The organism is Pantoea conspicua, from assembly GCF_002095315.1.
Classification (GTDB): Bacteria; Pseudomonadota; Gammaproteobacteria; order Enterobacterales; family Enterobacteriaceae; genus Pantoea; species Pantoea conspicua.
Window position 1 is genome coordinate 1 of record NZ_MLFN01000028.1, and the last position, 51,924, is coordinate 51,924.

At 51.4% G+C, this 51,924-nt stretch carries 50 protein-coding genes, 1 tRNA gene and 1 pseudogene; 14 read left to right on the plus strand and 38 right to left on the minus strand.

Going from position 1 to position 51,924, the window contains the following annotated elements; genetic code table 11:
• Positions 1-122: 122 nt before the first annotated feature.
• Positions 123-3,194: a beta-galactosidase gene (gene lacZ / locus HA41_RS11225; RefSeq protein WP_094120869.1), complete on the minus strand. Its 3,072-nt coding sequence runs from the start codon at positions 3,192-3,194 to the stop codon at positions 123-125.
• 121 nt (positions 3,195-3,315) lie between these two features.
• Positions 3,316-4,398: a DNA-binding transcriptional repressor LacI gene (gene lacI / locus HA41_RS11230; RefSeq protein WP_004152286.1), complete on the minus strand. Its 1,083-nt coding sequence runs from the start codon at positions 4,396-4,398 to the stop codon at positions 3,316-3,318.
• A 352-nt stretch (positions 4,399-4,750) separates the two neighbouring features.
• On the opposite strand from lacI, the gene HA41_RS11235 reads away from it, so the two are divergent.
• On the plus strand, positions 4,751-5,761 hold the full coding sequence (locus HA41_RS11235) for a zinc-binding alcohol dehydrogenase family protein (RefSeq protein ID WP_004152284.1): 1,011 nt from the start codon (positions 4,751-4,753) through the stop codon (positions 5,759-5,761).
• Positions 5,762-6,059: 298 nt separating this feature from the next.
• On the opposite strand, the gene HA41_RS11240 is transcribed toward HA41_RS11235, so the two are convergent.
• Entirely contained in the window at positions 6,060-6,905 is an 846-nt protein-coding gene (locus HA41_RS11240) for a lipid II-degrading bacteriocin (protein WP_094120870.1), read from the minus strand.
• A 265-nt stretch (positions 6,906-7,170) separates the two neighbouring features.
• On the opposite strand from HA41_RS11240, the gene HA41_RS11245 reads away from it, so the two are divergent.
• Both HA41_RS11245 and HA41_RS11250 read left to right on the plus strand, forming a co-directional pair.
• Positions 7,171-7,554, plus strand: a complete 384-nt coding sequence (locus HA41_RS11245) for a hypothetical protein (RefSeq protein ID WP_143807318.1) — start codon at positions 7,171-7,173, stop codon at positions 7,552-7,554.
• A gap of 65 nt (positions 7,555-7,619) precedes the next feature.
• Positions 7,620-8,036, plus strand: a complete 417-nt coding sequence (locus HA41_RS11250) for a hypothetical protein (protein ID WP_094120872.1) — start codon at positions 7,620-7,622, stop codon at positions 8,034-8,036.
• Between the two features lie 67 nt (positions 8,037-8,103).
• Here the strand turns inward: HA41_RS11250 and HA41_RS20725 are convergent, their stop codons facing one another.
• The 3 genes from HA41_RS20725 to umuC all read right to left on the minus strand — a co-directional run bounded on the left by HA41_RS20725 (position 8,104) and on the right by umuC (position 10,405).
• The gene (locus tag HA41_RS20725; RefSeq protein ID WP_143807319.1) at positions 8,104-8,373 is read right to left on the minus strand and encodes a hypothetical protein; all 270 of its coding nucleotides are present in this window, start codon (positions 8,371-8,373) and stop codon (positions 8,104-8,106) included.
• Positions 8,374-8,383: 10 nt separating this feature from the next.
• On the minus strand, positions 8,384-8,923 hold the full coding sequence (locus HA41_RS11255) for a hypothetical protein (RefSeq protein WP_094120873.1): 540 nt from the start codon (positions 8,921-8,923) through the stop codon (positions 8,384-8,386).
• A 219-nt stretch (positions 8,924-9,142) separates the two neighbouring features.
• On the minus strand, positions 9,143-10,405 hold the full coding sequence (umuC, locus tag HA41_RS11260; protein WP_094120874.1) for a translesion error-prone DNA polymerase V subunit UmuC: 1,263 nt from the start codon (positions 10,403-10,405) through the stop codon (positions 9,143-9,145).
• 225 nt (positions 10,406-10,630) lie between these two features.
• On the opposite strand from umuC, the gene HA41_RS11265 reads away from it, so the two are divergent.
• Together HA41_RS11265 and HA41_RS11270 are read left to right on the plus strand one after the other, a co-directional pair.
• Positions 10,631-10,906, plus strand: a complete 276-nt coding sequence (locus tag HA41_RS11265; protein WP_039661212.1) for a type II toxin-antitoxin system RelE family toxin — start codon at positions 10,631-10,633, stop codon at positions 10,904-10,906.
• An 87-nt stretch (positions 10,907-10,993) separates the two neighbouring features.
• On the plus strand, positions 10,994-11,362 hold the full coding sequence (locus HA41_RS11270; protein WP_094120875.1) for a helix-turn-helix domain-containing protein: 369 nt from the start codon (positions 10,994-10,996) through the stop codon (positions 11,360-11,362).
• Between the two features lie 35 nt (positions 11,363-11,397).
• On the opposite strand, the gene HA41_RS11275 is transcribed toward HA41_RS11270, so the two are convergent.
• Complete coding sequence (locus HA41_RS11275) at positions 11,398-11,775, minus strand: S24 family peptidase (protein WP_094120876.1); 378 nt, start codon at positions 11,773-11,775, stop codon at positions 11,398-11,400.
• Positions 11,776-11,913: 138 nt separating this feature from the next.
• On the opposite strand from HA41_RS11275, the gene HA41_RS11280 reads away from it, so the two are divergent.
• Positions 11,914-12,594: an SOS response-associated peptidase family protein gene (locus HA41_RS11280; protein WP_094120877.1), complete on the plus strand. Its 681-nt coding sequence runs from the start codon at positions 11,914-11,916 to the stop codon at positions 12,592-12,594.
• A gap of 87 nt (positions 12,595-12,681) precedes the next feature.
• Here the strand turns inward: HA41_RS11280 and HA41_RS11285 are convergent, their stop codons facing one another.
• The 8 genes from HA41_RS11285 to HA41_RS11320 all read right to left on the minus strand — a co-directional run bounded on the left by HA41_RS11285 (position 12,682) and on the right by HA41_RS11320 (position 18,076).
• A complete protein-coding gene (locus tag HA41_RS11285; protein ID WP_094120909.1) occupies positions 12,682-13,677 on the minus strand; it encodes a hypothetical protein in 996 nt (331 codons plus the stop codon).
• A 659-nt stretch (positions 13,678-14,336) separates the two neighbouring features.
• The gene (locus tag HA41_RS11290; RefSeq protein ID WP_094120878.1) at positions 14,337-15,131 is read right to left on the minus strand and encodes a hypothetical protein; all 795 of its coding nucleotides are present in this window, start codon (positions 15,129-15,131) and stop codon (positions 14,337-14,339) included.
• 9 nt (positions 15,132-15,140) lie between these two features.
• Entirely contained in the window at positions 15,141-15,755 is a 615-nt protein-coding gene (dut, locus tag HA41_RS11295; protein ID WP_094120879.1) for a dUTP diphosphatase, read from the minus strand.
• The gene (locus HA41_RS20995) at positions 15,742-15,975 is read right to left on the minus strand and encodes a MarR family transcriptional regulator (protein WP_094120880.1); all 234 of its coding nucleotides are present in this window, start codon (positions 15,973-15,975) and stop codon (positions 15,742-15,744) included. The genes dut and HA41_RS20995 overlap by 14 nt, the downstream gene beginning before the upstream one ends.
• A 74-nt stretch (positions 15,976-16,049) precedes the next feature.
• Entirely contained in the window at positions 16,050-16,232 is a 183-nt protein-coding gene (locus tag HA41_RS11305; RefSeq protein ID WP_094120881.1) for a hypothetical protein, read from the minus strand.
• Between the two features lie 111 nt (positions 16,233-16,343).
• Complete coding sequence (locus tag HA41_RS11310; RefSeq protein WP_094120882.1) at positions 16,344-16,802, minus strand: hypothetical protein; 459 nt, start codon at positions 16,800-16,802, stop codon at positions 16,344-16,346.
• Entirely contained in the window at positions 16,802-17,134 is a 333-nt protein-coding gene (locus HA41_RS11315) for a hypothetical protein (RefSeq protein WP_094120883.1), read from the minus strand. Before HA41_RS11315 ends, HA41_RS11310 begins: the two co-directional genes overlap by 1 nt.
• A 93-nt stretch (positions 17,135-17,227) precedes the next feature.
• Positions 17,228-18,076, minus strand: coding sequence for a tyrosine-type recombinase/integrase (locus HA41_RS11320; protein WP_244175116.1), 849 nt, complete (start codon positions 18,074-18,076; stop codon positions 17,228-17,230).
• Positions 18,077-18,877: 801 nt separating this feature from the next.
• Between HA41_RS11320 and HA41_RS11325 the strand changes: the two genes are divergently transcribed.
• Positions 18,878-19,957, plus strand: coding sequence for a hypothetical protein (locus HA41_RS11325; protein WP_094120885.1), 1,080 nt, complete (start codon positions 18,878-18,880; stop codon positions 19,955-19,957).
• Positions 19,958-20,081: 124 nt separating this feature from the next.
• Here HA41_RS11325 and HA41_RS11330 read toward each other — a convergent pair whose 3' ends face one another.
• Complete coding sequence (locus HA41_RS11330) at positions 20,082-21,593, minus strand: terminase (protein ID WP_094120886.1); 1,512 nt, start codon at positions 21,591-21,593, stop codon at positions 20,082-20,084.
• Positions 21,593-22,909 (minus strand): hypothetical protein, encoded by a 1,317-nt coding sequence (locus HA41_RS11335; RefSeq protein ID WP_094120887.1) that lies wholly within the window; start codon positions 22,907-22,909, stop codon positions 21,593-21,595. Before HA41_RS11335 ends, HA41_RS11330 begins: the two co-directional genes overlap by 1 nt.
• Positions 22,910-23,095: 186 nt before the next feature.
• Here HA41_RS11335 and parM point away from each other — a divergent pair, with 186 nt between their 5' ends.
• Complete coding sequence (parM, locus tag HA41_RS11340) at positions 23,096-24,220, plus strand: ParM/StbA family protein (protein ID WP_094120888.1); 1,125 nt, start codon at positions 23,096-23,098, stop codon at positions 24,218-24,220.
• Between the two features lie 2 nt (positions 24,221-24,222).
• Positions 24,223-24,756: an SAM domain-containing protein gene (locus HA41_RS11345; RefSeq protein WP_094120889.1), complete on the plus strand. Its 534-nt coding sequence runs from the start codon at positions 24,223-24,225 to the stop codon at positions 24,754-24,756.
• Positions 24,757-24,772: 16 nt separating this feature from the next.
• On the opposite strand, the gene HA41_RS11350 is transcribed toward HA41_RS11345, so the two are convergent.
• Complete coding sequence (locus HA41_RS11350) at positions 24,773-25,180, minus strand: hypothetical protein (RefSeq protein ID WP_094120890.1); 408 nt, start codon at positions 25,178-25,180, stop codon at positions 24,773-24,775.
• Positions 25,181-25,740: 560 nt separating this feature from the next.
• On the opposite strand from HA41_RS11350, the gene HA41_RS11355 reads away from it, so the two are divergent.
• Positions 25,741-26,514 (plus strand): hypothetical protein, encoded by a 774-nt coding sequence (locus HA41_RS11355; protein ID WP_094120891.1) that lies wholly within the window; start codon positions 25,741-25,743, stop codon positions 26,512-26,514.
• A 160-nt stretch (positions 26,515-26,674) separates the two neighbouring features.
• Here HA41_RS11355 and HA41_RS11360 read toward each other — a convergent pair whose 3' ends face one another.
• The 14 genes and pseudogenes from HA41_RS11360 to HA41_RS21775 all read right to left on the minus strand — a co-directional run.
• A complete protein-coding gene (locus HA41_RS11360) occupies positions 26,675-27,256 on the minus strand; it encodes a Thoeris anti-defense Tad2 family protein (RefSeq protein WP_094120892.1) in 582 nt (193 codons plus the stop codon).
• 5 nt (positions 27,257-27,261) lie between these two features.
• On the minus strand, positions 27,262-27,510 hold the full coding sequence (locus HA41_RS11365; RefSeq protein ID WP_094120893.1) for a hypothetical protein: 249 nt from the start codon (positions 27,508-27,510) through the stop codon (positions 27,262-27,264).
• Between the two features lie 282 nt (positions 27,511-27,792).
• Positions 27,793-27,915: a hypothetical protein gene (locus HA41_RS21535; protein WP_258317811.1), complete on the minus strand. Its 123-nt coding sequence runs from the start codon at positions 27,913-27,915 to the stop codon at positions 27,793-27,795.
• Between the two features lie 283 nt (positions 27,916-28,198).
• Positions 28,199-28,327, minus strand: coding sequence for a hypothetical protein (locus HA41_RS21540; RefSeq protein WP_008927007.1), 129 nt, complete (start codon positions 28,325-28,327; stop codon positions 28,199-28,201).
• Between the two features lie 740 nt (positions 28,328-29,067).
• Positions 29,068-29,140, minus strand: a tRNA-OTHER gene (locus tag HA41_RS11370).
• Between the two features lie 437 nt (positions 29,141-29,577).
• Positions 29,578-30,867, minus strand: a complete 1,290-nt coding sequence (locus tag HA41_RS11375) for a DNA-directed RNA polymerase subunit alpha C-terminal domain-containing protein (RefSeq protein WP_094120894.1) — start codon at positions 30,865-30,867, stop codon at positions 29,578-29,580.
• 141 nt (positions 30,868-31,008) lie between these two features.
• Entirely contained in the window at positions 31,009-31,305 is a 297-nt protein-coding gene (locus HA41_RS11380) for a hypothetical protein (RefSeq protein WP_094120895.1), read from the minus strand.
• Positions 31,305-31,823 (minus strand): hypothetical protein, encoded by a 519-nt coding sequence (locus tag HA41_RS11385; protein WP_094120896.1) that lies wholly within the window; start codon positions 31,821-31,823, stop codon positions 31,305-31,307. Before HA41_RS11385 ends, HA41_RS11380 begins: the two co-directional genes overlap by 1 nt.
• Positions 31,824-32,405: a PDDEXK family nuclease gene (locus tag HA41_RS11390; RefSeq protein ID WP_208612760.1), complete on the minus strand. Its 582-nt coding sequence runs from the start codon at positions 32,403-32,405 to the stop codon at positions 31,824-31,826.
• Positions 32,406-32,551: 146 nt separating this feature from the next.
• Entirely contained in the window at positions 32,552-32,716 is a 165-nt protein-coding gene (locus tag HA41_RS21000; RefSeq protein ID WP_158086621.1) for a hypothetical protein, read from the minus strand.
• Between the two features lie 151 nt (positions 32,717-32,867).
• The gene (locus HA41_RS11395; RefSeq protein WP_094120897.1) at positions 32,868-33,152 is read right to left on the minus strand and encodes a hypothetical protein; all 285 of its coding nucleotides are present in this window, start codon (positions 33,150-33,152) and stop codon (positions 32,868-32,870) included.
• Between the two features lie 8 nt (positions 33,153-33,160).
• Positions 33,161-33,589 (minus strand): olxA, encoded by a 429-nt coding sequence (locus HA41_RS11400; RefSeq protein ID WP_094120898.1) that lies wholly within the window; start codon positions 33,587-33,589, stop codon positions 33,161-33,163.
• A 30-nt stretch (positions 33,590-33,619) separates the two neighbouring features.
• Positions 33,620-39,337, minus strand: coding sequence for an SNF2-related protein (locus HA41_RS21375; RefSeq protein ID WP_094120899.1), 5,718 nt, complete (start codon positions 39,335-39,337; stop codon positions 33,620-33,622).
• Between the two features lie 341 nt (positions 39,338-39,678).
• Positions 39,679-40,422 (minus strand): annotated as a pseudogene (locus HA41_RS21775) (class I SAM-dependent methyltransferase); the annotation flags it as partial.
• Positions 40,423-40,567: 145 nt separating this feature from the next.
• On the opposite strand from HA41_RS21775, the gene HA41_RS11415 reads away from it, so the two are divergent.
• The gene (locus tag HA41_RS11415) at positions 40,568-42,268 is read left to right on the plus strand and encodes a phage portal protein (protein WP_094120900.1); all 1,701 of its coding nucleotides are present in this window, start codon (positions 40,568-40,570) and stop codon (positions 42,266-42,268) included.
• Between the two features lie 1,000 nt (positions 42,269-43,268).
• Here the strand turns inward: HA41_RS11415 and HA41_RS11425 are convergent.
• The 3 genes from HA41_RS11425 to HA41_RS21695 all read right to left on the minus strand — a co-directional run bounded on the left by HA41_RS11425 (position 43,269) and on the right by HA41_RS21695 (position 44,334).
• Complete coding sequence (locus HA41_RS11425) at positions 43,269-43,715, minus strand: hypothetical protein (RefSeq protein WP_094120901.1); 447 nt, start codon at positions 43,713-43,715, stop codon at positions 43,269-43,271.
• A gap of 159 nt (positions 43,716-43,874) precedes the next feature.
• A complete protein-coding gene (locus HA41_RS11430) occupies positions 43,875-44,201 on the minus strand; it encodes a Thoeris anti-defense Tad2 family protein (RefSeq protein ID WP_094120902.1) in 327 nt (108 codons plus the stop codon).
• A complete protein-coding gene (locus HA41_RS21695) occupies positions 44,194-44,334 on the minus strand; it encodes an ash family protein (RefSeq protein ID WP_094120903.1) in 141 nt (46 codons plus the stop codon). The genes HA41_RS11430 and HA41_RS21695 overlap by 8 nt, the downstream gene beginning before the upstream one ends.
• 294 nt (positions 44,335-44,628) lie before the next feature.
• Here HA41_RS21695 and HA41_RS11440 point away from each other — a divergent pair, with 294 nt between their 5' ends.
• Together HA41_RS11440 and HA41_RS11445 are read left to right on the plus strand one after the other, a co-directional pair.
• Complete coding sequence (locus tag HA41_RS11440) at positions 44,629-45,630, plus strand: head processing protein (protein ID WP_094120904.1); 1,002 nt, start codon at positions 44,629-44,631, stop codon at positions 45,628-45,630.
• Between the two features lie 302 nt (positions 45,631-45,932).
• Positions 45,933-46,817 (plus strand): helix-turn-helix domain-containing protein, encoded by an 885-nt coding sequence (locus HA41_RS11445; RefSeq protein ID WP_094120905.1) that lies wholly within the window; start codon positions 45,933-45,935, stop codon positions 46,815-46,817.
• Here HA41_RS11445 and HA41_RS11450 read toward each other — a convergent pair.
• Together HA41_RS11450 and HA41_RS11455 are read right to left on the minus strand one after the other, a co-directional pair.
• Positions 46,814-47,305: a glycoside hydrolase family 24 protein gene (locus HA41_RS11450; protein WP_094120906.1), complete on the minus strand. Its 492-nt coding sequence runs from the start codon at positions 47,303-47,305 to the stop codon at positions 46,814-46,816. The genes HA41_RS11445 and HA41_RS11450 overlap by 4 nt on opposite strands.
• Before the next feature lie 735 nt (positions 47,306-48,040).
• On the minus strand, positions 48,041-49,978 hold the full coding sequence (locus HA41_RS11455; protein ID WP_069729944.1) for a methyl-accepting chemotaxis protein: 1,938 nt from the start codon (positions 49,976-49,978) through the stop codon (positions 48,041-48,043).
• Positions 49,979-50,360: 382 nt separating this feature from the next.
• Here HA41_RS11455 and HA41_RS11460 point away from each other — a divergent pair, with 382 nt between their 5' ends.
• Positions 50,361-50,798 (plus strand): GNAT family N-acetyltransferase, encoded by a 438-nt coding sequence (locus HA41_RS11460; protein ID WP_094120907.1) that lies wholly within the window; start codon positions 50,361-50,363, stop codon positions 50,796-50,798.
• A gap of 100 nt (positions 50,799-50,898) precedes the next feature.
• Here HA41_RS11460 and HA41_RS11465 read toward each other — a convergent pair whose 3' ends face one another.
• A complete protein-coding gene (locus HA41_RS11465) occupies positions 50,899-51,762 on the minus strand; it encodes an alpha/beta fold hydrolase (protein ID WP_094120908.1) in 864 nt (287 codons plus the stop codon).
• Between the last annotated feature and the right edge of the window lie 162 nt (positions 51,763-51,924).

The window sequence follows — 51,924 nt, forward strand, 5'->3', positions numbered from 1 at the left end:
GATTTATTCAACAAAGCCAAGAAAAAGAATAAACCGAACATCCAAAAGTTTGTGTTTTTTAAATAGTACATAATGGATTTCCTTACGCGAAATACGGGCAGACATGGCCTGCCCGGTTATTATTATTTTTGACACCAGAGCAACTGGTAATGGTAGCTACCGGCGCTCAGCTGGAATTCCGCCGACACTGACGGGCTCCAGGAGTCGTCGCCACCAATCCCCATATGGAAACCGTCGATATTCAGCCATGTGCCTTCTTCCGCGTGCAGCAGATGGCGATGGCTGGTTTCCATCAGTTGTTGTTGGCTGTAGCGGCTGATGTTGAACTGGAAGTCGCCGCGCCACTGGTGTGGGCCATAATTCAATTCGCGCGTCCCGCAGCGCAGACCGTTTTCGCTCGGGAAGACGTACGGGGTATACATGTCTGACAATGGCAGATCCCAGCGGTCAAAACAGGCCGCAGTAAGGCGGTCGGGATAGTTTTCTTGCGGCCCTAATCCGAGCCAGTTTACCCGCTCTGCTACCTGCGCCAGCTGGCAGGTCAGGCCAATCCGCGCCGGATGTGGCGTATTGCTCGCCACTTCAGCATCAACGGTAATCGCCATTTGACCACTTCCATCAATCCGGTAGGTTTTCCGGCTGATAAATAAGGTTTTCCCCTGATGCTGCCACGCGTGGACCGTGGTAATCAGCACCGCGTCGGCAAGCGTATCTGCCGTGCACTGCAACAACGCTGCTTCGGCCTGGTAATGGCCCGCCGCCTTCCAGCGTTCGACCCAGGCGTTAGGGTCAATGCGGGTCGCTTCACTTACGCCGTCGTTATCCAGCGGTGCGCGGGTGAACTGATCGCGCAGCGGCGTCAGCAGTTGTTTTTTATCGCCAATCCACATCTGTGAAAGAAAGCCTGACTGGCGGTTAAATTGCCAACGCTTATTATCCAGCTCGATGCAAAAATCCGTTTCGCTGGTGGTCAGTTGCGGGATGGCGTGGGGCGCGGAGGGGAGTGTCACGCTGAGGTTTTCCGCCAGACGCCACTGCTGCCAGGCGCTGATGTGTCCGGCTGCTGACCATGTGGTCGCGTTCGGTTGCACTACGTGAACCGTTAGCCAGAGTTGTCCGGCGCTCTCCGGCTGCGGTAGTCCAGGCAGTTCAATCAACTGTTTACCTTGTGGAGCGACATCCAGAGGCACTTCACCGCTTGCCAGCGGCTTGCCATCCAGCGCCACCATCCAGTGCAGGAGCTCGTTATCGCTATGACGGAACAGGTATTCGCTGGTCACTTCGATGGTTCGCCCGGATAAACTGAACTGGAAAAACTGCTGCTGGTGTTTTGCTTCCGTCAGCGCCGGATGCGGCGTGCGGTCGGCAAAGACCAGACCGTTCATGCAGAACTGGCGATCATTCGGCGTATCGCCAAAATCACCGCCGTAAGCCGACCACGGATTGCCATTTTCATCATATTTAATCAGCGACTGATCCACCCAGTCCCAGACGAAGCCGCCCTGTAAACGGGGGTACTGACGAAACGCCTGCCAGTATTTAGCGAAGCCGCCAAGACTGTTACCCATCGCGTGGGCGTATTCGCAAAGGATCAGCGGGCGCGTCTCTCCAGGCAACGAAAGCCATTTTTTGATGGACCATTTCGGCACAGCCGGGAAGGGCTGGTCTTCATCCACGCGCGCGTACATCGGGCAAATAATATCGGTTGCGAAGGTGTCGGCTCCGCCGCCTTCATACTGTACCGGGCGGGAAGGATCGACAGATTTGATCCAGCGATAGAGTGCGTCGTGATTAGCGCCGTGGCCTGATTCATTCCCCAGCGACCAGATGATCACACTCGGGTGATTACGATCGCGCTGCACCATTCGCGTTACGCGTTCGCTCATCGCGGGTAGCCAGCGCGGATCATCGGTCAGACGATTCATTGGCACCATGCCGTGGGTTTCAATGTTGGCTTCATCCACCACATACAGGCCGTAGTGGTCGCACAGCGTGTACCACAGCGGATGGTTCGGATAATGCGAACAGCGCACGGCGTTAAAGTTGTTCTGCTTCATCAGCAGGATATCCTGCACCATCGTCTGCTCATCCATGACCTGACCATGCAGAGGATGATGCTCGTGACGGTTAACGCCGCGAATCAGCAACGGCTTGCCGTTCAGCAGCAGCAGACCATTTTCAATCCGCACCTCGCGGAAACCGACATCGCAGGCTTCTGCTTCAATCAGCGTGCCGTCGGCGGTGTGCAGTTCAACCACCGCACGATAGAGATTCGGGATTTCGGCGCTCCACAGTTTCGGGTTTTCGACGTTCAGACGTAGGGTGACGTGATCGGCATAACCACCACGCTCATCGATAATTTCACCGCCGAAAGGCGCGGTGCCGCTGGCGACCTGCGTTTCACCCTGCCACAAAGAAACCGTCACCCGCAGCTCATCGCGCAGCTCGCCGTACATCTGAACGTCTGCCTCCAGTACAGCGCGGCTGAAATCATCATTAAAGTGAGTGGCTACATGGAAATCGCTGATTTGCGTGCTCGGTTTATGCAGCAACGAGACGTCACGGAAAATGCCGCTCATCCGCCACATATCCTGATCTTCCAGATAACTGCCGTCACTCCAGCGCAGCACCATCACCGCGAGGCGGTTTTCTCCGGCGCGTAAAAATGTGCTCAGGTCAAATTCAGACGGCAAACGGCTGTCCTGGCCGTAACCGACCCAGCGCCCGTTGCACCACAGATGAAACGCCGAGTTAACACCATCAAAAATAATTCGCGTCTGGCCTTCCTGTAGCCAGCTTTCATCAATATTAAATGTGAGCGAGTAACAACCCGTCGGATTCTCCGTGGGAACATACGGCGGATTGACCGCAATGGGATAGGTCACGTTGGTGTAGATAGGCGCATCGTAACCGTGCATCTGCCAGTTTGAGGGGACGATGACAGTATCGGCGTCAGGAAGATCGCGCTCCAGCCAGCTTTCTGGTACCGCTTCTGGTGCCGGAAACCAGGCAAAGCGCCATTCACCATTCAGGCTGCGCGACTCTTGGGAAGGGCGATCGGTGCGAGCCTCTTCGCTATTACGCCAGCTGGCGAAAGGGGGATGTGCCGCAAGGCGATTAAGTTGGGTAACGCCAGGGTTTTCCCAGTCACGACGTTGTAATACGACGGCCAGTGAATCCGTAATCATTGTCATAGTTGTATCCTGTGTGAATTGTTATCCGCTCATATTTTCGCGTAACATACGAGCCGGACACATAGAGTGTAAAGCCTGGGGTGCCTAATGATTGAGCTGACTCACATTAATTGCGTTGCGCTCACTGCCCGCTTTCAAGTCGGGAAACTTGTCGTGCCAGCTGCATTAAGGAATCTGCCAACGTGCGGGGAGAGGTGGTTTGCGTATTGGGCGGTAGGGTGGTTTTTCTTTTCACCAGTGAGACGGGCAACAGCTGATTGCTCTTCACCGCCTGGCCCTGAGAGAGTTTCAGCAAGCGGTCCACGCTAGTTTTCCCCAGCAGGCGAAAATCCTGTTTGATGGTGGTTAACGGCGGGATATAACACGAGCTGTCTTCGGTATCGTCGTATCCCACTACCGAGATATCCGCACCAACGCGCAGCCCGGACTCGGTAATAGCGCGCATTGCGCCCAGCGCCATCTGATCGTTGGCAACCAGCATCGCAGTGGGAACGATGCCCTCATTCAGCATTTGCATAGTTTGTTGAAAACCGGACATGGCACTCCAGTCGCCTTCCCGTTCCGCTATCGGATGAATTTGATTGCGTGTGAGATATTTATGCCAGTCCGCCAGACGCAGACGCGCCGAGACAGAACTTAATGGACCGGCTAACAACGCGATTTGCTGGTGACCCAATGCGATCAGATGCTCCACGCCCAGTCGCGTACCGTCTTCATGGGAAAAAATAATACTGTTGATGGGAGTCTGGTCAGAGACATCAAGAAATAGGGCCGGAACATTAGCGCAGGCAGCTTCCACAGCAATGGCATCCTCGTCATCCAGCGGATAGTTAATGATCAGACCACTGACGCGTTGCGCGAGAAGGTTATGTACCGCCGCTTTACAGGCTTCGACGCTGCTTCGTTCTACCATCGACACCACCACGCTGGCACCCAGTTGATCGGCGCGAGATTTAATCGCCGCGACAATTTGCGACGGCGCGTGCAGGGCCAGACTGGAGGTAGCAACGCCAATCAGCAACGACTGTTTGCCCGCCAGTTGTTGTGCCACGCGGTTGGGAATGTAGTTCAGCTGCGCCATCGCCGCTTCCACCTTTTCCCGCGTTTTCGCAGAGACGTGGCTGGCCTGGTTCACCACGCGGGAAACGGTCTGATAAGAGACACCGGCATACTCTGCGACATCGTATAGCGTTACTGGTTTCACATTTACCACCCTGAATTGACTCTCTTCGGGTGCTATCATGCCATACCACGAAATGTTTTGCGCCATTCGGAGGGGGCACGCCGAAGTGAGATTCAAAATGCCGACGTCAGTTCACAGGTGGGTAATGATACCAACGTGTTGATTTCGTATTTTCACTGACACCAGGATCATCCTGATGTTACAAGGATTGAATGACTACAGATTAAAATAGTCATCAACAGGTTGACAGCATTACCCAGCGCCCGCTTTCCGCGTATTTTTCGATTTGCACTGCCGGGGGCACTGGCGGGTATCGCGTTCCGCACACTTTTACATTTATTTATCTGGTGACTGACCTTTTTAAGGAGACAGAATGAAAGCCGTTGGTTTCTGGCAACCCGGGGAAAGTACATCCGTTATTGAAGATTTGTCGCTTCCCCACCCATCCATGCCCAAGGGGCGTGATCTTTTGATCAGAGTCAGGGCGGTCGCGGTTAACCCACGGGACCTGAAAAGCCGGCGAAACATCAGTCCCTCTGCAGGCAATCCGGTAGTTATGGGATACGACGCTTCCGGTGTTGTTGAAGCAACCGGACCAGATGTGACGCTGTTCAGGCCAGGTGACCACGTTTTCTATGCCGGTGTGCTCGATCGCCAGGGAGCCAACGCAGAGTTTCAGCTGGTTGACGAACGCATTACGGGGATAAAGCCGGCAGCACTAAGTTTTGAAGCTGCAGCGTCGGTTCCTCTGACCGGTCTGACAGCCTGGGAAATGTTATTTGATCGTCTGCAGTTGTCAGTGAACGGAGATGCTGATCAGACCCTGTTGATGCTTGGCGGTGCGGGCGGAGTCCCTTGTATGGCTATACAGCTTGCCCGCACTCTGAGTCGGGTGAACATCATCGGGACTGCCTCCCGGCAGGAGAGTGTCAGAGCGGTTCGCGGGTTTGGTGCGCATTATGTCCTGGATCATTCATGTGCGCTTGCGCCACAGGTTGCCAGCCTTGCTGGACTCCCTCCCATTACCCGGATTTTCTCAACGTACACCACGCCATCTGCCTGGGAAAATATGGCCGAAATTATTGCCCCACAAGGCCGTATCGGACTCATCGACGACCCTGAACCACTGGATCTGCGTTTGATCAAATTTAAGAGCGTTTCTGTTCACTGGGAGGCAATGTTTACCCGCCCCATGCATGCTACTGCGGACATGTCTAAACAGCATGATATTCTTAACAAACTCTCATGCATGCTGGATTCCGGTAAGCTCAAACCTCCGTTGCTGGCAGAGTATGGCAGGCTGAATGCTAAAGCACTTCGCCGGGCTCATGAGGACATGGAAAATAAAAATGTGAACGGGAAAATTGTTTTTTCAGGGTTCTGATGAACAGGCCTGTCAGAGTAAAAAAAGATTCGGGTTCAGCACAATGCTGAATTCTGTCTGGCTATAGAGTAAGAATCGTACCGGAATTGAGCATTTACCCTCAGTACCTGCGGATGAAAAAGCAGTCTGCCCTGACATACTGAACAATCCCTTCTCATAAGATGCCTCTCTTTTGCTGTTTAAAGAGCTGAGCAGTCCGGGCGGAGACTGACCTCGTTCCGCTTTCCAAGCGACCCCCTTGTTGAAAGTGCGACAAAAGAGATAGGGCGAATGACTATACTTCGCTCATAGCTGCCCGTCATGCCAGCTCAAAAAACAGGCTTAACGTAGGATATTTTCCGTTTTCCAAGCGGCCCCCATTTAAGTCGCCATTGATATTGATTGGGTAATTAACACCCTGGAAGTGTTGACCAAGGAAGTTACCGATCGTCGTCATGTCTTCATTAGTCTTAGTGCGGTGAGTAGATGCATTGAAGTCATAGTTATCCTGGTAACCACGAACAACACCGTTGAATGTCCACTGACCAGACGCATCACGATTTAGAGTACCTTCCATCTGAAGCGTGATATTGCCGAGGTAGTAGTTAGAAACTAGGCTGTCGATACCTGTGTCATAAGCGAACTTAAGACTGAAGTTGTAGCTGCCTGGTGCGCTCATAGCCATTAACTGATCATTAAAGCCAGCAATCTTTTGCGGTGCGAGCTGTAAGCCAATATTGTTGATATCAACATTCATCGGTCGGCCATTACCCCAAAAGAAATTAGCCAATGCTGAAACCACGCTATAAGGACCACCACTTAACTGGTCGCTCATATTGCCTAATTGCCAGTCACGCCACTGAGTACCATTACCTGCCATTGCAGAAATGCCAGTAGTACCCATTGCCGGTCCAACAATGCAATCATTCAGATAACAATTATTTTTAACCCACTGCAGCAGGGACGTAAGATCATTCTTATTAACCTGATCTATGCCGGTCTGGCTGTTGAAGTAGCTGCCATTAAGAACCTGTTGATACATTATCGCTTGTGCCTGACCTGGCGGAACAGAGGTAGCGCCGCCTGGGTTATAGCTACCAAATCCGGCAGGCGGACCACCAGCACTTACTGCCGGTGCAGTTACAACCATAGAACCTTCGCTCATATGTATCTCCTTATATTTAACATTATGTTAACGCGATAAAGAGGATAACAATTACTACTCAGCACCAGCCAGAAACATGTGGGTATTTATACAGTATAATTTAGTATATCTAACTGCTTTGAAAACGAAGCGGTAGGGTTTGAATAATCTAAAAATTAAATATTGAATAAATACATGTAGTTATACTAGTGTTATTGACTGCAATTGATAATGATTGCTATTTGTATATAATGTAGGCTAATGAATATCTGTAAGCGGGGGCGTTATGGCAGGAAGGGTAGTTAAAGGAATCGCTTTGGTATTAGCCGGTGGCGTTTTATTAGCGCTTGGTGGCGTTGGGACGCTGATTTACCTCAAAACTGGCGATCAGTACTACAGCGTTTCCAATCTGGAAGAATGTAAAAACTACACTAATGACCAGGCAAAGGAAGCAGTACTAAGCGCACGTCTCAAACAGCCTAATGGCTGGAAAAGCTGGGGGGATGCTTCTAAGGTCGCCAATCAAAATGGCATAAGGTTCATTGATAACGAAATCAAAGGCCCGGACAAAATCTGGCTGATCCCGTTTTATGACGAAAAATTCCCTGATAAGAAGCAGTTTGGCATGCTGGATTGTGGAACATTAACGGTCGAGTTTACGTCTGAGTAATGCGCTCTCGTTCTAAATCACAAACCGCTTATCCTGGCCCTCACACTGACTCCGAGGCCACCAGCATGACCATTCCAACCGACTTAAAACCCCTTGCCGCAAAGGCGGCCGCATCGTCAAAAACAGCAATCGCCGGCGAATTAACCCTGAACGCCGGCGCAGTATTTTCTCTGCCGATTATCCCGTCGCCGCTGGTGGTGTCGTTTTGCGGCGCAGACGGCACGCGGGCGCAGCTTACAGTGAATAAGGGCAGGGTGACGTTTGAGGGCGATCCCGACGCTGCAGCAGAAATGTTTATCGAGGCGGTAACACGATGCCACGCAGAGCAGTGGGGGGCGCAGCAGGAGCGGCTGGAGTTAGCAGAAGCACAGCTGGCGGCATACTCACACCATAATGGCCTGATGAAGCTCTCACAGCGGCTGGTGGACGCAGAGAAGGAACTCGACGTGCTCCGTAAGGAAATTAACCAGCGCCGGACATAAGTTAACCGACGTGTGGACGCGGCTGAACGTTCACTATAGTTAGCAGACTTACTCAATAATCTAATAGTTACTGATTACAAAGAATGCTACCCACTTTCTCAGAATCAACCACTTTAGCAATGGTCCATACGCCAGCGCCAACGGCGATAAGCACAGGAAACGCGACAGGTTCAACTATCACAAGAGCTATAGCTCCAAGAACGAGTGTCTTTTTAACTGCCGGACTCATCTTGTCTAAAACATCCGAAACACCGCAAGCATATGAAATCCTAGGGTAAGCGGATATAAATGCAAGAGTAAATGCTGACAGAACAAAACTTCTACGTGAGTATTCCATGATAATTACCTCACTTAAGCATTGTAACAACAGGGGTTTGTGTCACGTTATAAGTCTGTTTTAAAGCAACACTGGTCAATATTCCTGATAAGGCAGCTGTCTTTATATTGTATCCAGAGTACGCCTGGCTTAAAGGTACAGAGGAAAGATATTCGTCGATAACTTTATGAATGCTTCGCATGCTGAAACTTTCACCTCTCCTATGAGAGTCCATGAATATTTTATCGACTAGCACCATTCTGTAATAAAAGTTAAGTTTGAAAATGCGCGTCCATACGTTTAAGTCGTCATCATGCCGCAGCATATTTGCCATAAGGAATGGCTCTTTCTTTTTTAATCTAGGTAAAATATCGGTTACGTATCTATGGATAGAATCGCCACACGAAACGCTGAATATGAAAATATTATTATTATTGCCAGGGTTCCAAACGGGAAATGTACTCATAGTCTCAACTATTTGAGGAGTGATGGACTGCTTTTGAGTTTTTTCAATCGTAATATCTGCAAAGTCGGAAATCTTCAACTGTTCGGGTCTGGCTGAAAGGTCCATAAGTAGTTACTCACGGTTAGTAATGTAATTTTATGTTAGTACATATTTCGTACTGCTGACGACTATTTTCATTAAAATTAAATCATTAAAAAACATGCACTTGAAATCAATGGGGGGTTTGGCTTGTATCACAAGCGCGCGATTACAGCCTTGCTTTCGGCTGTTAAGGCTCATTGCATAGCAAATGAGTGTGCAACAGTAAGGAGTCCGGGAGGATCATTATTTTATAGTGGGGATGTCTTTTAAACGCGTGGTGTACCGCGGCGACAGCATTTCTCGCTTCATCTGCCACGCGCTGTCTTGCTCCCCCTGTCCCGCGAAGAAGACCTTCCCCCTTCCAGAGCGATTGATAGCGTCCAGCGCCGCCATTAGGGCATCTGCATTTGCACGCGGCTGCTGCTCACTAAACATGTCAAACTGCGCCACGCCAGACTGGTAAAAATCCCCCAGCATTACGCCTGCTTTGGCATACCGATAGCCGTCGCGCCAGATAGTGCTCAGCCCGCGTAGCGCAGACTCAATAATGTCCCGCGTGTCGCTGGTGGGGTAGTCGCATACGCATGAGGCGGTATTCGAATACTGAGGCTCGTTTGCGTGTCTGGCGGTAGCGATCGACACGCTGATATGTCGGCAACGCGAGTTCTGCTCTCTCAGCTTTTCTCCGGCTCGGGTGGCATAGAGTGTGACGGCCTGCTTCATGTCCTCCAGCTCCGTGATCTTCTCACCAAATGAGCGTGAGTTAAGGATGTTCTGCTTCGGCGGTGGCGCGTCTTCCAGTGCGATGCAGGACTCGCCATTGAGTTCGCGGGTGGTGCGCTCAACGATAACGTCGAAATTCTTCCTGATCATGCTGATATTACTGTCAGCCAGCTGCAGAGCCGTGGTGATCCCCAGCTGGTGCATGCGCTTGGTAATGCGCGGGCCGATACCCCAGATATCGCTAACATCGGTAAGGTGCAGTAGTTTGCGCTGGCGGGTCCGACTGGATAAGTCCACAACGCCCTTTGTCTGCGTCCACTTTTTCGCGGCATGGTTAGCCAGTTTGGCCAGCGTTTTGGATGGGCCAAACCCCACGCCGATTATCAGCCCTGTTTCCTTTCGGATACGCTCCCGCATCTGGCGTCCGAACGTCTCAAGCGGGATCACATTGTTGATGCCGGTGACGTCCAGAAAGGATTCATCAATGGAATAAACTTCCTGTCCTGCCGCCATTTCCCCTAACAGGGCCATCATGCGGGCCGACATATCGCCGTACAGCTCGTAATTAGAACTGAACACATGCACGCCGTTCTCCCTGAAAAAGCGCTCATTCAGAAACAGCGGCGCCGCCATCTTGATCCCCAGGCGCTTTGCCTCCGCCGAACGTGCGATCACACAGCCGTCATTATTCGAAACAACGACAACCGGCTTACCCCGCAGATCGGGCCTGAATATGGTTTCACAGGAGGCGTAGAAGTTGTTGGCATCAGCCAGGGCAAACATACCGGACTACCTAAGTTACTGTTTAACTATGAAGTATTGGCGAGGCCTGCAAAATTATCAACATGGTGATTTAGTTATGCTTTTATCACTGCCTGAGCTGCAATTAGTTATGCCTCCAAAACTAAATATATCACTAAATAACTAAATAGCTTTACATGCCACACGCATTTAGTTATATTCATCTCATCCCAACGGGATATGTTCTTTAACAACATGGAGAGGCAAATGCCGGAGCTTGAGTGGAAACGAAAAGCCGATAAGCAGCTGAGCCAGATACCTGAACCGTATCGCAGCATGATACGCGACAGAATCCGGGAACTGCGTAACTGGCCCGACGTTGAGCACCTGGTTATTGAAAAGCTGACGGACGACAAAGAGCAAAGACGAAAGCTGGTGGTAGGTAACTACCGCGTACTTTGGAAAATTGTGAAAGGTCAGCCGGTAGTCATCGAGATACTGGAAGTGTTGAGACGGACAAGTAAGACATACAGCAAACGGTAAAAGGACGGCGGGGAAACCCGCCTGACTGCCTCTCCATCTATGCCCGAACACTGAAACTCAAATGAAAGAGAGAGAGAGTGTCATAGCATGAGTGCAATACAATTTATGACGGATGCCGAAGGCAACCGCATCAGCGCCGTAATACCGATTGAGTTATTCAATAAACTGGCGGCAGAAAGCGAACTGGCTGAGTTTTTCGAGCCTGTTCCCTATGAAGCTGATGATAATGACGACGAAACAATCCCCGGTGCGGTGGTTGATATTCGTCACGAAAACAACGTGCCTCTGCACGCTGCATGGCGCTTATATCGCGGCTACTCGCAAGAGTATGTCGCTGAAGCGCTGTGTATTACCCAGGCTGGCGTTTCAAATATGGAGAAAAGGGCGAAGCCTCAAAAGGCAACGCTTGAAAAGCTGGCCCGCATCTACGACTGCCGTATAACACAGCTGTATTAACCACCAGCCAATAAGCCCGCCGCGTGCGGGCTTTTTTAATCCTGCGGCATAGCGTTAAAACCCATTCCGGCCACGTCCGTCAGGGCATAGGCCACCACACCCCATACAGGAAGCTCCTGGCTCACATCGAGCAGCGTTACTGTCTCGTCCGCGTCCAGCGCCTGCAATGCCGGTACCGGATTAAGCAGCAATCGCCTCAGCGTCAGCTCGCCGTCGAGCTCTGCAACGATAAGCTGGCCATGTGCCGGTGTAAGCGCACGGTCGATGGCCAGCACGGAGCCTTTAACAATTCCCGCGTCGGGGCAGTCGCTTTCACTGCGCATAAGGTAGGTTGAGTACGGGGAGAGGTGCACCAGATCGCCCAAGTTCAGGCGCGTTTCAGTGTAGTTCTGGGCCGGACTCTGAAAGGCCATGCAAACGCTCCATTCTTTACAGCTTTTCAGCCTTGTAAGGTGAACCTGATAACGACCAGGTGTCCGTCACACAGGCGCATTTAATACTCCTGATATCAGTATACGTCGCTATCCTTACATCAACAGCAGGAGGTAACTATGTGTGGAAGATTTGCGCAGTACAGCAGCCGCGATGATTATTTTGATGCACTCGGCCTGACCCCGGACGAAATCACATTCGATCCGGAACCTCTTGGGCGCTTTAACGTAGCACCAGGCACTAAAGTACTACTGCTAAACGAACAGGAAGATTCGCTGCGCCTCGATCCGGTTTACTGGGGCTACGGACCGGAATGGTGGGATAAGCAGCCACTTATCAACGCGCGCGGTGAGACGGCAGCGAGTGGCCGCATGTTTAAGCCTCTCTGGAATCATGGCCGCGCTATCGTGCCTGCTGACGGCTGGTTCGAATGGCAGAAAGAAGGTGGTGAGAAGCAGCCATTCTTCATCTTTCACAAAAAAAAGGAGCCGCTTTTCTTTGCCGCCATCGGCAGGCAGCCGTACGGTCAGGATCACGGCAAAGAGGGGTTCGTGATTGTCACATCAGCCAGCAATCAGGGCATGGTTGATATACATGACAGGCGACCGCTGGTAATTACGCCTGATGCCGTTCGTGAGTGGCTCAGCAATGAAACGTCCCCAGCGCGTGCGGAAGAAATTGCCCATGATGCTGCCGTTCCGGAAAAAGCATTTACCTGGCATCCTGTCAGTAAAAAAGTAGGCAATATTCATCACCAGGGAAGTGAGCTTATCGGGGCTTTACCCGCAGATAATGAATAACGCCCTTACTTTTCACAAAAACTATAAGACGCAGCAGGCGTAATGCCTGCATCAGACATAAAGCTATGTTAAGCCTGGCGATGACAGTTAATCGTCACGGCGATTACGTTCAAACCCACGACGTCCCCTGGCCGCGTGTTCGTAGTTAAGCTCTATGTATCGCTTAAATTTTTCACGAAGCTGTGCAAGTTTAATCGGCAACTCTTTTTCAACAAATGCTGGTGGTATATCAAAGTCTTCGAGATGTTCAGATAAATACTTATGCACCTTTTCCAGCACGTCCAGTAGAGAAATGTTGTTACTTTGCTGGTCCTCCAGTAACGGTCCATGCCAGCATTCCCAGAATGCCTGGTGACGGAGAGAGTTTTCCTCACACGCCAACTGCCAGAGCTCTAAGTAAATTTCACGAGCAATATCATAAGGCTGCTTGTCAAAGACTTCTAAGAGGAAGTAAAAGCAGGGAATTTTAAGCGCATTGATTCGGGAATTTTCGACTTCAGGATCACGACGCAAATCTATAAGGTTACTAAAACGTGAGCGTACACACGCTATAGGATTTAGCACCCTGACCTTTTCGTGCATCTCCGGAACATTTGGGCCAGTGGATTCTATAAGGAATGGAGTGGTGAAGATGTGAAGTTTAGTCCCTAGAAAATCTACTCGTTCGAAGCCTCCCGGTTTATCAATAATATCTACCGTATTGGCAACTTCAGGATCATCCGGCACAGCAAACAAGCCATCATCAATCTGCTTGATATCATCCGTATCCCGATCGATAAGCATGAACTGAGCAAGGGACGGAGGGTTGCCGCCTTTGTTCGACCAGAACTTTACATTAAGTGTCTCGGCTATTGCTGCTATGTCGTCTTTTCGGGCGCTGTAATCGCAGTCGATAGAAGTAGTAAGACGATCGTCGGGCAATCTGCTGCTGTTATACAAGTCGTAATACGCTGAAATCCAGTATTGTACGGCTTGTCCACCTACAGTAACCACCGCGTATTGTAGCCGGTCTGCGTTAAGGATGAGCTGCTGATTTAGCCGATACATTTGCTCATAAGGTGGGATAACATTTTGATTAGGCATAAAAAAAACCATCAATGAATGATGGTTTATTTTGCCTTAAAGATAGGGCTCAGGCAAAGGAGATATCTTGAGCAAACTTTTTGCTCGCGGGCTTGCTAAAACGGCTTCTCACAGCAGGCTTATATCCAGCGCGACCGAGTGCAACTTGCACTGCCTGGGCATTGTAGCGTTTATGCTGTTCTCGTTTAGCTTCTGCAGGAGACATGACTCGTTTGGCTTTTGCAAGAGACATGATAAGTATCCGATAAAAGTAATGTAGTAGGAATGTACTAATTACTATACGACACGAATCTACGTCAGACAATAGGATACTATTAATACAATAAGAGAGTACTTCTTAAGTACTAAGTAACTTGTTAATTCTTCTATCAAAGTACCTATACCATCATCAGCAAGATACTAACAATTCGATCAATACTCTAAGACCTTCCATCTTCTTTCAGGTACTGAAAAATTCATACATGTTTAAAGACCTTCCATTTACTTCTGATTGGGCGGCATAAAAAAAGCCCCTGTTAGGGGGCTTTGGAGCAAAGGCTAATGGCTACACAGGTTAAGAAATGCATCAAAAAATTAGCAAATCCTTAGAATATATTAAGCTGTTTAGCCACCAGCCTGATACACCTGCGCGCGGTAATTCCGGCAGGTCTTAACGCCTTTTACTCCGCTTTCTGCGGTTCTGCCGCTGGCGCTGCGGCCACCAGCTCCGGCTCAGGCTGTGGGGCGTCGGTTTTCGCCTTTGCCAGCAGGATAGTGCGCTGTAGCTGTGCCTTTTCACAGGCATCCTGCACCATATCTTGATCCAGACCGATCACCGCATACTTATCCAGATTCTCCATGCGGTAAAGACAGATTTCAGGCACTAAATCTTTCAGGCCTTTTTCATTTTGTGCAGTCACATAGAGCAGCTGCGGCTGACTATCCGCTCTATCCGGGATGTAAACATAAGCACGCTGGCCAACCCCTAATGCCTGAAGAAATAGAATGGCTACGGCTACGGACAAAGAAGGGTGCGCAAAGCTCATTGGTTGCATCTTACCTGCAAGAATGCCATGTGCTTTTACATCATACGGATTGTGCAAAGTAATGGTTTCTGCACGCCACTGTCCGGTCAGTGAACCAGAAACAAATGCCTCGCCAGTAACGTTCATGGGTATCTGACGCATCAGTACCTGGGAGAAGCTAAGATCCAGTGCCGGTGACAGAGGCTGTGCGTTGGCCATCTGATTAATCGCAGCAATGGCTTTTTCGCGCTCTGCGTCGTCGTTCGGTAAGTTTTGCTCATTGAGTAGCCAGTAACGATCATTTTTGTTAACCCATACCGTTACACCTTCGACATTCTCAGGCTCAAAGCCCAGCGACGCCAGAAGCGCGATATCAATATCTTCCGAACGAATTTCGTTCTTTTCGTTCAGCTCAATGGTCGTGCTTTTGCTGATAATGTACTTGGTCATGATCGGGCCTTATTTTCTAGTGGTCTTTTTGGTGACGGTCGCGGTGCTGGTGGTCTTGGACGCTGCTGGCTCTTCAGCCGGTGCAGCGTCGTCTACCGGCGCGGGCTCCTGCGAATCTGCCGGGGTGGTCACAGTTGAGTCTTCAGTAGGGGCCGGATCGGTCTGTACCGGCGTGGTAGAGCCAAAGCCGCCATCGCCGCGATTGGTCTCGGACAGGGTATCGACTTCTATCCAGGTGACAGCCTCCAATTTCTCAATCATCGCCTGCGCAATGACCATACCTGCTTTCGGCTCAATGAACTGGCCACCTTCATCAGCAATCATGCGCAGTCTGATCTCGCCACGGTAATCACTGTCGATAATGGCCACATTGTTAGCCAGGCGCAGGAAGTTATCCGTCGCCAGCCCGGAACGGGGATAAATCTTCATGCAGTAGCCTGGCGGGATCTCCACGGCTAGTCCGGTTGTGATCCACCATGCACGCGGCTGGCGAGCCGCGCCTGGCGTCTGTACAACATTGAGTTTCACGTCCAGCGCGGTGATATCCCACGCTGCAGCGCCGTCCGAACCACGGAACGGCAATTCGGCGTCTGGTGTGAGGCGTTTGATATTAACTTGTGGCATGACTTAACTCCGGTGATTTAAAGGTGTAGTGGCGGCGTTTACGAACAGAGTCCTCATACATTGGGACGTCTGTGTACTCCACCAGCCCGCGTGCAATGAGTTTCTTAACGGACTGCAGGAAAAGGGAATGGCTAACGTCAAACTCCTGACGCACGTTTCTGGCGGTGATGAACCGGCGCTTATCGAGCAGCATCAGAATGTATTCTTCAATCTTCCCCATCTTCAGGGGAGTCAGGCTGGTGGCATACGCGGCAGATACCGCCAGGGTGTATTCGTTATCGATGGATCGCGTAATCAGCCCGTTTTTTGCAGGTCCAGCAGCGTTCCCCGGATAACGTGCGTTGACGTGTCGGGTAGGGCGCGGGTAAAGCGGCGGCGCGTGGCGATACGCTCATCCTTCAACAGCATCAGCACGGCTGAGGCCGTTTCCGGATAGCGTGCGCGGAAAATTTTAAGTTTTGGTAAAAGGCGCTTCAAAGTTCTGTTATCCTTGCCAGTGGTTTATTTCGGATACCTACATCCAGTGGTTAACGTTTGAACCTGATTGATTGAACGGAATAAGGGAGCCAGCGATGGTTCCCTTTTTCTTTAGTCCTGCGTCCACTTCTGGCCCGTATCCACGCACACCACGCCGTGACACACGCGCCCCTGATCCAGCCTGAAGGCCATGCCCCCCAGCTTGCTGCGCCTGCGGCAGAATTGCGCGCCAGACAGATAGGCGTGCGGCACGCCGGAATCAATCGCGCCTTCCTCCGTACACTGGCCGTCTTCTGCGTCTGCATAGCCACGCGCAAACTCGCTCAGCACTTCGCGCCGGTCTTCAAAGCGGATGATCTCGCCGTGGTCCAGGTCGCGTGCGTACTCGATCGCGCCGTTCTTAACGAGTGATGCAATGGTTTTGGGGTGCCTGAATATTTCCTCGCCCCAGTACTGGCCGGTGCAGGAATCAACGTAAGAGCCGCTGGAATAGGTGCCGATAGGGTTAGAGACGTCGTGTGCCATAGCCACTGCCACGAAGAAGTTAACGACGTTGCCGGTAACTGACATTATTTCCCCGCAAAGAGCCGTTCCCGGCTGCTGAAGGTGTTTGTTTCCTGCCGGGTGAATACGTTGTCCACCAGCCCGACAAATGCGGCAAATTCACTTCTGTAATACTCCAGTAGCTTATTTGCGGCGCGTTCGGTGAGGTATTCCACGTAGTACCAGGCACTGTATTGGTCGATCCTGGGTTTTTCGAGGGTCAGTAATGGGACGGATTCTGACAGCGTAGAAACGCCATACTCCACCAGCGCCACGCCGTCGCGCTCGATGGCGGTAAAGGTCAGCTGGTGGCCGTCAATGATGAATGTGCGTGTCAGTAAGATTTGTTGTCTGGCCATCGGTATTCGCAGGATGCGGGATGGCCTGAATTGTGGGGGATAATAGCTACCGTTACAATTATTATTTCTTTAGATTTCGATAAACTTAATTCTCTATTCTCCGTCCAGTATTCCCGACATTTTGCCTTTCTGGCTTTCAGAGCGGCGCAGGTAGCGCATAACGGTTTTTGGGTCCTGCCAGGTACCTTCCTGCATGATCTGCGTAATTGTGGCGTCGCGTTCGGCCATATCCATCGCCGCACCCACACGGGCGCTGTGACCGGACCATTTTGCATAGCGGCCTTTGTTGTCCTGTACCGGCTCTTTACCCAGCAGATCCCAGGCGTCTTTGAATATCTTCTCTGTTGCCGGTGCTGACATAGGCTTTTCAGACACGCCAGCCGTGTTGTTGTGGCGGACCGGCCCGAAAACCATCGCGTCAGGATGATGAATCAGCCCTGACAGCTCCAGCCAGTGCACCAGATGACCGGCAGCGGCGCGGCTGAGGTGCTTAATCACGCCAGCCGCCGTGACCATTGTCTTTGTGTGAGACAGGTTAATGATCACATGGCCACTGTCGCTGATATCCAGATCGCGTACCCGGATACGACTGAGTTCGGACATACGGCAAAGGGTGTTGTAGGCCACAAACAGGAATGCCAGGTTGCGCTGATCGGTCAGCCGTTCGGAGCGCCCCATAAGGTGCGACAGTAGTTGCAGGTCCGGGAGGCGGAACGGCACAGCTTGGCCGGTGCGCTCCCCCTGCAGCACGGCTTCACGCCGGATGCGTTTCAGGGAGCGTTTCAGGTCCACGCTTCTCCTGAGTTCAGGCAGGCCGCTTTCCCGACATAGCATGTTCATCATGGCGTAATGCTTGTCGATGGTGCTCGATGCGAGGCCACTTTCTGCCATGTTAAGGAAGTATTCCCGCGCCAGATCTGGGTCGATCGGCAGATAGCCCACGTCACGCTCATTACACCAGAAAGCCCAGCGCCGGATAACGGATAACAGGTCGCGGAAAGTATTCTCGGAATAAGCGGCCTTATCTGCGATGAATCTCCGCAGGTTATTAGCAATATCTTCCGGCGTTAATTGCGTTAATTGCGTTAATTCAGCCGGGAGTGCGCCGGTCTTTATTTGAGCCAGATGTTTCATTTATATATTTCATCCCAAATCAGAGAGACAACGCTACGCGAAATCTACGAAAACAGCAGGGGTGTGATACGCCAGATTTCACGTAGCGACGCCTGATGCAAAACCGTACAGAAAGCACGCCTTTTGCCAGCGGCTTCGCTTACCTGATCATTTGATCATCAACCACTGATCAAGCATACATGAAACATTGGTAACTTTATATAAGGCTTATTATTTAAAGTTTCATTTTTCGTCACATTTTGCCCGATGCCTGCCTTAGAGAGTAGCTAAATCGAAAAATTTGCAAATTCGTTACGTTATTGTTCGTGATCGGCAGGATACCTTCATATATGATCATTTGGCATTCATTTGATTGCTTTCCGCAACTGTTATCACTGGAAACCTTCGGGTGGCGCGCACAGCGCCGGGTAACAGACACACACTTTTTGCACACAGTTTCATTAATGAGCCTGTACAGCAGAAATATCTGACAGATGCCAAATGCAGACTATTCTTATTATTGCAATTCTAAGGAGAGTTAATTTTACATGGCTACTGTTTCTGTCTATATTCGCCTGCATTAAGTCCAGAGAGACTTGTACCGCTCATTAATATTTTTGGAATACAATTATGCCTAACTTCAGCGATGTAGAATTTGAGAAGCGTTATAAACATTTTCTACAGGTACAAAAAGAGTGGCTGACTCTCATCACGGACAACCAGATTTTTAGCGATAGAAACTCCCTGGGTGAAGAATGCCGCCCGATTGGCTTTATCACTGACAAGAAAGACTTTAAGCGTGCTGAGCACCTACTGGCTGACTGGCAGAGCTTTGCTGACCTGGCAGAAGAAAAGCGCAAAGAGCGCTCTATCGCGATCACTACGAACCTCTATCTGCCGGTTCCCGTACTGATCATTAATCCAAAGCACGTCACTATTAACCGCTTCCGCGCAACGGCCACCTCGAACCACACCCGCGAAGATATCCTTAAGCGTTATGAGAAGCAGATAAACAAGCTGCGTAAGGTTCCTTTTGCTGCCGGTGCAATCATGTCGCTGGAAGATGAAATGAAAGGGATTGAAGCTGCAGCACCAGGCGCCATGTACCGCGCACGCACCAGCAACTACTCTGATATCCAGGTAACAGCGCGCTATACCGATGATAAGAAAGATGAAGGTGAATCTTTCCGCTATGGCGCACATGGCATGCTGATTTACGGCGACAAGCTGGATAAAGAGCGTGATATCAAGCTGAACGTTACGAGTAACGGTAATTACACGTCGCCATACGATGCTATCTCACCCGTACCATGTTCAATCCTGCCTAACGCCAAGCTGTACACCATGGAAGACGTGGAATACAGCAAGGTGCTGGCCGCGCAGCGTTCCTCAGTGGCGTACACCGTAAACACACGCCGCGCTCAGTTTGAGAACAGGGCAAAGGCTAAGATTGCGAAGGCAAAAGACGCAGCAGAAGCGCGTCTGTTTAAAGCTGAAATCGAAGAAAACCGCGATCTGCTGGAGAAGCTGGAAGCCTACGACTGGGCGCTCCTGGATAAGAAGGTAGCCGCTGGCGATACAGAACAGCTTACGATGCCTGAAATCCGTAAGCGTTACGGCGGAGAAGAGCCTCGCGCTGGAAAGAATATGCGTAACATGTACAGCCTGCTGCGTGAACTGGAAAGTAACCTGAAAAAGCAGGACAAATAATAATCAGTATTCTGCCACCAGCAGGAAAACAGAAGGGCGCATAAGCGCCCTTTTTGTGGGTGTTAATCAGGCAGTTAGCCCGATTTTCACCCAGTTACTGACTACAGTGGTTATCTGCTGGTGGTCACTGCAGCAGTGCATCCAGCTCCGATAACTCATCCAGCTTGCTCTGTGTAAAGTCAGCCATATCCTCGCTAAGTTCAGCCTCAGCCGGACGGTAGCCAATCAGGAAAATGAAGCAGTAAGTGTCCCAGCGGTCAGGCGACTTGATGTTAAGTTTCTGGCGCATCTGCGGCTTCGGCACCATCATGATCCGCCCCATTTCATCCATAAAGTACGGAATCTTTGAGGCCTGCTCTGCCGTGTGCTGTGAGATATCTATGCGCATCCTGCCCGACCGGATCGCATCAGCGGCCATGATGTTCGACCAGGCGCGCTGGTTCTTGAATCGCTCCCTCACCTTCTTACTGAATGGCGGCTGGCCCCAGCGGATGCTGATAGCGTTAACGCCACGGCGCTCAAGCTGCTTAAGCGTACCCGAACCCACGCCGTCGCCATCGACCGCAATGGTAATGCCCGGATAGCGCTCCTGCGTGCATTCGTTGGCGATGTAGTCACCGAAGGTAATCGGGTCCATCGTGCCTGGCATTTCCACCAGCTTAAACGACACGACACGGCGCGCATCACCGTACCCGGATACCTTACAGATGTTGAGTATCGACTTATCACGCCCGTTACCGACGTCAGCGGTGGCCACCCAGCCCCAGCCCTTCTCCAGAAACACTTTGCGGCGTGCTGCACGATCGCACTCATCACGCCCCAGCAGATAGCCGCTGACGTTGCGCGGGAAGCGGCCCAGCACCTTCACCATGTATTCCAGTGAGTCGCGGCCACCGTACTCCACCAGCTTCTCCCGGATGAATTTCAGGGTAACGTGTGGCGCTTCCTCGGAGTTAAGGACTATGGCATTCCAGAAGCCGTTAGGGTTATCCGGATTTTTGGCTAACGAATGGTGCGAGTCATAGAAGTAACCACTGGGGCGAGTAGGCTGCGACATCATCAGCATGCGGTTATCGTCTTCTGTCAGCGCACCACGCATGATTGCGATCGCTTTGTCAGAGATACCCGACGCCTCATCAAGGATCAGCAGGATGTGTGCGGCGTGCTCACCCGCCAGCGCTTCCTCGTTACCCAGGCGATAGCCCTTACACAGCACCTCCCATATACCCTTACGCGACTTCTCATAAAACATGGTGTCAGTCAGGGTGAAGTAGTTTTGTAGCCACGGGTGACGTCTGGCGGCGTTCGCCCAGTAGGTTTTGACGTACTTGAATACGCCGGTCTTAACCTGCCCGATTTTGTTGGCCACGATGATTACGCGGGCATCCGGATACATGATCATGTAGATAAGCAGCATCATGGCCGTAAGGGATGATTTACCGGTACCGTGTCCGGACGTAACGGTAGTCTGGCTCCCCGTCTCCTGTACGGAGTTCATGATCTCTTCCTGCTGCCAGGTGGGAATCATGCCAAACAGCTCAACGACGGCCAGCGCCCAGTTGTAGCGGTAGCGGATAACCATATCCCGCCAGCGCGGGTCCGTAGTGACGCTCTTTACGCGCTTCTTACCGCTCATCAGGCGTCATCCTCGCCCGTCATAACGGATTGCGTATCGGTCATAACGGATTCATCGTCGGTCATAACGGATATCTCAGGCGGGATATAATCGTCGTCTCCGTACAGTTCCGCCGTGGCCATGTAGTCAAAGTTGCCGTTGAGATTACCCTCGCCCGCTGTTTCGCCGGCGCGGTTCTCTCCGTCTGCCTGGACGTCACCGAATCCCCCGCCATCCACAAGTGCTGCCACTTCCGCACGGCGCGACTCAACAAACGCAGCGCTGGTGGCCTGCTGCTCCCGGAACTTACGCGCATCCCGGTCCAGTTCATCCTCAGTGACCGCGCCGCGCTCATCTACTGGCGGTTCGGCGTTCTTGAGCTCGTTCTCAAGGCGTCTGGATAGTGACTCTGGCAGTTTGATACCGTGCCGCTCGATGTACTCCGCCGTCTCCAGTAAATCCCAGTCCTTTTCTTCGCGCAGCTGGTAGGCACGGCTGATCACCTCACCGGCGTTATGCGTCAGCGCATGCTTCTCATTGTCTCGCCGGTTCTTGTCGGTGCCGCTGGCGATCGCCGCTACCCGTGTGGCGTGGTCATTGACGAGATAGCCGACTTCAATCATCAGCTTTGTCATTTTCAGGATGGGATGTGGTCCGCCGCCGCCTTCGTCATCATCCTTTTTGCCACCGTTCTTCAGGTTGTCGGCTTCCAACTCAAACAGATCTATTGCCCGCGCCGTGGTGCGCTTCAGGAGGTCCATGTGGGCCAGCGAGTCAAACAGCACCGTCATGGCGCTGGCTTCAACACCTTCACTCAGTACCTCTAATGCCGCTTCATAATCCTCCGGCCGCGGGAAGCCGCGCCGGTTGGCCACCAGCTTAGTTTCATGTCCTTCCTCAAACGGTTTTCCCTCCCCGCGGGGCTTCGGGGTGTGCTTCGGGCGCCCGGAATCCTGATCACCGGCATTTATGATCTTTTTGGCATGTGAAGCATTGGGCTTTTTCTTCGCGCCAGGCTGCGCTGCTGTCTCATCGCGTGGTTCGAGCACCCCCTCTAAAGCCGCGCTGTGCCTGATTTTGCGCCCGTTTCGACGGATGATCAGGTCTTCTTTTCTGGTTTGATCATTTTGATGATCAGAAGCGTGATCACTCAAATGATCATGATTGTGATCACCAGCCTGATCACGCATTGCGGCCAGCGCTTTACCGTTCAGCTCCCGGCGTGCGGTGTTAAACGGCAGACCGTAGTGCTCACAGTATTCTTTGACGGTTATCCCGCTCTGCGCCTTCTGCTCGATGAAGGCTTTTCTGTGGTCATCCCAGTTAACTTTGGACATGGTTTATCGTTCAAAAAGAGGCCAATAAACCGGGATGGTATGGAGTCTGTAATTTGTAGTGATCACAATAATGATCAGGTACTACACAAACGCGCTGAAAAGTTACCGTTTAAGTGTCATTTTTTTTAAATTAGTGATACTTTTAAACCTCAATCAAAGTACGAAATAAACCACTGGATAATTTAAATGACTAATAAAAAAGCTGTTTTAGTAGCTGTAGATGCGGGTTCAGGTAACGTTACGATTGCCTATGAGGAAGACGGCCAATGGCTTTCCCTTATCACCCCTTCACTGGTCCATGAGGGCCACCAGCAGTCCTACTCAAACCATGCGTCAGCTACTTGGTTTACCGAAAATGATAACGGGAACGAAGCAGCCTATACCGTCGTTAAAAAGGGTTTTACTGACCTGTACGACACCTGCGACCCGGACTACCAGATTTCCGCCCCACACCGTGTGCTGGTTCATGAATGCCTGAAACGTGCTGGCATCGTGGATTGCGACGTCATCCTGGGTGAAACCCTGCCAATCGGGCAGTTCTACAGCGGCACCGGCGTTATCAATCAGGACCGTATCAACCGCAAAGTTGAAAGCCTGAAAAAGCCTGTGCGCAACTATAGCGGCGACGTCGCGCCAGCGCGTATCAGACATGTTGAAGTCTTCCCGGAAGCCGTACCGGCGATTCTGGCCGCACAGACAGAGTTTCCTGATCTGGAGCAGGCACAGACCATTCTCGTGATTGATATCGGCAGATTCACCTGTGATATCGCTATCGTGGATGAAGAGCTGGTGCCAATTAAAAAGGCCAGCTTTGAGCACGGCATTCAGAAGATGATCAATCGCGTTCTGGTGCTGCTGCAGGAGTTTGAAAAGACTTCCGGACGCTCATTCAACGCTGAAGAAATCCCGGTTGGCATCGTTGACGACATTATCCGTCAGGGCTATATCGGTTCACGTATGGAAGCCGCTAAAGACAAGCGTATCGACGTAACCAGCGTTATCGATCAGGCAGCGGGTGAACTGGCGTCAGAAATCTGGCGTGACGTGCGTTCTTTACTGCGCAACGTAATTGCCCTTGATGCTGTTCTGGTTGTTGGTGGCGGTGCTAACTATCTGGCTGGCCGTCAGGCAGGCCTGAGCGACCATACAGCTGACTGGCACGATATGGTCATCATCCCGGCACAGCCAGAGCTTTCCATTGCGCGTGGCGTATTCATGGCGCTTATGTCGTCAGAGGATGAGCTGCGCGAAACGATCAAAGAGACGGCAAAAGTAAGCGACATTAAAAGCCGCGCCAGCGATAAAGGTTAACTATGAGTCAGGTATTAAGATTAAGTGGGCTGGAGGACGACGGGTTACTCACCGGCGCTGCTCTGGCTGAATATAACCGGTTGCAGACCAACGCGGCCAAGCGTAGCTATCTGGTGCGTCTGGTGCGCAGTGGCTACGCGCTGGATGAAATGGGCCTGAGTCCCGTCATCGAGCTGTTGCAGACAACTGACGGAAAAAAGTTCCTGAAAATGTCTGAGCGTGAGCGCCTGCAGCGTCTGCTTACCATGATTAGCGCCCTGCTGGGTGAAAGCGCTGGCGTGCCGGTTGCTGCTGCGCCACCAGCGACAGAAAAGGCCATGCCGGAGTCAGTCGAGCCACCAGCAGCCGAATCTGCGCCAGTGGAACCCGTCGCTACAGCTGAGCCTGCACAGCCAGTCGCTCCGCCTGCCCGGAGTTCAACTGAGTCTCTGGACGATGATGATAGGCCACAGGCATGGGGCGGACCGTCTATGGCTAAAGCAGGTAAGGCACGCAGCCTGCTTAACGCTAGCAAAAAGAACGTCGGACAGTCCTGATTACCCTCAGCCCCGTTCACATGAGCGGGGCATTTTCGATTCTTCCCCTTCTGCACATATCCATCAGTTCCCTTGCCAGCGCGCATACTGACAGCTGTTCCAGTTCCTTTTTCTGGAGAACCATCTTCGTGGCGCTTTCCACACACAGGGAATCGTAATTTAGATCCTTTCTTCCGCGCACTTTGAAGATATAGCCGTTCATGGCCTCCAGGCGATACTGCCGGGGATAGGCGTCAGGATGTACCCGGCATTGTGCGAACGGCGAACGAACAAAGGAGCGCAGGATATTGGAGATGATGCCGGTATTCACCACTAAGTGCGGGTATTCCGTTTCCACCAGCCTGGTGACTTCGGCCACTGTCATGTAGTCCCGTCTGCGTATTAACAGATCGGCTACCTCTATACTGCTCACCTTTTGTTCCATGTACTGCTCCGCTTGAATTGAATGCAAGCAATTCTAAGGATTGTGTAATCCGAGCAAGTGATAACGATGTAAATATCGCCATTTTTAGCAGGTATGAATGTGTTTTCAGGATGATTTTGGCTAAGACAGGCGTATGGCTAAACTGGATGGTGGGCTTTATCAGGACGTGACGATCGCAGTACTGGTGGTATCTACTGACACTCTCAGAGCTAATTAACAGTACCGATTATAGATATAGCATCTAACGGTAATATCACGGTGAATCCAGATTTCACACTTAGATTTTCAACCATAATCGGCATCTATTGTGCTGGATTAGTATGTTCTCCCGGCTGTGGGGCATCAGGAGGTTTGCGAAGGTTTTTTGAAGTTTATAGCCATAAGTTACTATGTCACGTCTCAGCAACTGAGACTTCACCTAACTTGACCGTTGCTCTAAAGTGTTCAGGTGGCCAGATTCAATCTGCCGTTACATTTGAAAATAATGGCACTTTGGCTGCATCTAAACAGGTCAGTATTTTCTTAAGATTCTTCATTCGGCCATTCTAGTAGGGAGAAGTATGTCGTCAGAAAATTTTGTTACCTTCTGGCTTGCCAGAGCCGATCTTCCATATTTTATTGAACCGCATGAATTTTATGTTTCAGAAGCTAAAAGTAGACTTCTATCGCAGTTTGGCGATTTAGGAGAAGAAGCAGAAAAGAGAGAACTACAGTATTTGGAGACTGCCGCGCAATATTTCGACCCTGAGTACGATGATCCGATGAGTGCCTATGAGCAAGCTTACAGCGCGGGGACCGATTATGCGTGGTCGCTTCTGGAGATGCAAAATACCGTGGTATTGGCATTAACAGCAGGAATGTATCACCAGTTTGATAAAAAACTAAGAGAACACACCATAAAAGAGCTAAGTAATTGGTGTAAAAGAGAATTAATTACCACTATGATCTGGAAGTTAACTTTCCATCAGCTTATAGATTTACTCGAATGGATTGGTCTCAAGATTAATGGAACCGGATATGGGGAAAAGATAAAAGCCTGTAATTTAGTAGTAAACGTATACAAGCATGGGGACGGCGATGCTCATCAAAAACTATCATTAGATTACCCTGAATACTATCCATATCCTACAGGTGTTCATCGTAACCAGAGCGCACCTAACCATGATGATTTGCATGTCTCTGAAGAACAATTTGTAGAATTTGCTGATGCAATAACGGCATTCTGGAACGCGGTTCCTGAAAATTGTTATTACTCAGGTCTAAAAGAAGAACCAAAATGGTTAGATCATTTAGTGAAAAAAATAGAAAAAAAACAGAAGGGGAATAGGAGTTAATTACTGCATCAGGACATATCGCAAATTCAGTGGCCAGCTTCATCTAAGTGTACCTGTTGAGACTGATGATGTCCGCTTCTAACACTTAGCGGACATAGAATAAACTCAAACATAGGTTAAAGTACTCAGCACAATTTAATGAGTATGTGTCTTTTGACTTCTAAACGAGCCGCCAATCTGTTGCCAGCAAATCTTCAGAAACAGGCGACCAGTTAGAGACAGTCAGCTGTTCTGCGTCAACGAGCAGAAGCTGAGGCATCTGCGTGACAGTAGCCTTCGGATTGCAGTCAAAGTAACGTGCCGGTACGCCGTACATGTCTGTTCCCATTAGCGCGGCGCGCATCATGCCTCTGTTGAGTCGGAGATATACTCCCTTCCCCCATGTTTCCCGTGCCACCTTACAGCCTTCAGATAGCCATAGTTGTGCCACGGCCAGCGGTGCATTCTCCTGCCTGAAATTCAGTTCGCCCTTCTCAATCATCGCTTCATTTTGCAGGATCAGACCGTTCAACTTAATTAGCGCGACACAGGCGGCGTGGTTCAGGGTTTCGCCATAACCGGTCATTGTCAGGCCGTTTTTACTGATAACGGCGGCATATCCGGTGTTTTTGGTCTCGGACGTCTCTGTAATGGTGTATCCAAGACGAGCAATGACCGCCAGAAGTGCCATATAGTCGCCTGCGTAGTCAGCTTCGGCATCTGCGAACATAGCGATCGTGGCATTTAATTGTTGAGCGGTCATCACTATCAGTAGCCTCGTTTCTGTTTGCGCTTCTGCGCTGCTTGTCTGCGTTTCTTTTCAGCGGAGCGGTGCTGCTGTGCTTCAGCAATGCTTGTGGCCAAGCGACGTATTCCCTGTTTGATCTCTTCCTGTGCTGGTGGCCGGGTATCGCCCACCAGCAATGTTCTTACCTGCGGCACGGGAACAGTTGGCGGACGGCGGGCTACCCAGCTGAGGCTTCCCACAATTGCGCCCATCAGTGCGATCTTCTTCATGTGTTTTCTCTTCCTGCAGGCGTGCAGAATCCCCGGCAGGTGCCGGTGATTAAATCTCACCTGGTTTAATCCGGCGTGTGATACGCACGGCGATAATTTAAAGCCTGCGCCGGCGCGTGGCCGGGTAGCTGTAATGGCATTGTGCTGTCCGGATTCGAACCGGCTACCGTCCGTCTGTCCCCATCAGGCCTTACAGCTATTCAATGGAACGGCGGTTGCTTCCGTTAAGCGACAACACAACGGTAAAAGCGCATTGCAGGCGCGCTTACCTGTTGTTCTGTCTCAGCCTGCCACCAGCTGCGCGATAAGCCATTTATGACCGGCAAACAGTCCGGCATTAAGCAGGCAGTGAAACATGGCAAACTGCATGGCTCTGATGGTCTTTGTGTAGGTGCTGTCACTCATGCGCATTGCGTCCGGATTAACTTAATGTCTTACCCTGATGATGCCTGATTATCATGTTTAGCGTTAGTGGTGGCCGGTGCCATACCCGGCAAGTAACCTCTCAAGTGACTGGTCAACCTGGTTACTGGCGGCTCAACCCCTGTGTACGCGACTGATGGAAGCGGGGGCCAGTCTTGCGATCGCAGCAGCAACTGCGAATGCACCACAACGGATAGAGCACTGACCATTCCTAGTCCAATGGCGCTTTGCGCAAAGCATCAATGCTCTTTCCTGTTGGTGTGCCTTATTTGCGGCGCTGCTTCTTCCTGCCGCCTCTTACCGCCTTGATGAATGTCTCGATGGCATAGATGGCCACCAGCGCATAAATCACGGTGAGAAACGGGTGCTCTGCAGCAAACTCTGATAACGACATATTGCGTCCTGTCGTGGGAAATGGGGTTGTTGTGATCGTTTTCCGTTAGCGCGATTGATCCATGAGGCGGGACTTAAACCCGCTTTGCTTTCGCAGCCCATCGCTGACCGCCTGTGTTTATTCACAGACAAGGCTTTCGCCCGTGGATTCCAGATCCACAACTCCTACGGTGTGTTAAAGCGATCACCACAACGGTCGAGAACACTGAGCAACCACGCGCCAGGTGTTATTTTCAGTCACCTGCCAGTGTCCTCGCCGTTATGGGCTGGTCTTTCCCAGCCGTCACGGCATGTTGAGGTCTGCCGATACCCTGCCCCGCCACCAGCCAAATTAGCCAGTAAACAGGGCATCGCCTGGTGTTGACGTGTAATGCATGGGGGGCTGGTGCCACCAGCTGTCCGATACGGAATCTACGGACGGGTTATGTAAAGGAATTTGCAAAGCGTCAGGTAACTGTTCCGTCCCACGTGCGCACAGCCGCATTCCCCCATTTGTGAGCGCGCTGACAGAGGTAATCTTTCGCCAAACGCCAGTAAAACGACAGAAGCACCAGCGCGCTCACAAATGGTGATCCCTTACGAGGATCAGGCGGGAACATGTTTAAGCCTCATGGGGCGTTCTATGCGCGGGATTAGTCCATCAACCGCGTTCACTGCCATGACAGGAGGGGCTACTTGCCGTTCACCCTACTCATAACACACCCGGAAAAAGCTAATAACCGGGGGCGGCCCGTTACGAACTGGTACATGGGGCCGGATTTGAACCGGCGGCGGACTTAACAACTTCTGCGTTCGGCCTCTTCGCTACCCATGCTGAATAATTGCCGGTGCATACCCGGCGCGGACACTTAGGTATCTGGTCAACCTGCCCGCTTGCGTAACAAATAGGTGTGGAGGCACCTGCCAGATTTGCATTGCGTTTGCCTCGCTTGCCAAAGCGTTTCCCCGTTTCAGCCGTCAGCACACCTTAATGCGCTCACGGCTGAACCTGAAAAAAAGCCCGGAAACTACCGGGCATAAAATCCTACACACACACAGCAAAGCCTACTCTGGAATAGACTTTGATTTGTGAAAAAAACGCGGATTAAACAGACAGTTATGCCTAACCCGCCAAATGCCTACCATGATTTTGTATAGAGTCGTAATGCCCTTGTCAGCGGGGAGAAATGTACACAAAATGGAGCTATGAATCAATTAATATCTAAGAGTTTTCTTAGATTTTCAAAGCTAGTGAAGAGAGGTATGGGAGAGTTAGCGGCGCTTTACTTTCGGGTTTGTAATGTTCTCAATATCACCGTTGGCTTTCGCCCATTTTATGCACCAGCTGTTCACGGCAGCGCGGATCTCCATCACAGAAGCCTCGCTTAGCCCCTTCACTTTCGCCAGTTCAGCAGGCAGCTCGCCACCAGCATCAGCAACCGTCTCATATCCGGCCTTAGTCAGTGCATTGAGGGCGCGTGTCGGTATGGCCAGCTCAGAGACCGGCGCGGCTTTGCCGTCCAGAATGCGCTGGTGGAGACGCGGGAAATCCTGCGCTACGCGCTTCATGATCCGTGCGTGGAGCTCGTCGTTAACAGCGGTATCCCACATCGGCTCAAGGTCCGGCAGCAGGCGGAATACCGGATTGCCCCATATACCTGGCACCACGTCCATTGCCAGCATCATCGCGGTGCGGATCTGGAAATGGAAATCAGCCGTCTCAATAGAGACGTCGCGGATGCCGTGGAAGACGCTCAGACCAAAGTGAAAGTTGTAGATGTAGCAGCCCACGTCACCGGAGCCGTCCGGCAGCTGAAGCAGGAACTGCTGCACGTCTTCCCGGCCATCGTGGAAATCGACGCGCTCTTTCAGGTGGTTATACAGCGCGGTTGTCTTAAGCAGATCGTTAGCCGTCTCAGCGCGCTGGCGGCGCTCGTCGCCTACAACCTTATCCGCGATGTTCAGTTTGCTCTGTAAGTCCTGGCGCTTAACGCTTTCCTTTTTGCGGTCAGCGCGCATCTGCGAAATGGTTTTGTCACGCTCGTTCAGGTCAGTCGCCAGGCGCTCAGGGTGCTTACGGCGGTACTGTGAGTGCTCCTGATTCAGCGTGGCCAACGCCAGCTGTGCGGTCGTCAGGGCTGACTCCATATTCTGCAGCTTCGTTTCCGCTCTGATTGCGCGGTTCTCTGCTTCCAGCACGCTTTCTTTTGCCGCGTCTCTGGCTTCTTCAATGGCGTTCTGCGCATCGAGACGGATTTTAGTTACTTCGTTGTGGAGTGCGGACTGCGCGGCCAGCTGCTGTTGTACCTGCTCCAGCGCCTCTAACATCAGATTGTAGGTATCCGCTTCATAATTGAGGCGCATACCGATATCGATCTGGATCTGCTCCAGAGCGTTAGTGCAGTTATCAAGAAGGCGCAGCTCCAGGTCATCAAGCGTCAGGCGTTTACGGACGGAATTAAGCTGGCCGTAGGCGGTAACAAAGGCCTGGTGAAGTACATCGTCATCAACGTTGCATTCAGGGAGATTTTGCAGCTGCTGGAGTGGAGCGAGAGTTGTCATAGTGAGAATCAGATCCGCGTTTGAATTGCGGCGGATGATAACTCGAAATTAACCACTGTCTAAGAGTTTTCTTAGATTTCATTGAATGATTGAAGAAGGACAGCTGGTGACATTGTCCCGGACTCCGCCACCAGCAGAGGATTACAGCAGTTTTAACGCCGCTATGACTACGGCGGCTATAGTGACAATCATCAATACATTCAGCAGTACAGACGGCACTTTGATCTCGCCGGTCTCATACTCTGCCTGCGTCATGCGGCCCAGGTAACTGTGCGAGACCAGCACTGCATTTTCGTCAAAGCTCAGCGTAACCCGGACATTCTCCAGCACCTGACGGGATACCTGTCGCGTGGCCAGCTGGACCACACCGGATCGCATCTTACCGTTGTCGCCCATGTAACAGACCGAATGGTAATGAAATGGCTTATTGAGGCCCATCAGCTGATAACTACCCAGTCACAGACGCGCATATCTTCAATACTCATATCATGCATTTCTGCAGTGCCGTCCGGATGAGTCAGTTCCAGCACGTCACAGCCTTCATGCTCCTGCTCCAGAGACACAAAATAACCCGGCTTCCACGCTTCACGACGCATCAGCAAAGCCGGATCTTCTTTCATTTTCAGCAAGGCCTGGTCATAGCTGCACGCAATGGCACCGATACCAATTTTGCTCAAAGATTCGATCTGTGCCGTAGTCATGCGTCCGCGTCCTTCTGTTAATGATTTTCTCAAGATGTAGCTAATCCCCTTCACGCCGCCGAAATAGTTCAGCTGGCGGTTGCTCATGCCGCTGCGCGTCATAAGCTCCTGCTTAGGTACTTTAAATATGCCGACGTCCATAGCCATGTCGGCAAAAACCGATAGCACCATGCCTAAGCCGTCACGCGTTTTTTTGCGTCGCGCATACTGCTTAAACGTGGGGCAACCGGTAAAAAATTGCGCATCAAAAAGCACTTATTCGCTCCAGAAACCGTCATTCTCGTGCGCTGGCATTGCTTCACCGGCTGTGAGAACTGCGTACTGCTCAATCACGCTGATCGTTTCTTCAGGTGAAAAAGATAAAAGAACGTAATACCCCTGCGCCTTGAGGCGACGCATCCACGTCACCTGCTGCTCTGAAGGCTTACGCTTACCGTGTTTCTGCTCTACCCGCATTCCGTGATAGATGCCTGCCGGTATTTCCAGGGACATATCCGGAACGCCCCGCTTTGCGCCCTCAGCCTCAATTGCTACGGCGGTCGCCTTTAGGCGAAATCCTCCGTTAGGTACGGCATACAGATGGTCATAAATAACCCTGTTGTGACGGTGAAAATGGTCAAAGATTCGAACCTGATCGTAGTGCTCTTGCCTGCCTTTAAACAGATCGGGTTTTTTGACGAGAATGGCCAGCGCTTGAGCGTGAACCGATATTTCAGTAACTGCTGCTAACCAGGCAGACGCTTTGCCGGATTTTACCGACGCTCCACCAGCAGATTTATTAGCTACTTTTGGACGGGTTTTTTTGCTTATTTTTGTAGGAGTGCAACCACTCTTCATTGAAGCGCATATCCGGATTTGCCAACCGATGATTAAATAGTCTAAAAGGTGGATCTGCGTTGGGGGGTATTTTTAACGCTGAGACGGGAAAAAACAAGCCTGTAATCTACATCTTTCAAAGATAATGATTACAGGCAGTTATCAGTTTACTGGTGCGCCATCCACATAAACATCAGGGTATAGACAAGACCGGTTGTGGACAGACCGAGTACAACAAATTTGCCGATCATATCAGGAATCGTTGTGGTTTCTGCTGCCTGAGCCTTGTTTGGAGTGGTATTAACAAAATCACGCTGCGCAAAATTATTCATGGTATATTCTCTTTGTTAGGTGCAGGGGTGTACGTCGCCAAACTGAACCCCTGCAAAGTGAAAGCCCGGCCATATGGTCGGGCTTTTTCTTTGTCGCTGCCTTACCTGCTTAATGTAATCTAAGGGTTTTCTAATTTACCGTCAATAATATTCATGACTTTTCGTCACTTTTCGCCTGCAACAAGGCTCCAGAGGCAGCTTTCAGGCGCTCAAGTGCATCCTGCAGGGCGAAAATCCAGCTGGTTTTGTCCAGTTCCCGTACCCGCTTGACCCTCTCCTTTGTGTAGGGATTAATGACCCATACCCATGTTTCAATGTCCTTGCGGTCGCGCATCGTGAATACCCCTGTCGGGGGGTAAAAATTCAGCTCCGCGCCATTGGCATAGGCATAGGCTTCCAGTTCCTCCAGCTTGAGGTATTTGTTTTCTCGCGGCACGGTGTCTCCTAATATCTTCTTTTCTCTATGGATTCATCATAGCTGACGTACAGATAAGGTTCAGTATCATCCGCCGACGGCACAACAGGAAGCAGATGGTAAGCATTGAATACTGCATCGTTCTCAGTGCGCTCGTCAGCATACAGATGAGCAGCAATGATCGTGAGAGCAGGACGTGAAAGTGAATATATTTCAGCGATGTCACTTTCAACTACCTGCCCAAATTTAGTAGTAGCACGTTCCAGCAATAACGTTTTAATCGCAGGCCACCATGGACCGAAAGCCCGGTAGGCGAGTCTCGCACTGCTGACGCGCTTTACTAAATTTTCCAGATAGTTTACTGAAAATGCTTCTTCGGTTCGCCCGTCCAGTGCCAGCGGTAGCAGGCTCTCGATGTAAGTTTCGGTCGGTTTAATGGTATCAATCAGTGTGGTCATATTAGACGGCCCTTTCGGGCCGCTCCTGAATTATGCGTTTACAATATCGCTGCGTAATGCATCAAGATCGTGAGAAGAAGGAATGAGCCAGGCGGCCTGTGTGAACTCGTTTCCGGCTACCGGATCTTCTTCGAAGTTCCAGAATTTCGCGCCGTATTTCTCTTTGATGAGGTCACGCACAGCTTTACGCTTGAGTACCGGCGTGTCGGTGGTATCCGTCAGCACGTAGGCACCACCAGCCGGGAAGTTGATTTTAAAGGTGCGGTTCCTCCACTTACGCGAAGCCACCAGCTCCTGCTCGTTTTTCATGACCTGGAAGCCATCGGACTGCTTCTGTACCTGTGCTGTGCGCACGGTCGTTGCCGCTGCCGCTGCGAGTCTTTGAGCCTCATCGCGGCGAGCCTTCACAGCATCAGGTGACAGCTTGCCGGTAATCATCCCTTTGTAGTCATCCCACGTTACGGCGTAATCCCGATATCCGCCTTTCTCGATCTGCTCCAGCCACGCATAAACCTCATTTAACCGGCTCATAACGGCGGAGGATGAGGTAAACGTTTCGGCACTGATCGCGGCTTCATCGAGCGCGCCCAGTGAAACGCCGGCACGCAGATAAACTGCAGCAGGCGATTCGGTAACAGTGGCCGGTCGGGTAATGTCCGATTGTGCGTCAAATTTCGACTTCACCAGAAGCACAGCAATACCGGCCTGGCTGTCGCTCTCGCTCATCTGGCGGAACTGCTGCAGCGCCGCGGCGGCATACTGCTCTGTCAGTGACCTGATTGCCTGCATCTTGCCGTCGGCCATCTCGTTACGCAGCTGATCGAATATCACTTCATACTCGTTACGGTTGGAAAACCCTTCCATGCCGTTACGGAACTGGCGAATACTGATCGAGTTGCTCCAGTAGTAACGGTCCTGCCCTGCGCCCAGGAAAGCAGCGTGTGCTTCTTCATCCGTTGCGCCGGTCATCGTCCGCTTTCTGGAGTCGTTTGCTTCAAACTCAGCCACCAGCCGCTTAAAGACTTTAACCACGTCCGCCATGCCCGCCTGCTTCCCGTAAGCCTGCAATGCCGAGTCGTAGTTGCGGCCAAACATCGCCTTAAAGAAGCCCTGCGCGCTGTAGATGTTGTTATCAACGCTGTACTGATAAAGCTCGCGCTTCAGCTGCTCGTCGCTGTGGTCCGGATACAGCCACGTTTCAGCCGGACGCTCTTCGCTGGCGCTGATCGTGCCGCTGAGGTAAGCCAGTTTCAGCCTGCCGTCGCTGTCGCGGTACAGCCATCCGTCTGTGCGCACATTCAGGACGCCAGCGTGAATGGCCGCGTAGAAGTCAGCACGGCTCAGCGTGTCCGCCAGGTCTGTCGGCTCGATGCCTTTCGCAGCTGTCTGGAGCGCTTTTGCCTGGTCACTGGTGATATCCACGCGGTCGCCCACCAGCGCAGACGGCATTTCAGCAAAGCCACCTACGTTCGGACCGGTATAGCAGCGCAGCGGCTTGTGGATCAGCTCAACCTCAACCGTATTTTTCTCCGGGAAGAATTTGCGGATCTGGAATACGCCCTTTTCTTCGCGGTCATCGTTGAGCCAGATTTCATAGGTCGCGCCAATTCGCAGCAGCTGGCCATCAGGCAGTTTCATGTACTGCTCCGGGGCGCGCAGCACTTCCGGATCGACTTCCAGTGCGCCGGACTTGATTGCGCGCTCTACTTCCCCGCGGGAGCGCTTGATGGTGCTGGCCGCACTTTTGGAACGAGTGAGTGCCTTGCGTGCTCCGCTCAGCTCCTGCTCCAGCTTCTTCTGCTTCGCCAGGCCTTCACGGAGTGCAGCACGCGCTACGCGACGGTCCTGACCGCGCCACTGATCCGCTGACCGTTTGCCATACTTCTCAACTTCGAGGTTATAGGCGGCTTCAGCTTCGGTGACATCCTCGCGATAACCATCAATCTCGTCGTTGATCGCATCAAAGGCAGCAGACAGCTTGGTAATGTTGTCTTCAAGCACTTCAACGGGTGTTGCAGCCGCAACGCTTGCCTTCAGGTAGATATCCAGCGCGGCAGCGGCTTCACGCTCGGCCTGCTGGCGGTCCGCTTCACGCTTCGCTTTCAGCTGTGCATCCACGCGGGCGCGGCGCTCTTCCGGGTTAGCGGCCAGCAGCAGGCTCTGCTCTTCTTTGGACTCCACATCACCGTTTTTAATGCTGGAAACGTCAGATTTCATGACGTCGTTGATCCAGTTTTTCTTGCGCTGCAGCGTCTCTAAGCGGAACTCGTCAAATGACCCTTTGCCACAGTAGTAATGCACGCGCATGGTGTCGCGCTCGGAGCCCACGCGGGCGCCGCGTCCGTTACGCTGGTCAATACTGGCTGGCGTCCAGGGGAGTGTCAGATGGTGCGTATCAGCGGTGCCTTTGTGCAGGTTGATCCCCACTTCGGCCTTTTTGTTGCAGATGATGATTGGCGTGCGGCCTTCGTTGTAGTCGGCGGCGATCCCTTCCATCCCGGCCAACGAGGCGTCACTCATTGCGGCCTGATAATCCTCATAGCGCGCCAGTTCTTCGTAGTACTTATCCCATGCGCCGTCCTTAAAACTGCCGTCCGCTTTTTCCACCGGCTCAACCGGTTTCTTCACGGGCTTAACCTTCACGCCGGACGCTTTACTGACTGTCGTGGCATTGATAATGCCTACCTGCTGCTCTGTCAGGCCCAGCGCGCTGGCGATAATGCGTCGCAGCTTGTTATGCTGGGACTTCTCATCCATGAAAATGATCTGCTTACCGTCCGGCAGGCCTGCCTTCAGGTTCTCAATCAGCGCGGCATACTTTGGCGGTACCGGGTGAGAGACGTTTTGCATACTGATACCGGCAGCAGCGATTGCGTCCAGTACCTGCTGCTCCAGCGTGTCGCTCACTACCAGCTCCACGACGCCCCCGCGATCCTTCAGCGTGGTCTTGACTACCTTGCTGGTGCGCGTATCGGTAAGGCCGGTTTCCGCATCCTCAGCGGTCTCTTCATCATCACCGGCAAGCAGCTGGCCACCAGCCTCACCCGGCAGCGCACGCGCCACCTGTTTCGCCAGTTCTACGTCCTCTTCACGGAATCGGAACGTGATAGCGGAGCGGTACAGGTCCGGATCGATAACCACCTTATCCATGTCGCGGATAACAGAGAAAATGAAATCGTCGTCGTTCTGCACAATGGACATGGTGCCGTCGCCGTTGTCCTGCACGGTTTCCTTCTGTCCGATACGGCTGGCGCGCACGCGGAGCTCTTCATAAAGCTCCTTCTGATCCCGCGTCATTGGCACGCCAACGGTTTTCTCGTCGAGGCCTGGGATCTTCACGCTGTCTTTCACGTCAGCAGCAGATTTAAGCGTCGTCCAGCGATGGAAGATGCCGCGCAGACCATCAAGGTTTTTGAAGCCCACCAGCCCCTGCTTGTCCTCCAGTTCGCCTGAAATCTTCTGGACAGTAACGGTGTCGGTTTCCCCGAATACACGTACAAAGTCATCCGGCGTGAGTATCCCCATCGCCTTCCACTCATCCAGCGACACGACGTGTGACAGCATGTTAAAGGCGTCAATCGGGGAGTTAACCAGCGGCGTTGCGGTCAGCATAACGACGCCGCGGCCGTTGTACTTTTTCATCATGTACTGGCTTTTTACGGCCATATCGCGGGCAATCTTTGAGACGGACGGATTAGGCAGGTACGCCAGCTGGCCTGCTTCACGTCCTGCGCTGTGCGAGTTGCGGTAGTTATGCCCTTCATCTGCGATCACGCTGTCAAAGTGCATATCCTCAAAGTACGGGATCTGGCTCTTTTTCTTCGTGCCGGTATCGGCGGCTTTGTCGCGGAGTTTGTTACGGGACGTGGCGGCGCGGTGAGTAGACTTCATCAGGTCCGTGCGGCCATTCTCAATCTGGTTAAAGACAGCCTGGCTGGAGTTTTCCTCAATCGTCTCCGGATGCATTGGGATATCGCCAAACTGCTCTTTAGTCATTACCACGGCGCGGTAGTTGGAGACCGGGATCATGTTCATGCGCTCAAGCACAGTTGCGGCCGCGGACTCTTTCACCACGTTACGCATCACCGGCTGGCCGTCTTTGTCCAGTTTCGGCTCGTTGTTCTCGTCACGCTCCTGGGCCTGCATGATCTGGCCATCTTCACCGCGCACTTCATCCAGCCCGACAAACAGCATGTTCTGGAAGGCTTCGGCACTGTAAAAGCTCTGCGCTTCGTGATACCAGTTCTGGAGGACGGCTTTCGGCACGACGTAAACGGTACGCTTACTGCGCCCTACCTCGTAGTTGTAGGCTTCCAGCGCCAGCGCCGTCGTGGTTTTACCCAGGCCTGTGCCAAAGCCCATGATGCCGCGGCCATCTTCCGACAGGCGCCGGACTTCCGCATTCTGATAGCTCAGAGGAATACGTTTGCCGCTGATCTGCTGCAGCTGCAGCGAGGCAGACGAGTGCTCAAACGGAACGTAGCCGTTAAAGGCGTCGTTGTAGTCGCTGACGACGGTTTCCACATCCGGGTGCGTGCGCAGCCAGTCGTTGAAATGTGACTCCAGATCGCTGATGCGCTTCAGGTACGCATTGGCATTTACCCCGCGTGGCTTCACGCCGTTGAGGTAATTTTCCAGCTGGTTGTAGAAGCCGTCTTTGTAGCTGGCGCGCTTGAACTCGGTCACGCCGCCTTTACTGGTGACAGATCGAACCTGATAGCCAGAGAAAACGCCGTCCTTGCCCGCGTAGTTGTCTTCTGCGGTCAGATAGCCATTGTCGTTTGCCAGATCCTGCGTGTATTTGAAGTCATCAAAGCCCTGCTCGATCAGAAACTCTTTGATCAGGCGACGGTCCAGCCAGCGGGCATTGAGGTTTACCGTAATGTCTTCAACCGGCGTGTGCTTGCGCTTCTCGTTAATGGCTTCCAGCTGGCGGACATAGTTCGCCTTTACCGGGCCATCCGGCGCATCATCAATCAGCCCCGCCAGGCGGGAAACTTTGCCGCGCACGTTGCCGCTGGTGGCGCGTGCCAGCGGCATGATATTGCCGTTGCCATCGAGGGCGATCTCCGGGAATGTCGCCAGGTGCGCCAGCAGCGCGTCGTCATCTTCCGGCAGCTGGCCGGTAAACGCGGCACGGAAAGCGGCCAGCGCAACCGGGACCATATCAACGTCGCTGAAAAGGTGTGATACCACCTGCTCCGGGCTGGCGAAATCGACTGCCACGGCTTCGCTGCGGTCGATGGTGCCGTTCAGCAGCGCGGACAGATCGCCCTCACGGCTCACGTTGGCCTGAAAACTCAGCCAGCCTTTCGCGCTGGCGTCAGACAGCCCCGCCAGTTTCAGGCCTTTCGGCGTGCCGTACTGGCCCACTTCTTCGCTCACCAGACGGGCAGCGTCGGCAATGATGCCGCTGGCGTCGCCGCCCAGCATCTGCGTATTCAGCGCGTCATTGATACGCAAACCGATGATCGAGGCACGCATAACGCGCCAGCGGTGGCCGGGTTTCTGCTGCATGGCGAAACGGATCGCAGCATGGGTGCGATCGTCAAACAGCTGTGGGTATTCGACGCTGGCGGCGTAAAGTTCGCGGCTATCAAGCGACAGCATGCCGTTAATGGTGCGGGTTTTTGTCTGGAGATCGCCAAACGTGGCCGCGCCAAACCGCTTCGCATCAATCCCGCTCGATGCCGTGGTGGCGTCTTTGATAAACCGGGTGCCGTCATAGGTGTGCCATACGCCAGCCATGAGGCGCTTATCACCTTCAACCGGCGACTGCCAGACGGCGGCACACGTACCCAGCCGATCCCAGTCAATGCGGCTGTCAAAACGGCGTGACAGTGCAGCTTCATAGCCTCATTAGTCAGCTGGCCATCTTTCTTGACCACCAGAATATTATTGAAGTCAGATCGCTCGGTTTCACCGTGAACAAAGCGACGGCCTTCGGTTTCAAACCACTTGCCCCGGATGAACGTTGGCCACAGCACGCTTGCCGCCTCAAGAGACTGATCATCGCTGTTATGCACCAACTGCGTCAGCGCCTCGGTATGCTTGCGCAGTACCCACACATCCACCACCGTTGCGGTACCGCTTTCGGCAAACGTGCCGGACGGCATGCGGTGCGCGCCCAGGAACTCCGCCACGCGGGAGACGCGATCGCGCAGCTTCTTGTTGTTGCCGCCGCCGTCGGTCATGCCGTTAGGAACCACCAGCACCACCAGCCCGCCGAATTTCACCTTGTCGATGGTGCGCATCACAAAGTAATGGCCAACGTTGGTTTCATCGCGGTAAGCCGGGTCGAGCTCGGCAAAGCCTGTGCGCGAGTCGCCAAACGGCACGTTACCTACGGCGTGGTCATAGCTGTTATCCGGCACAGATGCCGCCAGCTTCTCAAATGCGCCCAGGCGAACATCGTCCTCCGGGTGCAGCAGCTGGTTGATACGTCCGGACGTGTCAGAAATCTCAGCTGACGTCATCATAGCGCCAGCCGGTTTTGTCTCCTGGAAAACGCCAGTACCGGCTGACGGCTCCAGCATGTGACCGCTGGTAATACCGTAATCGGAAAACAGATCCCAAATACCCTCGGCCATGAAAGGCGGAGTGTAGTACTCGTACTGACTGCCGCCGCTTCCTTCCAGACCGCCCTCACCGCTATAGCCCGCCAGTACCCGGCGCTGTTCATCAGTCAGTTTGTTGCCGTTGAAGCCCTGCGGCAGAGAGTTAAGCAGTGCGATCGCATTGTCGTTTGCACTCCGGCGCTCACGCTGCAGGCTCACGCCTTCACGCTTGGTCACGCCAAACGCGACTACGGTCCGCTGTTTGTGCAGACGCATGACCAGCCGGATCAGTTCTTCAACCGATCCCGCCTCCTGCACCGCCCTGTTTGCTGGATTTTCCACTGTGTAACTTTCCCTCAGATTGCATAAAGCGAATATGCTTTATTTTATTCTAAAGGTTTATTAAATAGGACGTATAACTTTGGCTACTAAAAAAAAGGCATTGTCTGTTTTAGGCGCACTTAGGCAGGCATTCCAGGGCGCGGCGACAGAGGCACCGCAAAGCCTCGCCTGGACCAACGGACAGAACGTGGTCGTCTCACGGTCCGGGCTGGCGGCAATGGCTTACAACGAGGGAAATGCCGGGGAAATGACTTCCGCCGGCGACAGTCTTTTCCTGGGCGCGGAGCTACCGCTGGACAGACTGCAGCGCTATGCGATTCTGGAGGAAATGGCGAATAGCCCAACGTGCTCAGCCGCACTGAATATCCACATTGGCCACGCACTCGCGCCGGACAAAAAAACCGGGCTGGCATTCTCTATTGTGCCGGTTGACCCGTCCGACGCAGAAGGCGCGGCGCGGGCCAAAGAGCTGCAGGATGATTTGGGCGCGATGATTAACCGACACCTGCCGTCGCTGGCTATGACAATGGCGATTTTCGGCGTGTCCTATGTGCGCCCTTACGCCCGCTCAGGGAAAGGGATCACCAGCCTGGAAAACAGCTATTACTCATTGCCCTACTTCATCCAGGAGTTTTACAAAGGCGATCAGCTGGTGGGCTTCGGCGGGGATTATGTGCTTTCGCCAGACACCCATACCCGCACGCTATCTACGCCGTGGTCCCTGGTCCCGATGAAAAATCCGTACTGGACTCCGACACGCAATGTTCAACCCGTGACGTCCGGTAATCGTGGTTACTCTCTGCTATCTGAGGAAGAGGACAAGGAGGTTGCGGAGACACAGAACTACGGCACCAGCTTCCTGGCGCATGCCTATGAGCCTTTCCTGAATCTGGTCGGCGCGCTGAATGCGCTGAAGGCAACGCGCTACAACGCCGCCAAAATTGACCGCCTGATAGCCCTGACAACCAACTCACTCGATCCGGTTGTCGGTGCGAACTACACCCGCACTGTGTCGCAGACGCTCAAGCGCCACGGCGAAACACTTCAGAGAAAAGCGGTTAACGGCAACACCATGCCAACCGTGATGAACCATGTGATCCCGGTGATGGGAGACGGTAAAAACGGCATTACGATCGATACGCAGTCGATACCCGCGGACATTACCGGCATTGAGGACGTGATGTTTCACCTGCGCCAGCTGTGTGCCGCACTTGGTATCGACTCGACTATGCTGGGCTGGGCCGATCAGATGGCAGGCGGGCTGGGTGAAGGCGGCTGGATTCAGACGGCTATTCAGGCGGCACTCCGGGCGCAGTGGCTGCGCCAAGGCGCACAGGAAATGATTTACCGCCTGATCGACATTCACCTTGCGTTCAAATACGGCAAGGTGTACCCGGTCAATGACCGCCCCTATGTTGTGCAGTTTAACTCCATGAACACCGCCATTCAGGAAGAAGAAAACCGGGAAATGGACGCCCGCGCCAACTTCATTACCCTAATGGTGCAGGTCATGGACGCGCTGCAGGCTAACAACAAGCTGGCGGAGAACGACACGTTCATGCGCTACCTGTTCAGCGATCAGCTGAAAATGGACGGCGGCACGCTCGACAAAATGCTGGCGGAGTTTGAGAAGAGCAGGAAGAAGGCGGACGCGCAGGATGAGGAAGGCGGTAATGGCAGCATGATGAATGAATCAGCGCCTGGCGGTTCGGATCCGGAAAGCTGGACGCATGACGAGCTGGTGGCATTTGCCCGTTATGTGACAACACCCGACAACTGACCAGCGTTAAAAAAAACCGCACACCACATCCAGGGGGATGTGCGGTTGATAAACGCCTTATCAATGCGATACAGAAGGATGTGAAATAAGAGTGATATTTAGCCGTCCTGTAAATCAATAACCCAGAGAGACTGACAGGCAGCTTATTTTTTCTGCGGCTTCGGGCGGTGTTTAATAAAACAGACGCATCAGATTCAGCTGCATTTATCTCAGGAAGTGCCGCGCAGTATGGACACGGCATCACCCCTTTATAACTTCTTTTTGCCACGCTCAGTGCCTGTAATAGTGAATAACAACTGCCAATAAATGTCCTGCCTTCCTTAGCGGGTAGCCGGGGACAGTCAATCCGGTGCAGTAGTAACCCGCTGTTACCGTGGTCACTGACGTAGAACTTTATGGCGCTGTACATGCCATATCCTTTTGCTGCGTGTAATGGAAGTACCATTCGGAATTGTTGCTATTCGTAATTATCCATAATCCGTGATAGCCGCAGTCGTGTCTATGTAAAATTTATCTATCAAACTTTTTCACATTAGCTCGTCTGCGTTAACAAAATTTAGCACTCTGGTTTTAATTTTAAAAGATTTTTTAGTGAACTCTATATTTACCCTGTACTAATCACCACTTGCATTGTTTGCAATGTAATCACTTAGTGGCATGTAAATCCCTGAATTTCAATCTTTACATCGAAAAGTCATAGCCAATTCAGTATATCTAATGAGAATCATGCCAGGCTAAAAAAGCCATGTAAAAATGAATTTTACTGCATTGCATTTTATCGCCCTACCAAAACTCATTAAATAAAACAAGAGGTAATTTTACCCTGATCATTAAAATTATTGCGTCCTGTTTAGTTAACACCAAAAATTATTATTAAGGGTTATTATGTTAATGCTTAATAACATCTTAATTGCAGGCAAAAAAAACCGCACTTGAGTAAGCCTTCGTGCGGTTACAGACAGCCACTTTTCAGAAAGCTGCTTTGCGATATTGGATGCAGCTAATTAGGCCAGTCATAAACAAAATGTTGTACAGCAACAGCCTCAACACCTTTTTTAATTTTCACAACCTGCTGCGGACCGGCCTGCTCCCGCGCAATTGCCTGTTTCATCAGTGGAGCAGCAGGCTTAACAGGCTGGCATGCCTGCGTCGCTATCGCCTTCTTTGCTTTGGGCGCAGGCCTCTTTTTAGGTTTCTGACTGAGATTAAGCAGTCGCTCTTTGCGGGAGTCTTTTTCTTCAGGATTCTGGATTTTTAAACATTCCAGGCATCGCTCAGAATTACTGTGATGGACCAGTGCCACAGTCATTGCCTGTTGCGGGGTGTAGAGCGTGCCGATAAACATCCGGCTTTCAGGCGTTTTTGGGAGAAGTTTACAGCCTTCACGGTGCATCAGAATACCGCTTTCATGGTGAAAGCAGACATAGTATTTCTTAGCCTCTAACATGCTAATTCCTTTATGCAGTATTGATCCTGTTTAAACAGGAGAAAGATAATGATATTGATTATTATTATTGGTAGTTGGTCTGCAGGTATGGAGCCTGTAAATTCAGCCTAGCACTAAATTTTACGTACCCGAATGAGAATCCCAAGCGTGTAGAGTTAATCAAAGTAAATTAACGGACGCAACCTGAACCGGACCTGATATCTCAACCATAAGCAAAATAATGGCGCTACAGTGTAGCAGCGAAATAACTCTCCAGTCAGCTGAAATAATGTCGTCAGGAGTAGGATCATAAAAAGACAGTACACCTGACTCGCTCATGACAATAAACTGCCTCTGACTGTCAGCGTCTGTTTCAGTGAATACATGAACAGGTGTATCGCCCCATTTGGTACGACGACAGATATTACTGTCCGTCTGGCTGATAGCTGTCATGGCGTGGTTGAAACCTGTTTCCGCCTGGGACGGCGTATAAGGGATATCAGGCATTGAGTGCTCCTCGTACAAAAGGAAGCGTCACTACGGGAGGTTCCAATCTCCGGGTGGTGACGTTGACAGGGTTGGAACTACCGGCGTACGAGGAGACCGGCCTACCCGAAGGTAGCCCCGCCAACGCCACCATTGAAACATCTGGCAAACTCCAGACGTGGTAGCGCCGGAGGCACTAAGTGCCTCCTCGTACATTCGTTCGGGGTTCCAATCCCGACCACTGTTTTACAGTGGCGCGCACACTATATCCCCGGCGCGGATAAATTCAATATTTCTAATGTGAAATTATCCACTGGTTATTAGATCCACTGATAATCGAAGAATCGCTACCCTGACAAATTACAACCTCCCTACCATCTTTTCACGCAGGCTATCGCCAGCGCTGCCGCCGCTTTGCGGGGCATTACTCTGTGAATATGAGGTATTTATGGAAGCACTCCGCACAGTGACGGACCGTTTTTCATTGATAGATAAAATTCGTCGATTTACACCACAAAATGACCGCAACTACCTGCTGCGATCTGTACGCGAAACATTCGCCAGCCCCGAAACGCAGGAGCGCATTCAGCTGGGGGAAATGTTCGGGTATTACGGCCACGGACGCCGCGCCGCCTATTACGCGAAGACCGGACGGCTAAACCTGCCGGAATTTGCAGTCGTCATGATTGACGGTAAGCCGGTCACGCTGGAAAACGTACCATCAAACCGCACGCTGGAGGCCAGCGTGGATGATAACGGCATCGTGACTCACATTCAGGAAATTCTGGATACCGAACCCGGCAACATCGTTGACGGCATGAACCGTTCCCGCGCTGGTGGCTGGTCATGGGCGACTGGCGGCGACGATAACGCCATTTCAAAAGTGACCAGCTTTCACGGGTTCGACTATGTGACCAATCCGAACTATATCAGCCAGGATCACCCTGCACTGCTGCTGGAATCGACCAATGAACGCGCCGACGCCATGCACGCGGGGCTAATGGAAAAGGGGTATTCAGAAAATCAGGCGGCTGACATTATCCAGCACTTTGAAACCCTGCGTAGCCAGACGGCCATGCTGGAATCTGCGGATTCTTCGCTGCTGGAATCGGCGCTCCACATCGAGCACGGCAAGCGTCTGGAACTGGAGGAACGTCTGCGCAGCGCACAGCTGATGATCGAGAGTGCAGGTACCGTGGCAAAGGCGCGACGCCGGATTATGAAGGATGCGCTGGCTAACATGCCGCTGTTTTTAAGTAAAGCCCAGCAGGCGGCCTTATGCCGTATGGATACGCCTGAAGATGCGCAGATTGTCGCGGCAATGCTGGAATCAATCGGCACAAATGCGACGGCAACACTGCCAATCGGAACAGCCCACCAGCACACATTACCGCAAACGCGCCCGCCAGCTGTGGACTCAACACCACTGCTATGGATTAACCCAAAATAATAAGGCAGGAAGAAAACCGTGCCCTGAAAACTGGGGCACGTTTTAGTCAAAACTAAAAATTAGGAAAAAACTGAGTGTTGATCCTTTTTCGGATCGCGTTTATCATCCGCGCTCTCATACAGTTTGACGACTGAATGAGAAGACGAAAAAAAATCGCCTGTTGACGCAGACGATTTTTAAACAACTTTGTGTGGTCTCTGACAACCACACCGGCGTTGTGCCGTATAACTTCTTTGAACGGAAGTTGACCTTAAACCATTATGACGCCAGGTATTGCACCTGTTGTCTCATGGAGAACAACTGTGCCTATAGTAGCTAATAGCGCCGATCCCGGCAACACCTTTCCCGCATTTCGCTCAAATAACGAGCACAGATCTGTCCGAATTACAGGCTTTGATCTCACCCACATTATCGAACTTTCCCCCCTCCCGAAGTCAGTTACCCGTGTTTTAAAATTCGCCTGCAATCTGGCCGGTTCTACGTCCGATTTCATCATCATCAAATCGCTCAGGAATCTGGCTGAAGAAGCCGGTTGCAGTATCTCCACCGTTCAGCGTGCTTATCGTGCTGCCGTTAAGTTGGGAATCCTCAGCTATGAAGAGCAGCGTGACGAGAAAAATCACAGCGTTAGCAAACCCAGCAAGTACACGTTTACTAATAAAGCACTGTCCTTTGTCCGGGCCAGTCTGGATGCACTGAAAGAGGCAAATCTGAAGCCGTCCGGACGTCAGAACATAGTCCGGAGAATTATCGCTAAGGCATTCTTTAAAAACGATTTTATCCACAAAACCCCTAGTCAGAATGAACAGATTGCCCCTAGTCAAACTGACCAACATGAAGTAAGAGATCTCTCCAGTAAAAGAAAAATACAAAATGGGGAGGCATTAAATTATGAGGTTGAAAAATCAGCAGAAGAACAACCGGCCTCAGTGAAAAAGTTCGGGTTCTACCAGGACACGCAACAGCAACTGGCAGCAGCATCGTCAGCAGCGCAGAACGAACGAAGCGCAGAAGAGTTTCAGCGAAAAGGCGGAGTACTGCATGAAGCCTATCAGGCACTGAAGTCTACGTTCAGGGCAAAGTCTATTTGTGGCAGGAAGCAAAAAAGTCGCCGCTATGTTGACTCATTAAGCGGCGACTACTCAAAAGTTGACTATGCGATCCCTGAAGGCTGGCGCGGCTGTTAGTCGGTAATTACACCTCCGGCTTTCTGGTAGGCATTGAGTAGCGTCTCAATGGCATGCGTTTTCTGACCATACGGAGATCCGGCCAGTGAGGCCCAGATATCGTTCGTTTTACCAATTGCCGTGCGGATACGTCCGGCCAGTACGTCAGCATAAGCACCCTGCTCTTTCAGCAGCTGATCGAGTAAGCGCTCTTGTGAGGCAGGACTAAAATCAGGCAGGTTCAGCTGTTTTTTGTAAGCAGGCCAGTAGCGGTAAAGCTGCTGATAACGGCCCGCTGCGGTGGATGCCAGGCCATGGCTGTTAAGCTCTTTTGCACGGCGATGTGCAAACGGGTGATCGCTGAAGTCGGTAAAGACTTCGCCCTGCTTTTCGCCCATCCCTGTCACAATGACGTCATAGCCATTCATGCGGGTCAATGGGTGTGTGCTTGTGCCTTCGGAAAAGGCCAGCATGTCGCCAAAGGCTTTACGGTTTGGGGATTGGTCCATGGTGGTTCCGCTCTCTGTGGTGATGAAGAGACGGACTGTATGGAGTTTGTAATTTGCGCTGGGAAGAAACGCCGCATGGTGTGGCCATTGTGTGTTAGCTCATAGCGGGTATTAAGCACCTATAGTCCGCTCTGTGCCAAAAGCTGACGTTGCTAACTTTCAAGTAGTAAGTATAAAAAACACCTATCCCCCGAGGAGGAGGACAGGTGCGAAACGCGGTGGTAGCGTATTGTGCTGATATATAGTTTTCGACGTTGCGAGGAAGACGCCTGGCAATCCCGTCAAACATTCTTCTGTCACTGAGCGGTAGAACCGCTCACCTATGACACAACATTAACTATCTTAATTAATTAAGAATCAGTCGCAAGCGTAAGCGGTAAATTAAAACAACGACGCGAGAACGAATCGACCAAGTGGCCGATATGTATTGGGCCCATCTCAGCAGGCTTCGTCATTAGTGATTTTAAAATAGTCGCTTGTTAAGCTTTAACAAAAAACTTGGCACCCCAGACCTGCTCCCTGTTGATTCACACAGAATGCTATTAACAACGTCCGCTTCTCGCTCATAGCGGACCTTGCAGCACGTATGTCCGCTTTGTGCCAACGTTACGTAAGGAAGGAATTAAGCCATCCCGTAGGATGGCTTATGGAATACTGTTACTGAGATGACAGGCCTAAGAAATGCGCCTGGCAGCACGCCGTTTACAGACATATAAAAAGCACTTAACAGAAATTTTAACCAGCGTTTGTGCGGAACACGCTAACCGCGTCCCTCAGATTAGCGGCTCGACTTGCAAGTTCATCAGCAGACGATGCTGACTCTTCAACGAGCACGGCATTCTGCTGTGTGACCTGATCCATCTGAGTAACGGCAATATTTATCTGCGATACGCCTGCACTCTGCTCTTCTGAAGAAGATGAAATCTCTCTCACCAGCTGTGCTGTCTGTTCAATCGCATCCATACTCTCCTTCACTTTTTCACCTGCATCCCGGGCCATCGAAATGCCCTGCTCAGCATTCTCCACAGACTGTTCGATCAGTCCTTTAATTTCTTTCGCCGCGCCAGCCGAGCGCTGTGCCAGCGATCTGACTTCCGCCGCAACAACCGCAAAGCCCTTACCGTGCTCACCGGCCCGGGCAGCTTCAACAGCCGCGTTTAACGCGAGAATATTCGTCTGAAACGCAATCCCATCAATGACAGAAATGATTTCCTTAATCTGCCCTGCACTGCTGCTGATTTTCTCCATGGAACCCAGCACTGATTCCATTGCCTGACCGCCACGCAATGCCGCGCTGGTAGCCGAGCTGGCCATTTCTGCAGCATGGCGGGTGTTTTCAGCATTGTTGCCGATGATCGAAGAGAGTTGTTCCATACTGGCGGCTGTTTCAGCCAGCGATGCAGCCTGTTCTTCCGTCCTCGCAGAAAGATCGCCGTTACCGCGGGCAATCTCCTCAGATGAGGTGGCAATGGTGACAGCATTACTTTTAATGTTTTCTACCGTCACCGTCAGGCGCTGACTCATCTGCAGTAATGCCTTAAGCAGACCGGCTGTTTCATTGCGTCCTGTCACGGAAAAAGATGCGGTCAGATCGCCTTCTGCCACTTCAAGCGCAAGCTTGGACGCGGCACCGATAGGTCGTGTTACAGAACGGATAATAATCAATGCGAAAATGACAGAAAGCAGGACCATAAAGAGAAGAACGCTCAGCAAACCATACTGTGCATGCCGGTGGTCCGTAATCTGCTGGTTCAGCATGTCATTCAGTTCATTACCGCCCGCAATCGCGTAGGTGCTGAATCTGTTAATCGCGCTGGTAAAAAGTGCGGCATAGTCCTGAGGACTCTGATTCGTCATACTGCGGCTAATAAATAACTCACCTGCAGTTTTCAGGGCATTTTGAGCTTCCTGTACGGCCCCGTCGGCATCGGCACTGAATTTCTGCTTCAGCCCTGTATCAGACGAAAAAAGCTTCTCTGAGTCCTGAGCAAACATATCCAGGTTATAGGCACCCGTGCTGATTAATGATTCCATACGGACAGAGTCAGCCTCACTAACGGCTTCTTTCCTGGCAAGCAGTGAAGTCCCGAACGCACGAATTTTACCCAGACTTTCGGTAAGCTCAGGCAATGATGAGAAATTGCTGGTAATCAGGCGGTACGTACTGATATCTGAATCAAGCGACAGACCGTAAAAATCCAGCACGTCGCGGTTTGTGTTAAGAAGTTTGCGGATGAGTTGCGCATGTGCGTCAAGGCTGGCCGTTTGATCCAGTTTCGAAGCATCAATGTCCTGCTGCAGCGCGTCCCACTGTGCACGCACCCCATTAATTTTATCGATTAAACCCGCACTGCCTTCTGTCTGCGCCATCTCTTTCTTGATGACATCGGTGATAGTAACAATGTCATCTCTAACACTTAGACGCGATGAGGTGGCAGGATTTTTTTGCGCAATAGCGAGGGCTGTTTCAGCGCGATGGCGCTGTATCAGATTCAACAGGGCAAGGATTTTGTTTTCAGCAGGCACTCCTGTTACTTCTTTCTGCTTGTCCTGAATATATTTATTACCTTCTGACACAAAAAGCACGGTAGGAACTGAAAAAAGAACAAGGCAAAACAAGCCCAGAATTGCAAACTTAGCGGTAAGATTAATATTGTTAAGAATATTATTCATTTTTACATCCTGCTGAATTAATTATTATAAGAACAAAAATAATGCAGATTGAAAGCATCTTAATCATCATTATCGGTTAACTGTTCATTAACTTTATAGCAGGCGTAAGAAAGTGAATGTTTAGGTTGAATTGCAACAAGGTCTAACCTGTCACCCAGTAATTAGCCCATGCTGATGTTATTAATTACCTCATAAGAGGTAGGAAAGATTGTTAATATCAATTTCTCTCTTAACGAGTTTTATACATGATTCATGTCCGCTTTGTGCCAGAAGCGGAAGTTGACCATGCGGCTTGGACACAAACCACAAATGACAAGACTCTTGTGCCTGCATCTAGGAGCTGTATATTTAGACACCACTTTAATTTATAAGGACATTTCAAATGAATGGCATTTTAGAAGGGATAAATTTAGAGGTCTGCGAAAATCCTAACGCTAATCACTTGATTCCGATTGAAGAAGGTCTTAACGATTTCAATGATTTAATGACGGGAATGAGTGATCGTCTGCCATTAGCTGTATTAATAAAATCAAAGACAAACGGTGAGGTACTCGGAGGGATGCAGGGGCGTTCTTCGTTAGGTCTACTTTTTATAGATCTGTTCTATCTTCCACCGGAATTGCGGAGTAAAGGGATTGGTGCAGAAATCCTTTTACACTTCGAGGCGGAAGGAAGAAGAAGGGGCTGTACCGCAGCATTTTTATACACAATTAGCTTTCAGGCCCCTGACTTCTACAAAAAGCACGGTTGGGAAGAATTCGGACGTATTGACTGCAAACCCGAAGGAACAAGCCGTATCTTTATGAAAAAGTCTTTATAAAAAGTGTGCTATTCGCTCATAGCGGACATCAGTCCGCTTTGTGCCAGAAGCAGACGTGGCCATCTCACTATAAGCGAATAAAAAGTATATCTGTGCGCTACTAGCAGCGTTGTAATAGAAAACGCTGCAGTTCAGCCGTGACTTCTTTTGGAGCTTCCTCTGCCATATGGTGACCGCTAGCTATCGCCTTACCCCGAACATCTCGCGCCCAGGTTTTCCAGATACCTAATACATCTCCATATATATCTTCCAGATCATCATATTGTGACCATAAACAGAGCGTTGGGCACTTTATCTGGTTTCCTTTCTGACGATCCTGAAGCTCATGTTCTTTATCAATGCTAAGACCTGCACGATAGTCTTCAAGCATCCCATGTACGGTTTCCGGATCATGAATAGCTTGTCTGAACTCAAGGTACTCTTCGTCTCCCATTGTTTCGGGCTGGCCTCCATACCATTTGTCAGGATCAGCTAATATTGCCTGCTCCGGTTTTTCTGGCTGAGCAAAGAAGAACCAGTGATACCATTGTCGGGCAAACTTCTCATTACACCGATTGAGCGCTTCAAGTATTGGAATGCAATCAAGTACGGCAAGCCGTGTGATTCGTTCTGGATAGTCAAGAGCGGCCCTGTAAGCTGTGTAACTCCCTCTGTCATGTCCAACAATTGCAAATTGCTGAAAACCAAGCTGACTCATCAACTCAATACAATCTTTTGCTTTAGCTTTTTTAGAAGAACCAGCATGATCGGGCTGATCAGTGGGTTTTGACGATTGGCCGAATCCCCGCAAATCAGGACAGACGACGGTAAATGATTTGGCTAGCTCGGGAGCCACTTTTGACCAGGTTACATGGGTACGAGGGTGTCCATGCAATAACAGAACAGGCGGTCCGTTCCCCCCATAGCGCACATTGAGTTCTGCTTCTGAAAGGCTGACTCGTGTATGTGTAAATCCTTCAAACATATGCTGACCCCCACGGTAATAGTGTGGGGATAATTATAGGCTGCTGTTTAGTCCGACACTTTGCTACGTAAGGGCCGAGCATATTCACCCCTAATAGCAAAGCTGGTAATGCAGCGCAAGAAGGCATTTTGGGAAAAAATTTAAAATGAATGTCCGCTTCTC

Excerpts from the sequence above, each read along its gene's own strand:
- lacZ (WP_094120869.1), bottom strand. The coding sequence starts at position 3,194 with ATGACAATGATTACGGATTCACTGGCCGTCGTATTACAACGTCGTGAC.
- HA41_RS11235 (WP_004152284.1), top strand. The coding sequence starts at position 4,751 with ATGAAAGCCGTTGGTTTCTGGCAACCCGGGGAAAGTACATCCGTTATT.
- HA41_RS11240 (WP_094120870.1), bottom strand. The coding sequence starts at position 6,905 with ATGAGCGAAGGTTCTATGGTTGTAACTGCACCGGCAGTAAGTGCTGGT.
- HA41_RS11245 (WP_143807318.1), top strand. The coding sequence starts at position 7,171 with ATGGCAGGAAGGGTAGTTAAAGGAATCGCTTTGGTATTAGCCGGTGGC.
- HA41_RS11250 (WP_094120872.1), top strand. The coding sequence starts at position 7,620 with ATGACCATTCCAACCGACTTAAAACCCCTTGCCGCAAAGGCGGCCGCA.
- HA41_RS20725 (WP_143807319.1), bottom strand. The coding sequence starts at position 8,373 with ATGGAATACTCACGTAGAAGTTTTGTTCTGTCAGCATTTACTCTTGCA.
- HA41_RS11255 (WP_094120873.1), bottom strand. The coding sequence starts at position 8,923 with ATGGACCTTTCAGCCAGACCCGAACAGTTGAAGATTTCCGACTTTGCA.
- umuC (WP_094120874.1), bottom strand. The coding sequence starts at position 10,405 with ATGTTTGCCCTGGCTGATGCCAACAACTTCTACGCCTCCTGTGAAACC.
- HA41_RS11265 (WP_039661212.1), top strand. The coding sequence starts at position 10,631 with ATGCCGGAGCTTGAGTGGAAACGAAAAGCCGATAAGCAGCTGAGCCAG.
- HA41_RS11270 (WP_094120875.1), top strand. The coding sequence starts at position 10,994 with ATGAGTGCAATACAATTTATGACGGATGCCGAAGGCAACCGCATCAGC.
- HA41_RS11275 (WP_094120876.1), bottom strand. The coding sequence starts at position 11,775 with ATGGCCTTTCAGAGTCCGGCCCAGAACTACACTGAAACGCGCCTGAAC.
- HA41_RS11280 (WP_094120877.1), top strand. The coding sequence starts at position 11,914 with ATGTGTGGAAGATTTGCGCAGTACAGCAGCCGCGATGATTATTTTGAT.
- HA41_RS11285 (WP_094120909.1), bottom strand. The coding sequence starts at position 13,677 with ATGCCTAATCAAAATGTTATCCCACCTTATGAGCAAATGTATCGGCTA.
- HA41_RS11290 (WP_094120878.1), bottom strand. The coding sequence starts at position 15,131 with ATGACCAAGTACATTATCAGCAAAAGCACGACCATTGAGCTGAACGAA.
- dut (WP_094120879.1), bottom strand. The coding sequence starts at position 15,755 with ATGCCACAAGTTAATATCAAACGCCTCACACCAGACGCCGAATTGCCG.
- HA41_RS20995 (WP_094120880.1), bottom strand. The coding sequence starts at position 15,975 with ATGGGGAAGATTGAAGAATACATTCTGATGCTGCTCGATAAGCGCCGG.
- HA41_RS11310 (WP_094120882.1), bottom strand. The coding sequence starts at position 16,802 with ATGTCAGTTACCGGCAACGTCGTTAACTTCTTCGTGGCAGTGGCTATG.
- HA41_RS11315 (WP_094120883.1), bottom strand. The coding sequence starts at position 17,134 with ATGGCCAGACAACAAATCTTACTGACACGCACATTCATCATTGACGGC.
- HA41_RS11325 (WP_094120885.1), top strand. The coding sequence starts at position 18,878 with ATGCCTAACTTCAGCGATGTAGAATTTGAGAAGCGTTATAAACATTTT.
- HA41_RS11330 (WP_094120886.1), bottom strand. The coding sequence starts at position 21,593 with ATGAGCGGTAAGAAGCGCGTAAAGAGCGTCACTACGGACCCGCGCTGG.
- HA41_RS11335 (WP_094120887.1), bottom strand. The coding sequence starts at position 22,909 with ATGTCCAAAGTTAACTGGGATGACCACAGAAAAGCCTTCATCGAGCAG.
- parM (WP_094120888.1), top strand. The coding sequence starts at position 23,096 with ATGACTAATAAAAAAGCTGTTTTAGTAGCTGTAGATGCGGGTTCAGGT.
- HA41_RS11345 (WP_094120889.1), top strand. The coding sequence starts at position 24,223 with ATGAGTCAGGTATTAAGATTAAGTGGGCTGGAGGACGACGGGTTACTC.
- HA41_RS11350 (WP_094120890.1), bottom strand. The coding sequence starts at position 25,180 with ATGGAACAAAAGGTGAGCAGTATAGAGGTAGCCGATCTGTTAATACGC.
- HA41_RS11355 (WP_094120891.1), top strand. The coding sequence starts at position 25,741 with ATGTCGTCAGAAAATTTTGTTACCTTCTGGCTTGCCAGAGCCGATCTT.
- HA41_RS11360 (WP_094120892.1), bottom strand. The coding sequence starts at position 27,256 with ATGACCGCTCAACAATTAAATGCCACGATCGCTATGTTCGCAGATGCC.
- HA41_RS11365 (WP_094120893.1), bottom strand. The coding sequence starts at position 27,510 with ATGAAGAAGATCGCACTGATGGGCGCAATTGTGGGAAGCCTCAGCTGG.
- HA41_RS21535 (WP_258317811.1), bottom strand. The coding sequence starts at position 27,915 with ATGAGTGACAGCACCTACACAAAGACCATCAGAGCCATGCAGTTTGCC.
- HA41_RS21540 (WP_008927007.1), bottom strand. The coding sequence starts at position 28,327 with ATGTCGTTATCAGAGTTTGCTGCAGAGCACCCGTTTCTCACCGTGATT.
- HA41_RS11375 (WP_094120894.1), bottom strand. The coding sequence starts at position 30,867 with ATGACAACTCTCGCTCCACTCCAGCAGCTGCAAAATCTCCCTGAATGC.
- HA41_RS11380 (WP_094120895.1), bottom strand. The coding sequence starts at position 31,305 with ATGGGCCTCAATAAGCCATTTCATTACCATTCGGTCTGTTACATGGGC.
- HA41_RS11390 (WP_208612760.1), bottom strand. The coding sequence starts at position 32,405 with ATGAAGAGTGGTTGCACTCCTACAAAAATAAGCAAAAAAACCCGTCCA.
- HA41_RS21000 (WP_158086621.1), bottom strand. The coding sequence starts at position 32,716 with ATGAATAATTTTGCGCAGCGTGATTTTGTTAATACCACTCCAAACAAG.
- HA41_RS11400 (WP_094120898.1), bottom strand. The coding sequence starts at position 33,589 with ATGACCACACTGATTGATACCATTAAACCGACCGAAACTTACATCGAG.
- HA41_RS21375 (WP_094120899.1), bottom strand. The coding sequence starts at position 39,337 with ATGGCTGGCGTATGGCACACCTATGACGGCACCCGGTTTATCAAAGAC.
- HA41_RS11425 (WP_094120901.1), bottom strand. The coding sequence starts at position 43,715 with ATGTTAGAGGCTAAGAAATACTATGTCTGCTTTCACCATGAAAGCGGT.
- HA41_RS11430 (WP_094120902.1), bottom strand. The coding sequence starts at position 44,201 with ATGCCTGATATCCCTTATACGCCGTCCCAGGCGGAAACAGGTTTCAAC.
- HA41_RS21695 (WP_094120903.1), bottom strand. The coding sequence starts at position 44,334 with ATGGTGGCGTTGGCGGGGCTACCTTCGGGTAGGCCGGTCTCCTCGTAC.
- HA41_RS11440 (WP_094120904.1), top strand. The coding sequence starts at position 44,629 with ATGGAAGCACTCCGCACAGTGACGGACCGTTTTTCATTGATAGATAAA.
- HA41_RS11450 (WP_094120906.1), bottom strand. The coding sequence starts at position 47,305 with ATGGACCAATCCCCAAACCGTAAAGCCTTTGGCGACATGCTGGCCTTT.
- HA41_RS11455 (WP_069729944.1), bottom strand. The coding sequence starts at position 49,978 with ATGAATAATATTCTTAACAATATTAATCTTACCGCTAAGTTTGCAATT.
- HA41_RS11460 (WP_094120907.1), top strand. The coding sequence starts at position 50,361 with ATGAATGGCATTTTAGAAGGGATAAATTTAGAGGTCTGCGAAAATCCT.
- HA41_RS11465 (WP_094120908.1), bottom strand. The coding sequence starts at position 51,762 with ATGTTTGAAGGATTTACACATACACGAGTCAGCCTTTCAGAAGCAGAA.